Origin of the sequence: Caulobacter vibrioides OR37 (assembly GCF_000372645.1) — a bacterium.
Classification (GTDB): Bacteria; Pseudomonadota; Alphaproteobacteria; order Caulobacterales; family Caulobacteraceae; genus Caulobacter; species Caulobacter vibrioides_E.
On sequence record NZ_APMP01000004.1, the window covers coordinates 113,824 to 171,494 of the forward strand.

The 57,671-nt window shown below is 67.1% G+C and carries 43 protein-coding genes and 1 riboswitch (2 of these 44 only partly in view); of the genes, 18 read left to right on the top strand and 25 right to left on the bottom strand.

All coding sequences use genetic code 11. The annotated features are described in order from the left end of the window. The 3 genes in view from OR37_RS05555 to OR37_RS05565 are tightly spaced (each overlapping or abutting the next) and all read left to right on the top strand, a layout consistent with a single transcriptional unit that may run on beyond the window. Positions 1-2,765, top strand: partial view of an efflux RND transporter permease subunit gene (locus tag OR37_RS05555; protein WP_004616797.1) — the 3' portion only. It extends 460 nt beyond the left edge of the window; the window shows 2,765 of its 3,225 coding nt (coding positions 461-3,225); its start codon lies off the left edge, out of view; its stop codon occupies positions 2,763-2,765. Beyond that, on the top strand, positions 2,758-3,939 hold the full coding sequence (locus tag OR37_RS05560; protein ID WP_004616799.1) for an efflux RND transporter periplasmic adaptor subunit: 1,182 nt from the start codon (positions 2,758-2,760) through the stop codon (positions 3,937-3,939). Before OR37_RS05555 ends, OR37_RS05560 begins: the two co-directional genes overlap by 8 nt. Beyond that, entirely contained in the window at positions 3,926-5,347 is a 1,422-nt protein-coding gene (locus OR37_RS05565) for an efflux transporter outer membrane subunit (RefSeq protein WP_004616801.1), read from the top strand. Before OR37_RS05560 ends, OR37_RS05565 begins: the two co-directional genes overlap by 14 nt. Here the strand turns inward: OR37_RS05565 and OR37_RS05570 are convergent. Next, a complete protein-coding gene (locus tag OR37_RS05570; protein WP_004616803.1) occupies positions 5,344-6,807 on the bottom strand; it encodes a hypothetical protein in 1,464 nt (487 codons plus the stop codon). The genes OR37_RS05565 and OR37_RS05570 overlap by 4 nt on opposite strands. A gap of 123 nt (positions 6,808-6,930) precedes the next feature. Next, entirely contained in the window at positions 6,931-8,997 is a 2,067-nt protein-coding gene (locus OR37_RS05575) for a multicopper oxidase family protein (protein ID WP_004616805.1), read from the bottom strand. Between the two features lie 697 nt (positions 8,998-9,694). On the opposite strand from OR37_RS05575, the gene OR37_RS05580 reads away from it, so the two are divergent. Continuing rightward, positions 9,695-11,971 (top strand): transglycosylase domain-containing protein, encoded by a 2,277-nt coding sequence (locus OR37_RS05580; protein ID WP_004616806.1) that lies wholly within the window; start codon positions 9,695-9,697, stop codon positions 11,969-11,971. 67 nt (positions 11,972-12,038) lie between these two features. On the opposite strand, the gene OR37_RS05585 is transcribed toward OR37_RS05580, so the two are convergent. Further along, complete coding sequence (locus OR37_RS05585; protein WP_004616807.1) at positions 12,039-12,626, bottom strand: TetR/AcrR family transcriptional regulator; 588 nt, start codon at positions 12,624-12,626, stop codon at positions 12,039-12,041. A gap of 85 nt (positions 12,627-12,711) precedes the next feature. Between OR37_RS05585 and OR37_RS05590 the strand changes: the two genes are divergently transcribed. Next, positions 12,712-13,176 carry a PaaI family thioesterase gene (locus OR37_RS05590; protein WP_004616808.1) on the top strand — a complete coding sequence of 155 codons (465 nt, stop codon included), beginning with the start codon at positions 12,712-12,714 and terminating at the stop codon, positions 13,174-13,176. Here the strand turns inward: OR37_RS05590 and OR37_RS05595 are convergent. From OR37_RS05595 to OR37_RS05615, 5 genes are all read right to left on the bottom strand, one after another. Continuing rightward, positions 13,173-13,577: a DUF1636 domain-containing protein gene (locus OR37_RS05595; protein WP_004616809.1), complete on the bottom strand. Its 405-nt coding sequence runs from the start codon at positions 13,575-13,577 to the stop codon at positions 13,173-13,175. The two genes, OR37_RS05590 and OR37_RS05595, sit on opposite strands and share 4 nt — an antisense overlap. Next, entirely contained in the window at positions 13,574-14,200 is a 627-nt protein-coding gene (cobO, locus tag OR37_RS05600) for a cob(I)yrinic acid a,c-diamide adenosyltransferase (protein WP_004616810.1), read from the bottom strand. The genes OR37_RS05595 and cobO overlap by 4 nt, the downstream gene beginning before the upstream one ends. A gap of 31 nt (positions 14,201-14,231) precedes the next feature. Continuing rightward, a riboswitch (cobalamin riboswitch) is annotated at positions 14,232-14,408 on the bottom strand. 38 nt (positions 14,409-14,446) lie between these two features. Beyond that, positions 14,447-15,958 carry an esterase-like activity of phytase family protein gene (locus OR37_RS05605; protein ID WP_004616811.1) on the bottom strand — a complete coding sequence of 504 codons (1,512 nt, stop codon included), beginning with the start codon at positions 15,956-15,958 and terminating at the stop codon, positions 14,447-14,449. A 10-nt stretch (positions 15,959-15,968) separates the two neighbouring features. After that, entirely contained in the window at positions 15,969-18,365 is a 2,397-nt protein-coding gene (locus OR37_RS05610) for a TonB-dependent receptor (protein ID WP_004616812.1), read from the bottom strand. Between the two features lie 254 nt (positions 18,366-18,619). Beyond that, positions 18,620-19,906 carry an Nramp family divalent metal transporter gene (locus OR37_RS05615; RefSeq protein ID WP_004616813.1) on the bottom strand — a complete coding sequence of 429 codons (1,287 nt, stop codon included), beginning with the start codon at positions 19,904-19,906 and terminating at the stop codon, positions 18,620-18,622. 176 nt (positions 19,907-20,082) lie between these two features. On the opposite strand from OR37_RS05615, the gene OR37_RS05620 reads away from it, so the two are divergent. Continuing rightward, entirely contained in the window at positions 20,083-20,430 is a 348-nt protein-coding gene (locus OR37_RS05620) for an arsenate reductase family protein (protein ID WP_004616814.1), read from the top strand. A 12-nt stretch (positions 20,431-20,442) separates the two neighbouring features. Here the strand turns inward: OR37_RS05620 and OR37_RS05625 are convergent, their stop codons facing one another. Further along, the gene (locus tag OR37_RS05625; RefSeq protein WP_081612879.1) at positions 20,443-20,811 is read right to left on the bottom strand and encodes a GFA family protein; all 369 of its coding nucleotides are present in this window, start codon (positions 20,809-20,811) and stop codon (positions 20,443-20,445) included. A 126-nt stretch (positions 20,812-20,937) separates the two neighbouring features. Here OR37_RS05625 and OR37_RS05630 point away from each other — a divergent pair, with 126 nt between their 5' ends. Then, a complete protein-coding gene (locus tag OR37_RS05630; protein ID WP_004616815.1) occupies positions 20,938-21,510 on the top strand; it encodes a DUF4337 domain-containing protein in 573 nt (190 codons plus the stop codon). Here OR37_RS05630 and OR37_RS05635 read toward each other — a convergent pair whose 3' ends face one another. From OR37_RS05635 to OR37_RS05645, 3 genes are read right to left on the bottom strand one after another with little or no spacing between them, the layout of a single operon-like run. Then, a complete protein-coding gene (locus OR37_RS05635; RefSeq protein ID WP_004616816.1) occupies positions 21,511-21,852 on the bottom strand; it encodes a hypothetical protein in 342 nt (113 codons plus the stop codon). A gap of 17 nt (positions 21,853-21,869) precedes the next feature. Continuing rightward, entirely contained in the window at positions 21,870-22,508 is a 639-nt protein-coding gene (locus OR37_RS05640; RefSeq protein ID WP_004616817.1) for a DUF882 domain-containing protein, read from the bottom strand. A 59-nt stretch (positions 22,509-22,567) separates the two neighbouring features. Continuing rightward, complete coding sequence (locus OR37_RS05645; RefSeq protein WP_004616818.1) at positions 22,568-24,100, bottom strand: L,D-transpeptidase family protein; 1,533 nt, start codon at positions 24,098-24,100, stop codon at positions 22,568-22,570. 218 nt (positions 24,101-24,318) lie between these two features. Between OR37_RS05645 and OR37_RS05650 the strand changes: the two genes are divergently transcribed. From OR37_RS05650 to otsA, 4 genes are all read left to right on the top strand, one after another. Next, positions 24,319-26,127, top strand: a complete 1,809-nt coding sequence (locus OR37_RS05650; protein WP_004616819.1) for a glycoside hydrolase family 15 protein — start codon at positions 24,319-24,321, stop codon at positions 26,125-26,127. A 145-nt stretch (positions 26,128-26,272) separates the two neighbouring features. Continuing rightward, positions 26,273-29,155 (top strand): TonB-dependent receptor, encoded by a 2,883-nt coding sequence (locus OR37_RS05655; RefSeq protein ID WP_235046551.1) that lies wholly within the window; start codon positions 26,273-26,275, stop codon positions 29,153-29,155. Positions 29,156-29,274: 119 nt separating this feature from the next. Further along, positions 29,275-30,060, top strand: coding sequence for a trehalose-phosphatase (otsB, locus tag OR37_RS05660; protein ID WP_004616821.1), 786 nt, complete (start codon positions 29,275-29,277; stop codon positions 30,058-30,060). Then, positions 30,057-31,550: an alpha,alpha-trehalose-phosphate synthase (UDP-forming) gene (gene otsA, locus OR37_RS05665; protein WP_004616822.1), complete on the top strand. Its 1,494-nt coding sequence runs from the start codon at positions 30,057-30,059 to the stop codon at positions 31,548-31,550. Before otsB ends, otsA begins: the two co-directional genes overlap by 4 nt. Before the next feature lie 20 nt (positions 31,551-31,570). Here otsA and OR37_RS05670 read toward each other — a convergent pair whose 3' ends face one another. Then, positions 31,571-31,939 (bottom strand): BlaI/MecI/CopY family transcriptional regulator, encoded by a 369-nt coding sequence (locus OR37_RS05670; protein WP_004616823.1) that lies wholly within the window; start codon positions 31,937-31,939, stop codon positions 31,571-31,573. Positions 31,940-32,167: 228 nt separating this feature from the next. Here OR37_RS05670 and OR37_RS05675 point away from each other — a divergent pair, with 228 nt between their 5' ends. The 3 genes from OR37_RS05675 to OR37_RS05685 all read left to right on the top strand — a co-directional run bounded on the left by OR37_RS05675 (position 32,168) and on the right by OR37_RS05685 (position 35,025). After that, positions 32,168-32,989 carry a 2-keto-4-pentenoate hydratase gene (locus OR37_RS05675; protein WP_004616824.1) on the top strand — a complete coding sequence of 274 codons (822 nt, stop codon included), beginning with the start codon at positions 32,168-32,170 and terminating at the stop codon, positions 32,987-32,989. A 63-nt stretch (positions 32,990-33,052) separates the two neighbouring features. After that, complete coding sequence (locus tag OR37_RS05680; RefSeq protein ID WP_035016998.1) at positions 33,053-34,357, top strand: MFS transporter; 1,305 nt, start codon at positions 33,053-33,055, stop codon at positions 34,355-34,357. A gap of 125 nt (positions 34,358-34,482) precedes the next feature. Beyond that, on the top strand, positions 34,483-35,025 hold the full coding sequence (locus OR37_RS05685; RefSeq protein WP_081612880.1) for an RpiB/LacA/LacB family sugar-phosphate isomerase: 543 nt from the start codon (positions 34,483-34,485) through the stop codon (positions 35,023-35,025). Positions 35,026-35,062: 37 nt separating this feature from the next. Here OR37_RS05685 and OR37_RS05690 read toward each other — a convergent pair whose 3' ends face one another. From OR37_RS05690 to OR37_RS05735, 9 genes are all read right to left on the bottom strand, one after another. Beyond that, a complete protein-coding gene (locus tag OR37_RS05690) occupies positions 35,063-36,427 on the bottom strand; it encodes a cation:proton antiporter (RefSeq protein ID WP_004616827.1) in 1,365 nt (454 codons plus the stop codon). A 231-nt stretch (positions 36,428-36,658) separates the two neighbouring features. Then, positions 36,659-37,327, bottom strand: a complete 669-nt coding sequence (locus tag OR37_RS20675) for a hypothetical protein (RefSeq protein WP_200864122.1) — start codon at positions 37,325-37,327, stop codon at positions 36,659-36,661. A 220-nt stretch (positions 37,328-37,547) separates the two neighbouring features. Next, on the bottom strand, positions 37,548-38,654 hold the full coding sequence (locus tag OR37_RS05700; protein WP_004616829.1) for a sugar kinase: 1,107 nt from the start codon (positions 38,652-38,654) through the stop codon (positions 37,548-37,550). Positions 38,655-38,662: 8 nt separating this feature from the next. Then, complete coding sequence (locus OR37_RS05705) at positions 38,663-39,337, bottom strand: bifunctional 4-hydroxy-2-oxoglutarate aldolase/2-dehydro-3-deoxy-phosphogluconate aldolase (RefSeq protein ID WP_004616830.1); 675 nt, start codon at positions 39,335-39,337, stop codon at positions 38,663-38,665. 662 nt (positions 39,338-39,999) lie between these two features. Continuing rightward, positions 40,000-42,729 carry a phosphoenolpyruvate carboxylase gene (gene ppc / locus OR37_RS05715; protein WP_004616831.1) on the bottom strand — a complete coding sequence of 910 codons (2,730 nt, stop codon included), beginning with the start codon at positions 42,727-42,729 and terminating at the stop codon, positions 40,000-40,002. Positions 42,730-43,014: 285 nt separating this feature from the next. Further along, a complete protein-coding gene (kduD, locus tag OR37_RS05720; RefSeq protein WP_004616832.1) occupies positions 43,015-43,782 on the bottom strand; it encodes a 2-dehydro-3-deoxy-D-gluconate 5-dehydrogenase KduD in 768 nt (255 codons plus the stop codon). 149 nt (positions 43,783-43,931) lie between these two features. Further along, positions 43,932-44,771 carry a 5-dehydro-4-deoxy-D-glucuronate isomerase gene (kduI, locus tag OR37_RS05725; protein ID WP_004616833.1) on the bottom strand — a complete coding sequence of 280 codons (840 nt, stop codon included), beginning with the start codon at positions 44,769-44,771 and terminating at the stop codon, positions 43,932-43,934. Positions 44,772-44,795: 24 nt separating this feature from the next. Then, a complete protein-coding gene (uxaC, locus tag OR37_RS05730) occupies positions 44,796-46,259 on the bottom strand; it encodes a glucuronate isomerase (RefSeq protein WP_004616834.1) in 1,464 nt (487 codons plus the stop codon). A gap of 117 nt (positions 46,260-46,376) precedes the next feature. Continuing rightward, positions 46,377-47,453, bottom strand: coding sequence for a LacI family DNA-binding transcriptional regulator (locus OR37_RS05735; protein WP_035016999.1), 1,077 nt, complete (start codon positions 47,451-47,453; stop codon positions 46,377-46,379). A gap of 160 nt (positions 47,454-47,613) precedes the next feature. Between OR37_RS05735 and OR37_RS05740 the strand changes: the two genes are divergently transcribed. Together OR37_RS05740 and OR37_RS05745 are read left to right on the top strand one after the other, a co-directional pair. Continuing rightward, positions 47,614-49,122 carry a UxaA family hydrolase gene (locus OR37_RS05740; protein WP_004616836.1) on the top strand — a complete coding sequence of 503 codons (1,509 nt, stop codon included), beginning with the start codon at positions 47,614-47,616 and terminating at the stop codon, positions 49,120-49,122. A gap of 82 nt (positions 49,123-49,204) precedes the next feature. Next, positions 49,205-50,650: a mannitol dehydrogenase family protein gene (locus tag OR37_RS05745; protein WP_004616837.1), complete on the top strand. Its 1,446-nt coding sequence runs from the start codon at positions 49,205-49,207 to the stop codon at positions 50,648-50,650. Between the two features lie 16 nt (positions 50,651-50,666). Here OR37_RS05745 and OR37_RS05750 read toward each other — a convergent pair whose 3' ends face one another. Both OR37_RS05750 and OR37_RS05755 read right to left on the bottom strand, forming a co-directional pair. Then, a complete protein-coding gene (locus OR37_RS05750) occupies positions 50,667-51,227 on the bottom strand; it encodes a sugar transferase (protein ID WP_004616838.1) in 561 nt (186 codons plus the stop codon). Between the two features lie 15 nt (positions 51,228-51,242). Beyond that, a complete protein-coding gene (locus OR37_RS05755) occupies positions 51,243-53,915 on the bottom strand; it encodes a hypothetical protein (protein ID WP_004616839.1) in 2,673 nt (890 codons plus the stop codon). 344 nt (positions 53,916-54,259) lie between these two features. Here OR37_RS05755 and cysD point away from each other — a divergent pair, with 344 nt between their 5' ends. Continuing rightward, on the top strand, positions 54,260-55,240 hold the full coding sequence (gene cysD / locus OR37_RS05760) for a sulfate adenylyltransferase subunit CysD (RefSeq protein WP_081612884.1): 981 nt from the start codon (positions 54,260-54,262) through the stop codon (positions 55,238-55,240). Further along, positions 55,240-57,147, top strand: coding sequence for a sulfate adenylyltransferase subunit CysN (gene cysN, locus OR37_RS05765; RefSeq protein WP_004616841.1), 1,908 nt, complete (start codon positions 55,240-55,242; stop codon positions 57,145-57,147). Before cysD ends, cysN begins: the two co-directional genes overlap by 1 nt. Here the strand turns inward: cysN and OR37_RS05770 are convergent. Further along, positions 57,135-57,671: the end of an MFS transporter gene (locus OR37_RS05770; RefSeq protein ID WP_004616842.1), read on the bottom strand. It continues 678 nt past the right edge of the window; 537 of the gene's 1,215 nt are visible here — the last part of the coding sequence; its start codon lies off the right edge, out of view; its stop codon occupies positions 57,135-57,137. The two genes, cysN and OR37_RS05770, sit on opposite strands and share 13 nt — an antisense overlap.

Consider the following 57,671-nt stretch of genomic DNA (forward strand, 5'->3'; position numbering starts at 1 on the left):
AGCTGTTCGACCTGTCGCAGACCGTCGTGCGGCCCGGCCTGATCAGCGTTCCGGGGGCGGCGATCCCCTATCCCTATGGCGGCAAGGTGCGCCAGATCCAGATCGATCTGGACCCCGTGGCGCTGCAGTCGAAGGGCCTTTCGGCGCAGGATGTCTCCAACGCCATCGCCGCCCAGAACCAGATCCTGCCCGCTGGCACGGTCAAGATCGGCACGTTCCAGTACAACGTCCAACTCAACGACGCGGCCCAGACGATCGAGGAGCTCAACAATCTGCCGATCAAGGTCGCCGGCGGCGCCACGGTCTATATCCGCGACGTCGCCACCGTTCGCGACGGCGCCCCGCCCCAGACCAATGTCGTTCACGTCGATGGTCAGCGCGCGGTGCTGTCGACGATCCTGAAGAACGGCTCGGCCTCGACCCTGGCCATCGTCCAAGGCATCAAGGATCGCCTGCCGGCCATCAAGGAAACCCTGCCCGACGAATTCAAGATCACCCCGCTGAACGACCAGTCGCTGTTCGTGAAGGGGGCGATCTCGGGCGTCGTGCGCGAAGGCGTCATCGCCGCGGCCCTGACCAGCCTGATGATCCTGCTGTTCCTGGGCAGCTGGCGCTCGACCGTGATCATCGCCGTCTCGATCCCACTGGCCATTTTGGCGGCCATCGCCGCCCTGACCGCCATCGGCCAGACGATGAACATCATGACCCTGGGCGGCCTGGCCCTGGCCGTCGGCATCCTGGTCGACGACGCCACGGTGACGATCGAGAACATCAACTGGCACCTGGAGCACGGCAAGGACGTCCGCACCGCCATTCTCGATGGCGCCCAGCAGATCGTCGTCCCCGCCTTCGTCTCGCTGCTCTGCATCTGCATTGTGTTCGTGCCGATGTTCATGCTGAAGGGCGTGGCCGGCTTCCTGTTCGTGCCGATGGCCGAGGCCGTCGTCTTCGCGATGATCGCGTCGTTCATCCTGTCGCGGACCCTGGTCCCGACCCTGGCGATGTATCTGCTCAAGCCCCATACGCCCGAGCGCCTGGACTACGAGCACGAGGCCGAGCACGGTCACGCCGGCGCGCCGTCGCGTAATCCGCTGGTCCGCTTCCAACGCGCTTTCGAAACCAGCTTCGGCCAAGTGCGCGAGGGCTATCGCGACTTGCTGCGGATGGCGCTGGGCTCCAGCCGCGTGTTCATCCTCGGCTTCATGGCCATCATCGTGGTGTCGTTCGCCCTGGTTCCGATGCTGGGCCGCAATTTCTTCCCGTCGGTGGACGCGGGCCAGATCACCCTGCACGTCCGCGCGCCCGTGGGCACGCGCCTGGACGACGCCTCGCTGCTGTTCGGTCGCGTCCAGGACGCGATCCGCCAGGTCGTGCCGCCCGACGAGCTGAACTCGATGGTCGACAACATCGGCATCCCGAACAGCGCCATCAACATGGTCTACAGCAACTCGGGCCTGATCGGACCGCAGGACGGCGACATCTTCGTCAGCCTCAAGCCCGAGCACCACCCGACCGCCGCCTACGTCAAGCGCCTGCGCGAGGACCTGCCGCGCCAGTTCCCCGGGACGACCTTCTCGTTCCTGCCGGCCGACATCATCAGCCAGATCCTGAATTTCGGCGCCCCGGCGCCGATCGATCTCCAGATCGCGGGGCCGAACGCCCAGGCCAACCGCGCCTATGCCGAGAAGATCATGCGTCGCCTGCGCGGCATCCAGGGGCTGGCGGACCTGCGTCTTCAGCAGCCCGCCGGCGCGCCGCAGCTGCGCGTCGACGTCGACCGCTCGCGCATGGCGCAGTTGGGCCTGACCGAGCGCGACGTGACCAATAGCGTCGTGGCCTCCCTGGCCGGCAGTTCGCAGGTCTCGCCGACCTTCTGGCTGAACCCCAAGAATGGCGTGTCCTATCCGATCGTCGCCCAGGTGCCGGAATACCGGATGAACTCACTGGCGGACCTGGAGAACATCCCGATCACGGGCGGAAGCAAGGACACCCAGATCCTGGGCGGCCTGGGCGTGATCCGACGCGATAGCGCGCCGGCCGTGGTGAGCCACTATGACATCCAGCCGGTGCTCGACATCTACGCCACGACCCAGGGCCGCGACCTGGGCGCGGTCAGCGCCGACATCGAAAAGGTGCTCAAGGACCTGGCCGCCGAGCGTCCGAAGGGCGCGACGGTGAACCTGCGCGGCCAGATGGTGACCATGAACACCGCGTTCTCGGGCCTGATCTTCGGCCTGATCGCGGCGATCGTGCTGATCTACCTGCTGATCGTCGTGAACTTCCAGTCATGGCTGGACCCGTTCGTGATCATCACCGCCCTGCCCGCCGCCCTGGCCGGCATCGTCTGGATGCTGTTCGCCACCGGCACGCCCCTATCGGTGCCCGCCCTGACCGGCGCCATCATGTGCATGGGCGTGGCCACGGCCAATTCGATCCTGGTGATCAGCTTCGCCCGCGAACGGCTGGACGCCACCGGCGACCCGCTGCAAGCGGCGATCGAGGCCGGGTTCACGCGTTTCCGCCCAGTGCTGATGACGGCCCTGGCCATGATCATCGGCATGGCGCCCATGGCGCTGGGCCTGGGCGAAGGCGGCGAACAGAACGCGCCGCTGGGCCGGGCCGTCATCGGCGGGCTGATCTGCGCCACCATCGCCACCCTGTTCTTCGTTCCCGTCGTTTTCCGCCTCGCCCACGGGCGCAAGGCCGTGCACAGCGCGCCCGCTCCGAACACGGACGGCCCGCTCCTCGGAGAGTCCCATGCCTGAGACCGCTTCCGTCTCGACGCCCAAGCCGTCCCGCCGTCTCAAGCTGATCGGCGCCGGCGCGGCCTGCGTGGCCGTCGCGGTCGTCGCCGTGGGCGTGGTCACCCGCGTCCAGGCCGACCAGTCGCTGAAGGCTTGGAACCGAGCCCAGGCCATCCCGACCGTCGGCCTGGCGCCAGTGAAGGGCGGCGGCGCGCGGGATCTCGTCCTGCCCGGCCAGTTGCAGGCCTTCTACAACGCCCCGATCCACGCCCGCGTCAGCGGCTATCTGAAGCGCTGGTACGTCGATCTCGGCGCGCCGGTGAAGGCGGGCCAGCTGCTGGCCGAGATCGACACGCCGGACCTCGACCAGCAGGTCCTGCAAGCCCGCGCCAACCTGGCCACCGCCCAGGCCAACCAGCGCCTGTCGTCGATCACGGCCAAGCGCTGGGAGGGCCTGGTCGCCCAGGACGCCGTCTCGCGCCAGGAAGCCGACGAGAAAATGGGCGACTTGGCCGCCCGCAACTCGGCCGTTAACGCCGCGCGCGCGGACCTTGACCGCCTGTTGGCCCAGCAGTCGTTCAAGCGGATCACCGCGCCGTTCGACGGCGTGGTCACGGCCCGCAACACCGATATCGGCCAACTGATCTCGGTCGGCGGGGCGGCCGACACGGCGCTGTTCACGGTGGCCGACCAGAAGAAGCTTCGCGTCTATGTCAGCGTGCCGCAGAACAATTCGGCTCTGATCCATCGCGGCCTGACCGCCGCTCTGTCGCTGCCGGAATATCCGGGCCAGACCTTCAAGGCCGTGGTCGTCAACGACGCCCAGGCCGTGGCCGCCAACGGCGCCATGCTGGTCGAGCTGCAGCTGGACAATCCCGACGGCAAGCTGAAGCCCGGCGGCTACGCCCAGGTCGCCTTCAAGCTGCCCTCCGCCCCTACGGCGACGACCTTGCCGGCGACCGCGCTGATGTACCTGCACGACACCCCGGCGGTCGCCGTGGTCGGCCCCGACAGCCACGTCCACCTGCGGCCGGTGAAGATCCAGCGCGATCTCGGAGCCGAGATCGAGATCGGCGCGGGCGTCCAGGCGGGCGACAAGGTGGTCAACAACCCGCCCGAGTCCCTGGCCGACGGCGATCTGGTGCGCGTGACCAGCGCGCCCGCCAAGGGAGGCGCGGCGAATGCCAAGGGCTGAGAGCGCGATCGCGGCGATCCTGGCGTGCCTGACGCTCGGCGCCTGCGCCGCCGCGCCGGCCTACGCGCCCCCGAAGGTGGAGACGCCGGCCGCCTTCAAGGAGATCGGCCCCTGGACTCCGGCCGCGCCCGCCGACGCAGAACCGCGCGGCGCCTGGTGGAGCGCCTATGGCGATCCGATCCTGGACGACCTGGAGGCGCGCGCCGAAAAGGCCAACGCCACCCTGGCCGCCGCCGTCGCCGCCCACGACCAGGCCGGCGCGCTGGCCGCCCAGGCCAGGGCCGCGTTCCTGCCCGAGATCACGGGCGCGGGGACCGGCGCGCGCTACCACCGCTCGGACAACACGCCGCTGCGCGTGGGCGGTCCGGACGACTATTCAAATATTCAGCTGGGAGCCAGCACGTCCTACGAGCTGGACCTTTGGGGCCGCGTCCGCGCCCAGGCCCGGGCGGCGCGCGACCAGGCCCAGGCCAGCGACGCCGACCTGGCCAATGTCCGCCTGAGCCTTCAAGCCCAGTTGGCCGACGCCTATCTGGCGCTGCGAGGACTCGACGCGCAGTCCAAGCTGTTGGTCGACACGGCCGACGCCTACGATCGGGCCCTTAAGCTCACGACGATCCGCCACGACGGCGGCGCGTCTTCGGGACTGGACGTCGGCCGGGCACAGAACCAGCTTTCGACCGCCAAGGCTCAGATCTCGGACGTCGCGGCTCAGCGCGCGCTCTACGAACACGCCATCGCCGTCTTGGTGGGCGAGCCCGCCTCGAGCTTCAACCTGCCGCCCCTGGCGACGCGGCTTAAGCCGCTAACGATACCCGTCACCCTGCCCTCGGCCCTGCTGCAGCGCCGCCCCGACATCGCCGCCGCCGAGCGCCGGGCGGCCGCCGCCAATGCTCAGGTCGGCGTGGCCCAGGCCGCCCGCTTCCCAGCCCTGACCCTGGGCGGCGCGGCGGGCTGGCAATCGGCCGGCAAGGTGGCCCTGCTCGCCTCGCCGAATACCTACTGGATGATCGCCCCGCAGTTAGCCGGCCCGATCTTCGACGGCGGCCGTCGCAAGGCCGGCGTCATCGCGGCCCGCGCCGCGTTCGACCAGGCCGCCGCCAACTATCGCGGCGTCGTGCTGGGCGCGTTTCAGAACGTCGAGGATCAACTGGCCCTCTCCAATCGCCTCGCCGAGGAGGCTAAGGATCAGACAGACGCCGTCGACTCCGCCCAGCGCACCGAGACCCTGGCCCTGACCCGCTATCGCCAGGGCGCGGCCAGCTATCTGGAGGTCGTCACCGCCCAGACCGCGACGCTTCAGGCTCAACGCGCGGCCCTGTCGCTGGAGACCCGCCGCCTGCAAGCCAGCGTCGATCTGGTGAGAGCGCTCGGCGGCGGTTTCTCGGCCGAGAGTCTGAAGCGCTAATCGTCCAGCAGATTGACGGCGCGCCGGACCGCGATCAGACGCTCGCCCGTGTCGGCGTCCCAGTAGCGGGTGTGTGTAAAGCCGGCCAGCTTGCCCTTGGTCGAGAGGTCGATGTCGACGACGCCCGGTCCGAACGCATCGCGCAGCGGACCGCTGATCTGATCGCCCATCACCACCCAATGGGCCGGATCATGGACATTGGTCCAGCGCACCACCGCGAACGGCGCGGCGTGGTGCAAGCTCCAGAGGTCGGGCGCGCCCCTGGGGTCGGGCTGATAGACGATGTGGGTCGGACGGTTCAGCCCCACGGCCCCCGCCTTCCGGGACGCGGAGACGGACAGGGTCTCGCGTTCGGGCGGAGAGGTCGGCATCTCCCGCTCACGCTGCCGCCGCCGCAGGTCCCCCTTCCCCTTGGCCAACAGGAACTCGGCATGGGTGAGCGGGCTGCCCAGAGTGACCAGGTCGCTGATCAGCCAGCGCGCGTCAGGCTCCGCGCCCGGGCCGCTTCGCGCGACGAGCGCGCGCCTCAGATCGGTCTGGGCGGCGATGAACACCGCTCGCCGGACGGGATCATCCTTGTGCTCCGACAGGTCCGCGCCGGTTTCCTCGACCCGCGCGAGGGCCTCGAACGCCGTGGAGCCGACCGTGACGCGGCGGGCGCGCGTCTGCTCGGCCCAGAAATAGCCGACGAGGTCATAGGCCAGGATCGTTCCCAGGCTATGCCCGACGACCACGACGCGCGCATAATCGTCATTGGCGTGCAGCGCCCGCAAAAGCTTTAGGCCTCGCTCTCGCACGGCCGCCCGCGCGGCGATGTTGTCGGGGTCGGCGCGCGTATAGCGAACCACCCGGCCGAAGGTCTTGCGCGCGAACATCTGCAAGACGACCGGAATGGCCGCCGCGACCGCCAGCGCCCATTTCTGGGGAAGATCCGGAAACCATGCGCGCCACCGCGCGTCGGGCACAAGACCGACCGCTCCCAGCAGCAGGAAGACGATGGTCAGCCCCCACAGGCCAAGCCAGGCCAGTCGCACGTCCCTTGGCGTGGTCGACCACGTGCGAAACAGCAGGCCCCGCACCCAGCCCGTGAACTGCTCCCAGGTCGATCCCGCGGTCAGGTCCGCCCAATAGAGCTCATAGAAGTCCGTCTGAACCCCATCGGGAAACGCCCGACTGTCGCGGCTTCTCTGGGTCGTGAAGCGCCGGAGCTCCAGAGAACCGGTGCGAACGTCGGGCTTGCTCCAAATGCCGTCGTACTTCCGGCCCTTGGCGTCCTCGAACACCACCGCATCGTCGGTTTTCCAGATCGTCTGGACGAAGCTCTTCAGCGTCTCCATCGGGATCTGTTCGCCCATGCCGTGGATCAGCACCACGGCCTGCCGGGCGCCTTTCGGCGGCTCGGGGGGTAGCGCCGCCGCTTGAGCGCCTCCTCCAGCCTCGGGCTTCGCGTCCTCCGCCACCGGCGCCTCCCTGGAGCCCCTTCCGATCCGATTGACCCAATCAGATCGAAAAAAAGGCTTTTAAATCAAAACTTTATAGAATTTTTCGATCCGATAGCCGTTTCACACCTATCGGAAAACGCTCTAGTGGTGATGCTCCGCGGGACCATGGGCCGTGGCGATGCCGCCATAGCCGTCCGGCACGCCGATCAAGACGTTCTGCATCATGCCCTGATCCTCGTGGTCCAGGATGTGGCAGTGCAGGACGAACTCGCCGATGTAGCGCTCGTAACGGGTGCGGGTGACGATGTGGTAGTCCTGCTTGACGAACAGCGTGTCCTTCCACTGGCCGATCACACCGTCATAGTCGGGATCGTAATTGGCCTTGTCGTTCGGATTGGTGACGTCGAAACCGGCCTTGTTCTTCACCGAGACGATCTGGAACGGATTGACGTGGATGTGGAACGGGTGGCCGACGAAGGCCGAGGTCAGATGCCATTCCTGGACGTCACCCAGGATCAGCGGCCGGTCGATGCGGCTGGGGTCATAGGGCTGACCGTTGACCTCGAACTTGGTCGGCTTGGCGTTGACGTCGATATTGAACACCAGTTCCTGCGGCGGCGCGGTCAGTTCGGTCTGGTCGATGGTCTTGTGCCAGACGAACTTGGAGAGCTTGAGCCCATTGTTCAGGTCGGCCACCACCTGATCCTGGACGGTCCCCGCGGGAATATTGCGCTTCGCCGCCGCGACCATCATCGCCTTCAGAGCCGCCTCGGTGTCCACGCCTTTGGCCGACGGATCGTCCTCGACCTGGGCGATGGCGAGGATTCGCGCATTTTCAGCCTGTTGCGTGGGACTGCCGCTCGCCGATGACGCGGCGTCCACCACGCAATAGGCCCCCGCCGCGGGGAAGTTGACCACCAGATCGGCCCGATAGCCCGGCTCCAGATGGCTGATCCCGGCCTTGCGCGCGTCCGAACGGGTCAGGCCGTCCAGCGCCACCTCCCACAGCGGCACGGGCTTGGTCGCATCGCAGTACTTATTCATCCACGCCGCCTGGTCGGCGGCCGGAACCTTTCTGAAATCAGGCGCGCCGGCCCTTTGCGGATAGATCGTGAAGAACACCGCCTCGCGCACGCCGCCGTGGACAAGCCGCCAGCGCTCGAAGCGTCCAGCCTTCAGGCCCGTGATCGCCGGCTGCACGACGCCATTGATCGAGGTGAACCGACCGGAATTCTGCCAGGTCGACTGCGGCGAGAACTGCTGGCTGTAGTTGCGGATCTCGCCCACCTGACCGGGCTTGCACACCCAGGGCTGCTTGCCGCCATTGGTCTCGATCTGGCCCGTGTCGTCGAAGCAGGCGTACTGAACCTGCTGGAAAAGCAGCACCTTGTCGGCGATAGCGCGGTTGGCCTCGTCGGTCAGCAGGATGTCGAGATCGCCCGGCGTCGTGGCGGTCGGCACGCGATCGTCCTTGATGATCAACGCCCCGTCCATGCCGCTGGACACCTGCAGCGCGGTCGAGCCGTGCTTGTGCGGGTGGTACCAGAAGGTGCCCGCCGGGTGATCGGCCGGGACATTGTACTCGTAGTCGAACGTCACGCCCGGATTGATCGAGATCAGCACATTGTCGCTGTTGCCGGTCGGGGAGACCCACAAGCCGTGCGAGTGTAGATTGGTCTCGTTGAAGCAGTGCGGGACATTGACTTCGTCATGCTTGCACGGTCCCGGGGGCAGCCTTTTGCCATCCGGGCCAACGTCATAGAGGTTGTTCTTCAGGCTGATGCCCACCGTCTGGCCAGGCCGCATGGTGATGGTCGGGGCCAGGAACGGCGTGTTGGGATCGATCTGGCTTCCGCGATAGGAGCGCAGGCGCACCTTGTCGTTGGAAAGGGTCCAGGGGTTGTAGATCTGGCCATCGGTGAACTCGATCGAAAAGCGATATCGGATCGTGTCGCGTGGATCGACATAGCTGTCGCCGGCCTGCAAAACGTTTTCCACCAGGGTGGGCTGCGCCATGACGCTCAGACGCGGCGGGTTCTGGTTCTCGACCTCGGGCCGCGCGGCCAAAGGGTTGGCGAAGCTGCGGTCGACGGCGGCCGGATCGGGTTTGGGCGACGCCGCGGCCTTCTTCTCGGCGGCCTGGGCGGAGGCCGCGACCAGCAGGGCGATCGCGGCGACGCCCAGGACATAGGCATGACGTCGGTTCATGGCGTTTGGCCTTTCTGGATCGGACGAAACACGAGACGCGAACGACACTCATTGGGCCGCCGTCCAACGCGGGCGGCGCGGAACGGAGACACCCATGGATTGAAGATATCAATCCCTCCCCCTAAGGGCGAACATCGCTTATCGAACGCTGTTTGGAAAGCCGCTCCTTGCGATCACGCGCTACCGCGATGACATTTTTCAGCGTGAGACGGGATGAACGCCGCCGCGGCGGAAGGCCAATGATCAGCCGCACCGGCGATCACCGCGCCCTTGGAGTGTTCGATGCCCTGACGATGACGGCCGATTGGCTTGCCCAAGCACGCCGGGCGGCGCCCATTCGGTGAACACGCGGATCGAGCCGACGCGGGCCGCCATCCAGCCGCCCCCGGTCGCGAGCGTTCGATGGGAGCGCCTTGCCGTCATGCGATTGAAAGCCGCCGTTAAACCCCAGACTCGTCTTGCGGCGTATTGGGCAAAGAAAAAGCCCGGCGATGGGCCGGGCTGAGCAAGTTGGGGAGGAAACGCCCCCGGGAGGGGCAGAGGCCCCTGGCCTCACGCCTGTCCACTTGGGGTCGGCATAACGCCGTTCAAGGGGCGCGCGCGGAAAAACTTCCCGCTCCGCGCCCTTGGCTTGCCAAAGCCTTGTGGTATGAGCCCAACGGTCAGTAGGGCCTGCGCCCGAAGTGAGCGCCCGCCCATGTCCGATCCGAACGATCCCAACGACGGCCAACCTGAAGCGCCGGAGCCGGCGCCCAAGCCTCGCAAGCCCCGAAAGCCCAAGGTCGCTCCGCCCGTCGCGGAGGGCGCCGAGCCCGCCCCAGACGCCAAGGCAGCCGAAACACCCGCGCCCAAGCGCCCGCGCAAGCCGCGCGCCGCCAAGCCGACTGTCGTCCCCGCTCCCGCCGACGCGCCAGACGCCGAGGCCGAAGCGGTCTCGCCCCAAGCGTCCGACGCGCCCGAGCCCGAGGCGCTGGTCCAAGACGCGCCGCCCGTCGAAGCCGAGGTCGAGCTCCCCGAAGCGGTCGAGACGGTCCCCGAAGCCGCGCTCTCGCCGGCCGAACCGACCGAGACCGCCAAGCCTGCCAAGAAGCCGTTCTGGAAACAGCCCGCCTGGCTGATCGCGCCCGCCGTCGCCGTGGCGCTGGTCGTCGTGCTGATCGCCTCGCTGTTCTGGTCGTTGCCGCTGAGCCGGGCGCTGGAGCCGCTGAACAATTCGGCCATCGTGCTGGTGGCCGAGGACGGCTCGCCGATCGCCAAGCGCGGCGCGCTGAAGGACGCCCCGATCGACGCCACGAAGCTGCCGGCCTACGTGCCCGGCGCCTTCATCGCCATCGAGGACCGCCGCTTCTACAGCCACATGGGCGTCGACCCGAAGGCCATCGCCCGCGCGCTCGGCAAGAACGCCAAGGCCGGCGGCGTGTCGGAAGGCGGCTCGACCATCACCCAGCAGCTGGCCAAGAACGCCTTCCTGTCCAGCGACCGCAACCTGCGCCGCAAGGCCCAGGAGGCCCTGATCGCGGTCTATCTGGAGGCCCGCCTCAGCAAGACCGAGATCCTGTCTCGCTATCTGTCGTCGGTCTATTTCGGCGACGGCGCCTTTGGCCTGCGCGCCGCGGCCCGCCACTATTTCGGCAAGCCTCCAGAACAGCTCTCGATCGGCGAGGCCGCCATGCTGGCCGGCCTGGTCAAGGCGCCCTCGCGCCTGGCCCCGACCGCCAACCTGGAGGGCGCGCGCGAGCGGATGCGCGTGGTGCTGGCCGCCATGGTCGAGACCGGAACCATTACCCAGGCCCAGGCCGCCGCCGTCGGCGACATCTCGCCGATCGCGGAAGACGACAAGCTGCCCACCGGGTCCTACTTCGCCGACTGGGCCCTGCCCCAGGCGCGGGCCGCGATCGGCGCGCGCTACGGCGAGACCATCGTCAAGACCACCCTCGACCCGAAGATGCAGGAAAAGGCCGAGCGGATTCTGAACGACTTCATCCAGCGCGACGGCAAGGTGCTGAACATCACCCAGGGCGCCCTGGTGGCGATGCGCAAGGACGGGCGGGTGGTGGCGATGGTCGGCGGTCGCGACTACGGCAAGAGCCAGTTCAACCGCGCCGACGGCGCGCGCCAGCCGGGTTCGTCCTTCAAGCTGTTCGTCTATCTAGCCGCCCTGCAGTCGGGCATGACCACGACCAGCCCGATCCTCGACACGCCGGTCGAGGTCAGCGGCTATATGCCCAAGAACCATGAGGGCAAGTATCACGGCCGCGAAGTGCCGCTGATCACCGCCTTCGCCGCCTCGTCGAACGTGGCCGCCGTCCGCCTGGCCCATGACCTTGGTCCCGCCAAGGTGATCAAGGTCGCCCGCGCCCTGGGCGTCACCGAGGAGATCCCGGCCGACCTGACCATGGCGCTGGGCACCGGTCCGATGAGCCTGACGCGCCTGACGGCCGCCTACGCCTCGATCGCCGCGGGCCAGTATCCGATCGTCCCGCACGCCCTGGACACCTTCAAAGCGCCGAAGACCGCGGCCTATGACCCCAAGGTGCTGACCGGCATGCGCGACCTGTTGCGCTCGGCCACCCACCGCGGCACCGGTCTGGAAGCCGCCATCGACGGCGCGTTCGGCAAGACGGGCACCACCCAGAACTATCACGACGCCCTGTTCGTCGGTTACGTCGACGACCTGGTGGTCGGCGTCTGGGTCGGCAACGACGACAACAGCCCGATGAACGGCGTGGTCGGCGGCGGCGAACCGGCCAAGATCTGGAAGGCCTTCATGCTGGCCGCCCTGAATCGCCCGGCTCCCGTCGCGCCGGTCGAGGACCCTCTGGCGGACCTGGGCCTTGGCCCCGAGGACGGCGAGATTCCAGGCGGCGCGGCGATCCCGACGCCGCCGACGCTGGACGCCGCGCCAAACAGCGGCGTTCCCCAGCCCCCGCCGGCTCCATCCGCGCCCGCTAGCCCGACCGCGCCGCGCCCCTAGAGCGTGGCGCCGAAAGTGGGAACCGGTTTCGGCGTCACGCTCTAAGTACTGATTTACAGCCCTTGGATTAGAGCGCGGAAAGGTAGGCGCGGCTGAGCCGCACCAGTTCGTCCTCGAACGCCTGGCTCTCGAGGAAATCGACGCCCTCCATCACGGCGGCTCGCATGGCACCATGCACCGCGCGCGAGAGAACGAAAGCCTGGACGCGGGTCAGAGTACGCCCCTGGGCGTCGGTCAGGCCCGCCTCGGCCGCCGCGAAGCGCTCGGCCAGTTCGGCGTGGTCAGCCCGCGCCAACAGCGCCGAGACGGCGATCCGCCGGGCTCTCGTCCGCCCAGCGAAGGCGCCGACGAAGGCTCGGATGATGGCGCGATCCTTGGCGACCTCGCCCCGCTCGCCTTCGACCACCGCCAAGACAGCATCGCGATGCGCCTCGGTCTCGCGTAGGGCCAGAGCGCGCAGGATGGCGGCCTTGTCGGGGATATAGCGATAGAGGGCGCCGATGCTGACCCCTGCCCGCTCGGCGACGGCGTTGGTGTTGAACCCAGCCTCGCCGGACATCTCCAGAACCTGAGCCGCCGCCTCCAGCACGACCTCGACGGTGTCCCGCGCGCGGCTTTGACGCGGCATTTTCCGCATGTTTTCAACGGCGCTCATCGCGGTCCTCCGTCCCGGGGAAAGTCGAGTAACAGAGCGCGGGCGTCTCCCCTAGCCTTCTCCGGCGACTTCATGGAGGCATGGCATGACCTGGGCGACCGACCGGCTCGACGCGCTAAAGGCGGGAACGGCGAACCCGCCCCCGATCGTCGAGACCCTTCGACTGGGCCTGATCGACGACTGGGGAGAAGGCTGGGCGCGAAAGACGTGGCGACCCGTCCCGGAACTGGCCACGGCGGATGGCTCGCTTTTCGGGGGCTATCTGGCGGCGCTGGCGGATCAGATCCTTGCCTTCGCGGCCATGACCGTCGTGCCCGGCGACCAGTTGTATCGGACGGTGAACCTGAACATGAACTTCCTGAAGGTTGGACGCGACTGTCCGCTGGCGATCGAGGCGCGGGTGGTGGCCCAGACGCGGCGGTTGATCACGGCGCGAGCCGAGTTCCATCGCGAGGATGGAATGCTGATCGCCGAAGCGACGGCCCAGCAGATCTTGATGCCCTTCGATCACTGGCCGGCCGAGCGGGCGGCCGTGGAGGGGTTGACCTAATCGGCTACGAGCTTCCCCGCCGGCGGCACGCGGACGATGAAGTGGCCCTTCACGCCCTCTGGCCACTGACGGTAGGGCACCACGCCCTCGTCGCTAGCGGCATAGGCCACGGCGTAGTCGATGATCGCCCGCGCGGCCTCCGCCGTCGGCTCGAACCGGCCGAGAACATAGCCGATCTTGCCAGGCGCGCGCAGATGGATCGAGCAGTGCTGGCCGCAGTTGAACAGGCACGGCATCTCCTGCACCGCCACGCCCGTACCCGCCGCCGTCTCGCGCAGGGCGGCGGCGAGCAGCGCCCCGCCTCGCGCGCCATCGGGCGTCTCGCGCGCCTCGGCGGAGACGCGGCAGGTGTTGCAGACCACCACCGCCGGGCCGTCCTCGGCCTCGCGCAGGACGCTCAAAACTCGATCCCCGCCTGGGCCTTCACGCCGGCGCGGAACGGGTGCTTGACCTGGGCCATCTCGGTGACGAGGTCGGCGGCCTCGATCAGCGCGTCCGGCGCGTTGCGGCCGGTGATCACCACGTGCTTGCCCTCTGGCCGCGCCGTCACGACCTCCAGCACCTCGGCCAGCGGCAGGTAGTCGTAACGCAGAATGATGTTCAGCTCGTCGGCGATGACCATGTCCCAGTCGTCGGGATCGAGGATGCGGGCCTTGATAACCTCCCAGGCCTCGCGGGCCACGGCGATGTCGCGGACGCGGTCCTGGGTGTCCCAGGTGAAGCCCTCGCCCATCGGCCGAAACTCGACCTGATCGGCGAAGGCGTCGAACACCACCTTTTCGCCGGTGGTCATCGCGCCCTTGATGAACTGGATGATGCTGACCCGATGGCCGTGCCCGATGGCGCGGCAGGCCATGCCCAAGGCCGCCGTCGTCTTGCCCTTGCCCGCCCCGGTGTGGACGATGAGCAATCCCTTCTCGATGTTCTTCTCGGCCATCAGCTTGGCCCGAGCCGCCTGGATGGCCTTCATCCTGGCGTTATGACGCGCGTTCTTTTCAGCCTCGTCCAGCGGTGCTTCGTTCATCGTCCGTCCTTCGCCGGACACCCCGCCGGCAAGCGTTGATGTGACGAAGGCCGGTCTCCTGGCTTACGCCCTCCTGTCGCGGCGCCTTCCCAGGATCTCTCCCAGTGGCGTGTGCCGCGACGATCGACGGACGATCACAGTTGCGGGGGCAGCCGCGGATTGTCACCGCGTTCCCGGAGGCCTCTCGGCCTCCATGCCTTCCCCCTCCGCGTAGGCGCGCCCGGCGGGAGGGTCAAGCGTCGTCCGTCAGTTGGGCAGCGTCAGGCGATAGACGAGGATCAGGCTGTCATTGTCGCCGACCCCGCCTTCGCCCTTCAGCGACGCGTCGAAGTCGACGCCGTTGACGCGGCCTTTCGCGGTCTGGAAGTCGTTGTCGCTGCCGACGAACAGGAAGACGTCACGCGGCGCGGCCGGATCCAGCGCCGGCGCCAGGGCCATGGCCTCCAGCTTTTCGGGCAGGCTGGTCGGGGTCGAAGGCTTGGTGTCCAGGTTCTGACCGAACCGGGCCAGTTGCACCGGGTTGAGGATGTTGACCAGCTCGGCCTGGGCGGCCGGCTTGATATCGGCGTTCAGGACGCCGTCCTTGGCCACCGGCTTGACGTCCTGGTCATAGGGCGCGCCCGCCAGGTTGGTCGCGGCGGACACGTCAACCAGCAGGATAGACTTGAACACCGTCCCTCGTCCGTCCTCGCGGCCTCGACCATTGCTGTCGCGCGACAGCACCAGGAAGCGATCGCCGCTCAGGGCCAGCATCTCGGACTGCGCCGCCGTGCCATTAGCCGGCCCGCCATCGCCATTCTCACGGACGACGGGCAGTTGCAGCACGTAGTCGCCGATCGGTGTCTTGGGCGTGCGGGTCTTGGAGATGTCATAGACCAGGATCCGCGTGTTGTTGCGCGTGGCCTTGCCTTCGCCGGAGTCCTGGATCGTGGCGCTCTGCAGGATGGTGATCAGGCGCGTCCCGTCGGGGGTGACCGCCACGGCCTCCAGGCCTTGGTTGTTCCGGCGACCGGTGGTCGGCGGCTTTTCGGCGTTGAAGTTCAGCACGCCGTTGGTGATCGGCTTCAGGGCCGGAACCGTCTCGATCGCGCCGATCTGCTGGCCGGTCTTGTCGAACAGATAAAGGCCCGCGGCATACTCGTCCGAGACGTAGAAGCTCCCGTCCGGCAGATAGGCCATGCCCTCGCTGTCCAGGCTGATCTTGCCCGCGCCCTCGCCGCTGGCAGGCGACGGATAGTGAATCCCGTCGCGGACGATGACGTTGTCGCCGGGGTCCTTGCCGGTGAACGGCTGGCCAGTCTGATCCTTCAGCAGGAAGCCGCCGGTCGGGACGATGACCAGGCCCTTGCCTTCATACAGGGTGACGTCGTGGATGTGGATGCGGTTGGCGTAGTCCGTCGTGCCCTTGACCGAGCCGACGTCGTTGGGGCCACGGTCCGGCAGGGTCTGGATGACGCCCGAATAGGAACCGTCGGCGTTCTTCTTCCACTGCCTGACATCCAGCGCCATGCTGGAAAACGAGCCTAGCGTGTCGCCGTTAAAGTCCCGCGTCGCGGCGGGAACGCGGCCGACGGCCACCAGCCCGTGATTGACATAGATCTTGCCGCCAAACGTGACCGTGACGTCGCCCGGGCTCATGTCCCGATGCGGCGTCAGATAGCTTGGCGCCTGGGCGAGAGCCGCCCCGGTCGCCAGCGGCGCGCAGAGGCCCAGGGCGAGCGCGCCCGCGACGATTCCAGCCAGACGAGCGCGCGACATCGGATATTCCCTACTGGAAGCGATAGCGAACCGTGGCGCCCACGGTGCGCGGGTTGCCGGGATAGCCCTGGATCAGGCCCGTCGACTTCGTCAGGCCCAGGAGGTTGATGTAATAAGCCTTGTCGAACAGGTTTTCGGCCCAAACCTGGACGTCGAGGCGGTTGTTCACAAATAGCGTGCCGACCCGCAGATTGGCCAGGGCGTAGCTCTTGATCTGCGCGGCCGGATCCAGGGTGATGGTCGTGTTCTGCGTCGAGCGCCAGTTGCCGTCCAGGGTGATATAGCTGGTCGTGCCCGAAACGAACGAGTGCGAGTAGTCGATCGTCAGACTGCTGGTCCACTTCGGCGCCCAGGCGACCTGGCGGCCAGTCAGGTCGCAGGTCAGGGCCGTGGTCTGGGACGGACAGACCGAGTTGTGGAAGCTGGCGTAAGTGGCCTTGTCATAGCCGACGAAGCCCTTCAGGCGCAGGTCGCCCAGACGCGCCTCGCTCTCGATCTCGACGCCCTTGGAGCGCAGCGAACCGACATTGGCCAGGAACTTGACGGCGGTGTTGCCCACGCCGATCGCCTGATTGGCCTGATAGTTCTTCACCTCGGTATCGAAGGCCGTGACGTTCAGCAGCAGACGGTGATCGAACCATTCGCTTTTGAAGCCGGCCTCGATATTGTCGGACGTCTCGCCCTTGACGTCCTGAGCCGCGCCATAGACGGCGGTGTTGGGGTCGAACGGCAGCAGGTTGAAGCCGGCCGACTTGTGACCGCGCGCGGCGTTCACATAGGCCATGACATCCGGCGTGACCCGGTAGCTGACGCCCACCTGGCCGGAAAGCGACTTGTCGGTCAGCGAGTCGGTGGCGCGGCCCACCTGAGCGTTGGCGCCGGCGGCCGACATCGCCGTGACCTGGGCGGCGTTCAAATTGCCCAGATTGCTCTCGACCCAGCCGCTATAGGCGTAGTCTCGGTCTTCCCAGGTTTGGCGCAGACCCAGGTTCAGGGCCAGCTTGCGATCTTCCATCGGACGCCAGACGACATTGCCGAAGACCGCCGAGGTATCGGTGTGGAAGCTGGCGTATGAGCGGATGCCAAAACCGGCGATCGCATCGGCATAGGCGCCCTGGGCCCAGGTCTTGCCCCCGAGGGTCGGGAAGGCGCTGGCGGAAGGGTTGGCGGCCCAGATATAGTACTGGTTGCCGAAGCGAATGCGCGAATTGACGCCCAGATACTGCTTGGACAGGAAGACGCCGGCGACTGCCTCGACCGGCCTGTCCTTCGGCGAAGCCCAGCGCAGTTCCTGCGACCACTGGCGCTCGACATTGCACGAGCCGTAGTCGGGGATCGCGTTCAGCTGGGTATAGTCGTTGTCGTTGTTGGTGAAGCAGGTCCAGTTCTGAAACGCGCTGATCGAGGTGATCTGGCCCTTGTCGCCCAGGTTCCAATCCAGCTGGCCGCTGACCAGGTTGGCGTGGGTCGAAGCCGTCAGCGGCGCGTCGATATTGACTTCACGCTTGGAGGCGTCGCTGACCAGCAGGGTGTAGCCGGCAGCGGCCATCCGCGCCTGCAGGGCAGCGGGGTTGTAGACCGACAGCGTCACCGGGCCGGTCGAGTTGAAGTTCTGCTCGGTGTGCTGAAGGATCAGGCGGAAGGTAACGTCGTCATTGGCCTTGGCCAGGAACTGGACCCTCACGCCCTGCCCCTGGCGCGCATTGGCGTCCGGGCGGCCCGAGCGGTTGGGATAGTTCCCGTCGCGATCGCTGTAGAAGGCCGAGATACGCGCGGCCAGTTTGTCCTGCATCAGCGGACCCGAGACGCTGGCCTTTACCTCGCGCAGATTGTAGTCGCCGGCGGTGGCCTCGATCGAGGCTTCGGGCGTGAAGGTCGGCAGCTTGGAATTGATGATCACCGCGCCGGCGGTGGTGTTCTTGCCGAACAGCGTGCCTTGAGGTCCGCGCAGAAGCTCGATGTCGGCGATGTCGCTGAAGTCGCCGCTGACCATGCCTTGGCGGCCGGTATAGACACCGTCGACGAAGATGCCGACCGAACCGTCGATGCCGTCGGTGTTGAAGCCGTTGTTGCCAATACCCCGGATGCCCAGGTTCTGCTGCTTGGGATTGGTAAGGTAGACCGAGAACGCAGGGAACTTGTATTGGAAGTTGGTGAAATTCGCGAGGTGCTGGCGTTCGATCGTCTGGGCCGAGATCGTGGTCACCGGGGTAGGTACGGTCTGCACGTCTTCCGAACGCTTGCGGGCGGTGACCATCACCTCCTCGAGGCGGTCGCTTTCGACGGCGGGCTTGGGATCGGCGGCGACCTCGGCCGCGCGAGCCTGAGCCACGGTCAACAACATGCTGCTCGAAAACAGGAAGGCCAAGCCGCGCTTTATGCGCAGGCCACGCTTTTGTTTCGTCATTATACGCATCCCCAACACTACAAGCTCCCAACGGGAAGCAAATGCTTTGGCGGGGCCCATACGAATATTGAGACGCGAGCTTGAACACGCGCGCCCGGTCATCGGACCATCACGACGAAAGCTGCCGCTATATCCGTTTAGATCGTAAAGCGCCCCATTAGCTTTGCGTCGCTCTTAGGGACTTCTTGCGTATGTTTTGTGACGCGCGAACCGTTTTATGAGAATAATTATCATCCATTGACGGATGATCGATCTCACCCCGTGGCCATGGCCGCGAACATGGCCAGGGTCGCGGCGGCCATGACGGCCGTGGCCAGCCAGCCGAAGCTCTTCAAGGCCGGGCCGGCGATGAACCGGCCCATCTGATCCCGTCGGGAGACGACCACCATCATCACCACCATCATCGGCACGGCGATGACGCCGTTGATCACCGCGCTCCAGAACAACGCCTGGATCGGATCGATGCGCAGCAAATCGATGCCGACGCCCAACAACGTCGCCGCGCCGATCACGGCGTAGAATCCGACGGCTTCCCAGGGCTTGTTGTCCAGGCCGCAGGTCCAGCCGCGCGTCTCGCCCACCGCATAGGCCGCCGAGCCGGCCAGCACGGGCACCGACAACAGGCCGGTGCCGATAATCCCCAAGGCGAAGAGGAGAAAGGCGAACTTGCCCGCCGCCGGCTCCAGGGCCTTGGCGGCGTCTGCGGCCGTGCCGATCTCGCGATGACCGCTCGCGTGCAGGGTGGCGGCCGTGGCGATCATGATGGCCAAGGCGATCAGGTTCGAGACCGCCATGCCGAAGAAGGTGTCGAACCGCAGGCGTCGCAGTTGCGGCCGCGCCTGGTGCGGAGCTTCCTTCAGCGGCTTGGCCGCGTCGTCGTGCTCGACCTCCTCGACCTCCTGGGCGGTCTGCCAGAAGAAGAGATAGGGGCTGATCGTGGTGCCGAAGACCGCGACCACCGTGGTGAGCGCGTCCTTGGACTTCAGCATCGCCGGGTCGGGAAGAACCAGGCCGCGACCGACGGCGGCCCAGTCCAGCTTCACCACCAGGACCACCGCCACGTAGGCCAGCAGCACCAGGGTCAGCCATTTCAGGATGCGGACGTACTTCTTGTAGGGAACGAACATCTGCAACAGCAGCGACGTCACCGCGAACGCGATCGTGAACAGATGCGCGCCCCGTCCCGCCAGCAGTTCCGCCGACGCGCCCATCGCCGCCAGGTCCGCGCCGATATTGATGGTGTTGGCGACGAACAGCAGGATGACGAGGCCGGTGACGGCGCCACGCGGGATCACCGCGCCCATGTTTTGCGCCAGCCCCTTACCGGTCACCCGGCCGATCCGAGCGCTGACCAGCTGGATCGCGCTCATCAGCGGGTAGGTCAGGATCAGGGTCCAGAGCAGACCATAGCCGAACTTCGCGCCGGTCTGCGAATAGGTGGCGATGCCGCTGGGATCATCGTCCGCCGCCCCAGTGACAAGGCCCGGGCCCAGTTGCTCGAACAGGGCGATCGACCGGATGCGGCGACGTAGAGAGACCATGAACGACTCCGCTCGGTTCCGGCGTTGGAAGACGTGACGGAGCAACACGCGGAGGCCCTCGGACGTTCCTCGAAACGCTACGGGGCATGGTCGGCCGAGGCCGCGCCCTGGTCGCCACGCGGTGGACGCGTCCGAGCCAAGCCTCTAGATCGATGGCGTTTCCAGGAGTTCATCCCTTGACCGTCACCGTCTACCACAACCCCAAATGCAGCACCTCGACCAAGGTGGTGGCGCTCCTGCGCGAGGCGGGCCACGCGCCCAATGTGGTCGAGTACTTGAAGACCGGCTGGAACCGCGAACAGCTGCTGGACCTGGTTCGACGCTCCGACACCGACCTGAAGGGCCTTCTGCGCGAACGTGGCACCCCGGCCGAGGAACTGGGCCTTCTGAAGGCCGATGTCTCCGACGAGGCGATCCTGTCCGCCATGCTGGAGCATCCCATCCTGGTGAACCGCCCGATCGTCGACGGCCCCAAGGGCGTCGTCCTGGCCCGGCCGATCGAGAAGGCGTTGACGGTCGTCTGACCTATAATCCGATTACGGATCATCAAAGCCTTCGCGCCATGGAGGCTTGTCCGGCGTGTATTCGTGGAAGCCCGTCCGGATCCCGGGGTCGTCGTCGAGGCAGTTGGCGGCGATGGCGAAAACCCGTCCATTCCCTGGATCGCCCAGCGCTGATCCGCAGCGACGGCAGAAGGCCCGCACGAAGCGGAATGGCGGCCTGGGGCGGTAGCGCGTCACTAGGTCCCGCCCCGCCGTCCAGGAAAACGCCTCCGCCCGCACGAAGACGTAGGTGCTGGATCCAGCCTTGCGGCAGCGCGAGCAGTGACACGTCCCCATCAGAGCCGGCGGCTCGAACAGCTCGAAGCGGACGCCCCCGCAGCAACAACTGCCCTTTATGATCAATTCGCGTCTCCCGGATCGACGGGAGCATTGTGCGCCGTTCCTGCTGACGGCCGGCTGTCAGCAACACGCGCCTTGAATCCGGCGCGCGAACCGATCATTTCCCTGCGCGTCGAAGGGGAAAGTCAGATGGAAATCGAAGTCTCGGCCGAGGCCAAGGGCAAGGCCTTGAACCGCATGGTGGCCATCACCGTCGTGGTGCTGTCGGTGTTTCTGGGCATCATGAAGATCAAGGACGACAACCTCGTCCAGGCCATGCAGCAGGCCAAGGCCGACGCCGTCGACACCTGGGGCGAGTATCAGGCGACCCGGACCAAGCTGCACATCACCGAAGCGTCCCTGGACGAAGCGACCCTGCTGCGAAGCGCGGTCCGCCCCGGCGATGGGGCGGCCTTCGACAAGCGCCTCGCCGAATTGAAGACCCAAATCGCCAAGTACAAGGCCGAGGCGCCGATGCTGGCGGCCAAGGCCAAGGGCTTCGAGAAGCTCTATGACGACTTGAACTATCACGACGACCAGTTCGACATGTGCGACGCTCTGGTCTCGATCGCCGTCTCGACGGCGGCCGTCGCGGCCCTGACCGAAAGCGCGGTCGTCCTCTACGTCAGCTGGACGTTCGGCGCCCTTGGCGTGCTGATGGGCCTGTCGGGCTTCTTCGGCTGGGCCATCCACCCGGACTTCATCAGCAAGTTGCTGAGCTAGTTAGCGCGTCCGCGAGGTCATGCCGGCGGCGGCCGCGTCGTCGGCGACCTGCGGATCCAGCGGTTGCGGCTGTCCGGCCGGTCGCTCGGGCTGAACGGGAGGAACCGGCGTCGTGGTCGTGACCGGCGCGGCGGCCTCAAGTCTATGGGCGGGGGCGGATGGTGACTTGGCGGACATGGCCGCGGTGGCCGCGTCATCCGCCGCCGTGCGGGTCTCCGAGGGCCCGTCCTCATAGCCGCCGTCACCGGCGCTGAGGAACAGGATGGTTCCGAACGTGGTCAGCACGCCGACGATAAAGCCCAGAACGACCCAACCGAACGGATTGCCGCGACGCTCGCTCATCTAGTCCCTGTCCTTGGTTACGTGCCCTTCCATTGCCGGACCGGACCGACGTCGACGTGCACGAAATTGCTCTCTGGATAATAACCCACGCCGCCACGTCCGAGATCCAGGGCCGCGGCCCTGATATGCTCCAGCGCGACATCCTCCAGATAGATGTCCATGGCCTTGCCGTCCATGTGCAAGCTGTGCTTGGCGACCTCGCCGCTGCGCTCGCGCAGCAGCTTGTTGGTTGCGGGCGAGCGATAGCCGGAAATGACTTGGAACGGGGTCTTGCTCTCGGTCTTGGTCCGGATCTGGTCGAGAATGTCGTAGAGGCCCGGATTCATCGGGTGAACCTGATCGTTGCGATAATCGCGCAACACCTTGTTAAGGGCCTGAACCGCGTCTAGGACATAGCCGCCGTTCTCCCAATACGCGGCTTCCAGCTTCTCGCCCGTATGGACATTGTGCAGATGGACCCAACGGGCCTGGGTCACGACGGGCTTGGCCGCCACAAGCGGCGGGGGCGAAAGCGCCAAGGACGGGGGCGCGATGTTCGGCTGCTTGCCCTCCAGGATCGCGCCGATGATGTCGTCGTCCGCCCGCGCGTCCGCGGCTGGCAAGAGACCGGCGCCGAGCACGCCGAGCCCCATCTGGAGCAGCTTCCGTCGATGCATGGTACGCCCTTGACCCGACACTAAAACGCCGGGGAGGACACCCTAAAAGTTCCCGAAGATCAAGCTGAGCCGGGACGAAGTGCGGCAATCCGCTGCACCAGCTCGCGATCCCAGCCATAAGGATCATCTCGGAAATTGACCTGCCCATCGGGGGTCACATAGGCCGTCCAATAGAGCAGGAAGACCGCGATCTGCTGAGGCAGCTTCGCGCGCACGGTTTCGCCGGACGCCAGGGTTTCGTCGATCTTTTCCGGGGTCCAGATCGGGTCACCGGCCATCAGCGCCTTGGCCAATTCGATCGGTTTCTGCAAGCGCACGCACCCGTGGCTGGCCAGGCGGCTGAAGCTGTCGAACTTCGAGCGGCTGGGCGTGTCGTGCAGATAGACCCCATAGGGGTTGTTGAAGTCGAACTTCACCTGGCCCAGCGCCGCCTTGGGCCCAGCCTTCTGCTGCAGGCGCGAACCGCCATCGCCGGTCGGGATAACGATGAAGTCATTGCGGGCCAGATAGCCCGGATGCGCCCGCTCCTTGGGCCACAGCTCCTTGGCGGCGATGGTCGACGGCACGTTCCATGGCGGGTTCAGCACGATCGAGTGGATCATCGACGACAGCATCGGCGTCTCGTCGCCCGGGCGGCCGGTGACGGCGCGCATGGTGAGGGTCGGGGTGTCGTGGCTGAACACCGACAGGATGGCCGCCGCGACATTGACCTGGATCCGGTCGGCCGGCAGGGTCTGGGGCAGCCAGCGCCAGCGCTCCATATTGGCCTGGATCTGGTCGATGCGCCGCTCGACGGGCGTGTTCAGCGCGTCCAGGGTCTTCTTGTCCACCACGCCATTCGGGTTCAGGCCGAAGCGCTTTTGAGCGCGCTGCACCGCCTGGGTCAGGGCCGCGTCGAAGATCGGCGCGCCATCGACGGCGACGGTCGGATCCTCGGCGGCCAGGCGCGCCTCCAAGGCCACGACGCGCGGTCCTGTCGAGCCTTCCTTGAGCGGCGCTCCAGGGGCCACCGGGAGCCAGCCGCCCTTGGCCGCGATGTCGCGATAGGTGACAAGCCCCTTCTGCAGGGTCTGATAGCCGGTATAGGGCGGCGGCAGGTTGGCCAGCCAGTCCGCGAGGCGATCCTGCTGGGTCGCCGCCACGAACTCGGGCGCCGGATCGTAGGCGGCGGGGCGCAGGCCCCATTCGTTCATGAAACCGCTGGCCGGCAGCCGCCCTGTATGGACGGCGCGGGCATAGGACAAGGTCTTGGCGATCAGTTGGGCTTGGCCCGAGGCGCGCGCGTTCGGATCGCGCGAGGAGAGCAAGGCGATCGCCTGATCCGGCGCGAAGTCGGTCGGCGCGAAGCCATGCAGCGGCGCGTCGGTCAGCGTTCGCAGCAACGTGTCGATCTGATCCGAACGCAGCGAGACCTGGTAAGGGTCAACTGGCGGCGCGTAGCTCCTGGGTTGGGCCGGAATGACGGGCGCGTTCTGGGGCTGCTGCTGCGGCGGACGCCCGCCGGTCAGCGGCGGCCGCTGGGACTGGGCGAGCGCGGAGGCGGCGGTCAGGAGGCCGAGCGCGATCGCCGACGCCGCGCTCAAGGTTTTCATCACTCGCATCACTCTCGAACAGGCCCGCCCGCGCGTTACGCGGCCGCGCCGCGTTAAGGTTTCAATGGCTGGTCGGGGCGGTCGCCGTCAACGCGAGTAGCGTGAAAGACGAGCCTCGCGCCCCTCCCGACGCCGGTTTTCTCGAAAGAGGAACCCGCAAGCCACACCGTCGGTTTCACCGAAAACGGGGAATACCCGCAACGGCCCGGGGCGTGACCATGACCAAACCTTCCCAGAAGACGCTGGACCTCTTTCCGATCGGCAACTGCGCGGTCAGCGCGCTGATCGACACGGCCGGACGCTTCGTCTGGGCGTGCGCGCCGCGCGTCGACTCCGATCCCGTCTTCAGCGCCCTGCTGGACGACGCCGATCCGGACGGCCCGACGGCCCAGGGCCTGTGGGACGTGCTGGTCGAGCGCCGCGCCGAGGTGCGTCAGGGCTATCTCCGCAACACGCCGATCCTGCGCACCGAGATCGCCGACGAGGACGGCGCGCGGATCGAGATTCTGGATTTCGCGCCCCGCTACCAGCAATTCGGCCGAACCTTTCGCCCGACGGCCTTCGTGCGCCTGATCCGGCCGGTGGTCGGCGTCGCGCGGATCACCCTGCGCGCGCGTCCCACCGCCGATTGGGGCGCGCGGGCGGCCGAGCACACCTCGGGCTCTAACCACATTCGCTATCTGTGCTCGGACATGACCCTGCGCCTTTCCACCGACGCGCCGGTCTCGCACATCCTGGAAGAGCGCACGTTCCGCCTGGAGCGTCCAATCGCCATGTATCTGGGCGCCGATGAAGGCTTCGACGCGCCGATCGGCCCCACCTGCGAGCGGATGCTGCGCGAGACCGACAGCTATTGGAAACATTGGGTTCGAGGCCTGGCCGTGCCGCTGGAATGGCAGACGGCGGTGATCCGCGCGGCCATCACCCTGAAGCTCTGCATGCACGAGGAAACCGGCGCCATCGTCGCGGCCCTGACCACCTCGATCCCCGAACACGCCGACAGCGGCCGGAACTGGGACTATCGTTACTGCTGGCTGCGCGACGCCTACTATGTGGTCCAGGCCCTCAATCGCTTGGGCGCGGTCGACGTCCTGGAAAACTACCTGGGCTATCTGCGCAACATCGTCGACCGGGCCGACGGCGGTCATATCCAGCCGCTGTTCGGCGTGGGGTTCGAGGAGCGGCTGACGGAACGTTTCGCCCCCGCCCTCCCCGGCTATCGCGGAATGGGACCCGTGCGCGTCGGCAACCAGGCCTTCGAGCACATCCAGAACGACGTGTACGGCCAGATCATCCTGTCGACCGTCCAGGCTTTCTTCGACGAACGGCTGCTGCGACCGGCCACCGTCGAGGACTTCGAGGCGCTGGAGCCCTTGGGCGAGCGGGCGTTCCAGCTCCATGACCAACCCGACGCCAGCCTCTGGGAGTTCCGGGGCCGCGCTAATGTGCACACCTATTCCTCGGCCATGTGCTGGGCCGCGTGCGACCGGCTGGGCAACGCGGCCGAAAAGCTGGGGCTGAAGGACAACGCCGCGTTCTGGAACGGCAGGGCGGCCCATGTTCGCAAGGTCATCGAGGACCGGGCCTGGAACGACCAGCTGGGCCGCTTCGCCGCGACCTTCGAAGGCGACGAGCTGGACGCCTCTCTGCTGCAACTGGTGGATCTGCGCTTCCACACCGCCGACGACCCGCGCAATGTCGCTACGCTCAGGGCCGTCGAGGAGGGCCTGCGGCGGGGAGCCTATCTGCTGCGCTACGCCATCCCCGACGACTTCGGCTCGCCCCAGACGGCGTTCAATATCTGCACCTTTTGGTTGATCGAGGCCCTGCATCTGTCGGGCCGCTCGGACGAAGCGCGGGCGCTGTTCGAGGACATGCTGTCGCGCCGCACCGGCGCGGGCCTGCTCTCCGAGGACATCGGCTTCGCTGATGGAGAGCTCTGGGGCAACTACCCGCAGACCTATTCCCTGGTGGGCCTGATCAACTGCGCCGTTCTTTTGAGCCGCCCGTGGACCTCCGTGCGGTAGACAGCCCCGCGTTCGGGAATCGATGTTGCGACGCCGGAAAACTTTGAAATCCGGACGTCACACGCCGCCCTCAACTGCGGGGTTTCAAGGTCGGAGGACAAAGTTGGTGCGCCGAGGTTTGGCTTTTGTCGGTTTCCTGGGGTGCGTGGCGCCCGTCGCGGTGCAGGCGCAGGCTCAGGACGTCAAGCCGGCCGTCGCGCCGGCTCCGTCGCCGACAGCGGCTCCCGCGCCGAGGGCTCCGATCAAGAAGCCGCCCCCCAAGTCCGTGACGCCCGAGGATCTCGACAACGAGGTCGACGCCATCACCATCACCTCGACCGGCAAGCCCTACGGCGCGGTGCTCGGCGACATTCCGCCGGAAGAGACCTTCAACGCCGCCGATGTCCGCGCGTTCGGGGTCAGCTCGATAGAGGACCTGTTGTCCGAGCTGACGCCCCAGACCACCAGCGGCCTTGGCGGGGATCCGATCCTGCTGCTCAACGGCCGCCGCATCTCGGGCATGGGCGAGATGCGCGACATTCCGACCGAGGCCATCCAGCGGGTCGAGATCCTGCCGGAAGAAGTGGCGTTGAAGTACGGCTATTCGGCGGACCAGAAGGTGGTCAATATCGTGCTGCGCCAGCGCTTCCGCGCCCAGACCGTCGAGGGCTTGGTCGGCAGGCCCACGGAAGGCGGCCAGACGAACGAACAGGCCAACTATTCCCGCCTGCGGCTGAACCGCGATGGTCGCATGAACGTGGCGGTCAAGCTGCAGCACAGCGACCAATTGCTGGAAAGCGATCGCGATCTGATCAGCATGGGCCAGACCGGCCTCTATGCTCTGGTCGGCAACGTCGGTCCCGCCGCGCCGCGCCTCGGCGCCGAGATCGACCCAGCGCTTAGCGCCCTGGTCGGCGCGCCCGTCACCGTCGCCGGCGTGCCCGCCTCCGCCGCGAGCGGTCGACCGGCGCTCTCGGCTTTCGCGCCGACCGCCAACCAAGCCAACACCAGCGACCTTTCCCATAGCCGCACCCTGCTGCCGGAAAGCGCCCAGCTGACGATCAACACGGTCTATAACCGCTACATCCTGGACAAAGTCTCGGCGACGTTGAACCTGGGTCTGACCGCATCTCAGAACGACTCCCTGCTGGGCCCGGCGCGGGCGCGGCTGACCGTGCCGGCCGGCGATCCCTTCTCGCCATTCAGCCAGGACGTGGCGCTCTATCGCTATCTGGGCGAGCTTTCCCCGCTGGGTCAGACCTCGCGCAATCTTTCGGGCCACCTGGGCTTCACGCTCAATCGGGAAACCGAGGCCCTGCGCCTGTCCCTGACCGGAACCTACGACCACGCCGTCAACAAGACCGAGACCGATCGCGGCGTCGATCTGACCAGCGTCCAGACCCGCCTGGCGGCGCTCGACCCGACCCTCAACCCGTTCGCGCCGCTGACCGGAACCCTCCCCGTCACCACCGACCGCGCTCGCTCGACTAGCGACACCGGCGATCTGCAGTTCGTGGCCAACGGCGCCCTGGCCCATTTCAAGGCCGGCGACCTGTCGACCACCTTCAAGCTCGGGCTAGACGGCTCCAGGCAGGAGTCGACCTCGATCCGCTCGGGACTTTCGACCGACACCAGCCTGTCGCGTGGCGACTTCAACGGCCAGGTCAGCTTCGACCTGCCGCTGACCAGCCGACGCCGAAACGTGCGCGCGGCGCTCGGCGACTTCTCGGTGAACGTCCATATGGGCGCGCACAAGCTGTCGGATTTCGGGACCCTGGCTTCGGTGGGCGGCGGCCTGAACTGGTCGCCGGTCAAGCCGGTGAGCTTCCTGGTTTCCTATACCGAGACCGACAACGCCCCCAGCTTGGCCCAGTTGGGCAATCCTCTGGTCACGACGCCGGACGCGCGGGTCTTTGACTACGTCACCGGACAGACGGTGGATGTCACCCGCGTCAGCGGCGGGAACACCGGTTTGAGAGCCGAAACGCGCCACGCCCTGAAGCTGGGCGGGACCTACAAACCGACCCAGATCGACGGCCTGTCGATCACGGCCAACTATACGCGCATCCGAACCGACAATCCGGTGGCGGGCTTCCCGGCGGCCACGGCGGCGGTCGAGGCGGCCTTCCCGGACCGCTTCACTCGCGACGCGACCGGAGCCTTGACGCGCATCGACAGCCGGCCGGTCAATTTCCAGCGCCGCGAAAGCGACCAGTTCCGCTGGGGTTTCAACTTCTCGCACCAGATCGGCAAGACGCCGCCGCGCCCCGAGCGTCCGCCGGGCCAAGGCTTCCCAGGCGCGGACCTGCTGCGGCGAGGCGGCCCAAGCGGCGGCGACGCCAACGGGGCCAATAGCGGCGATCATCCCTCCTCCGCCCCGCAAGCGGACGGCTCGGTCGCGTCGCGCGATCCGCAAACCCAGACCGCGCCAAGCGACGGCAATGCGCCCCGTTCGGAGGCGGACGGCGGAAGCCGGAATTTCGGAGGCGGTCAGGGCTTCGGCGGCGGGCGGGGCGGCTTTGGGGGCTTCGGCGGCCGAGGCGGCGGCAACCCGCGCGCCACGCGCCTGCAGCTATCGCTGTACCACACCATCCACCTGCGCGAAAAAGTCTGGATCGCCAACGGCGTCCCGGCCCTCGATCTCCTGAACGGCGACGTCCTAGGCTCGGGCGGCGGCCAGTCGCGTAACGAAGTCGAGGCCCAGGTCGGCATCACCCACTACGGCCTGGGCGCCCGCGCCACGGCCAATTGGCAAAGCGCGACCCACGTGCGCGGCGGGACCCTGGGCGGCGCGTCCAGCGATCTGGACTTCTCCAGCCTGGCGACCATCAACCTGCGGCTCTTCGCCGACTTGAGCGTTCGGCGCGAACTGGTCCAGGCCCATCCCATCCTGCGGGGCGTGCGCCTGACCCTGGCGGCCAACAACCTGTTCGATCAGCGACAGACCGTCCGCGACGCCACCGGCGCCACACCCATCACCTACCAGCCCGACTACCTGGACCCGCGCGGCCGCGTGCTGCAGCTCAGCGTTCGCAAGCTGATCTTCTAGCGCCCCCTAAATCCCCGCGAGCTGTCGGCGGATGCGCCTGGGCGGATATCCCTCGGGATCGAACCGGCCCGTTCGGCGTTTCCACCGGCATGTTGCTTACAACCGAGGGGGAAGTCGCCATGACCGTGGCTCAACCGGCCGTGCGTTCCGAAACCGTCGCGACGGCCTCCCCGCCCCTGATCGCGCCGCATCGCCTGGCGCTGTTCCTTGATCTCGATGGCACCCTGGCGCCAATCATGCCGCGCCCGGACGACGTGGGGCCCGACCCACGCCGCGCGCGGCTTCTGGCCCGCCTGATCGCGGTGCTGGACGGGCGCCTCGCCGTGGTGAGCGGTCGGTCGCTGCCGGACCTCGACCACATCCTGGGCGGCGGCGTGCGCGCGATCGCCGCCGTGCACGGGCTGGTGCGCCGCACCGCCGACGGCCAGTTGGTCGACCGCGAGCCTCACCCGGGGCTGGAGGAGGCTCGGCGCATCCTCGGCGAGCTGGCCGATTGCGAACGCGGATTGCTGTTCGAGGACAAGGGCCTAAGCATCGCCCTGCACTACCGCAACGCTCCGGCCTGCGCCGAGGCCGTCAACGAGGCGGCCGAGCGGCTGTCCCAGGCCACCGGCCTGGTGCTTCAGCAGGGCGACATGGTCGCCGAGCTGCGCACGCCCGGCGCCGACAAGGGCGCGGCCGTGCGAGCCTTCCTGCGCGAGACGCCTTTTACCAACGCCACGCCGATCTTTGTGGGCGATGACCTGACCGACGAGGACGGCTTTACGGCCGCCGACCGTCTGGGCGGCTTTGGCGTGCTGGTCGGCCCGGCCCGGCCGACGGCGGCGCGTTATCGGCTCAGCGACCACGAGGCCGTGTTTCGCTGGCTGGAGGGACTGCGGATCCCGATGGAGGCCAGCGCATGAGCCGGCTGATCGTCGTATCCAACCGCGTGAACCCGCCGAACCCAGCCGAGGGCGGCGAAGGCAGCGTCGGGGGCCTGGCCATGGCCCTGGCGGCGGCCTTGCGCGAATATTCCGGCATCTGGTTCGGCTGGAGCGGCAAGACCATCCCGGAGTTCACCGGACAGCTGAACATGCAGCGGATCGAGGGCGTGACCGTCGCCACGGTGGACCTCGAGGAGACGGACTATCAGGAATATTACAATGGCTACGCCAACAAGACGCTATGGCCGCTGTTCCATTATCGCGTCGACCTGACCGCCTATGACCGCTCGTTCGGCGAGGGCTACGACCGGGTCAACAAGCGCTTCGCCGAGACTCTGCTGCCATTGATCGAGCCGGACGACATCGTCTGGGTTCACGACTATCACCTGATCCCACTGGCCCGCGAGCTGCGGCGCATGGGTGTGACCAATCGGATCGGCTTCTTCCTGCACATCCCCTGGCCGGCGCACCAACTGGTGGTCACCCTGCCGCGCCACCGCGCCCTGGTGGAAGCCCTGTTCGACTATGACCTGATCGGCTTCCAGACCGAGGAGTCGCTGCAGGCCTTCGAGGGCTACGTGTTCTCGGAGGTGCAGGGCCGCAAGACCGAGCGCGGCGAGCTCGAGGCCTTCGGCCGCGGACTGAAGGCTCAAGCCTTTCCGATCGGGGTCGACGCCAAGGACTTCGCCCAGATCGTTCAAGGCGAGACGGCCCGCAAGGTCTACGACCGAATGATGGCCCACAGCGTGTTTCGCAAGATGGTCGTCGGCGTCGACCGGCTTGACTATTCCAAGGGGCTGGAGGAACGGCTGATCGGCTTCGAGCGGTTCCTGCACGACCATCCGGACCTGCGCCGCGAGGTGATGCTTTTGCAGATCGCGCCGCTCTCGCGCGACGAGGTCGAGGCCTATCAAGATCTGCGGACCCGGCTGGACGGCCTGATCGGACGGATCAACGGGGCCTACGCGGAGATGGATTCCACCCCCATCCGCTATGTCAATCGCTCGTACCGGCGCGACGAGCTGGCGGGCGTCTATCGCGCCAGCAAGGCGGCCCTAGTCACGCCCTTGCGGGACGGCATGAATCTGGTGGCCAAGGAATACGTGGCCGCCCAGGATCCCGAGGACCCAGGCGTCCTGATCCTGTCGCGCTTCGCCGGAGCCGCACGGCAGATGAAAGAGGCCCTCATCGTGAACCCCAACAGCCCGGAGGAAATCTCCGACGCTCTGGAGCGGGCGCTTTCGATGGACCTCGCCGAACGCAAACGACGCTGGGAGGCTCTCTTCGATAACGTCAACCGCGAGGACGTCACCGCCTGGCGCGACGACTTCGTGGCGGCGCTGCGGGCCGATCCGGAACCGGACGCGGATAAGCCAGAGCCCCAGGAGAAGACGCCGGTGCGAAGCCTGGATGTCGCGGCGAAGGCGCTGCGCGAGCGAGCGGCCGAAGCCCGGGCGATGCGCGGGTAGCCCGTCGGGCAGTCCCCGGACTAGCGCCCTTCTTCCATACCCTCGATCAGCTTCTTCAGCTTGGCCACTTCCTCGGCCTTCAGCGGACGGTGCTGGGCGAAGTGGCTGATCAGCGGCGCGAGCTGACCTTCGAACAGGCGGTCCAGCAGGCCTTGGCTCTCGGACAAAACATAGGCGCTGCGGTCGACCAGCGGGCGATAGCCGTGCTTGCCGTCCGCGCGTTCGGACTTGATCGCCTTTTTCTTCAGAAGCCGATTGATCAGGGTCTTGACGGTGGCCTCGCCCCATTGCTGCGACGCGCCGACCTCGGCGACCAGTTCGTCGGCCGATAGCGGCGCGCGGCGCCACAGCGCTTCCATGACATGGGCTTCGGCGGCGGTGATGTGCATGACGCTTACATCCGTAATTCTCGCCGACGATAGGCGCGCCGCCACGCGTGTCAAGCACGGGGGGCGGTCGCGGGGCCGAGGGCGTCACCGAAATCGCCGTCCGGCGCGACGGGCCGCGGCGGCGACCGTCGTCTTAGGCCCTCATTGTCAATGACACCGGTTTCCACTAGAGACATCACAAACCCGCCAAGCGGGGATGTGCGCCTTATTCGAGGGAGGAACCGCGGCGTGACCGTTTCTGAGGCCGACAGCGAGGTTTTCGCCCCCGCGGTCATCGCTCCCCAATTCGTCAAGGCCCGCCAGGATGGCGTCAGCGTCCCCGGCTATCCGGGCGGCGTGATTCCCGCGACGGTCGCGGAAGGTTATGCCGTTCAGGACATCGCCATCGGTCTTTGGCCCGACGAACTGGTTGGCTGGAAGGTCGGTCTGGTTCCGCCACAGCACCGCGAACGCCTGGGCGTCGACCGTCTGGCCGGCTGCATCTTCAAGTCCAAGGTCCAGGACGCCAAGAGCGACGAGCCGAACGCGTTCCGCGCCATCGCCGGCGGCTTCTGCGCCGTCGAGGCCGAATTCATCGTCCGCGTCGGCAAGGACGCCCCGGCTGACAAGACTCAATGGACCGCCGAGGAGGCCGCCGACTATGTGGGCGAGCTGTTGGTCGGCGTCGAGATCGCCGGAAGCCCGCTGGCCACGATCAATGCCCTGGGTCCGACCGTGGTCATGTCTGACTTTGGCAATAACGATGGTCAGATCATTGGTCAGGCCATTTTGAACTGGCGCGACATCGCCTGGGAAGATATGCCGGTCGAGACCTTCATCAACGGCCAGTCGGTCGGCGTGGCCACCGCCGCGACCATTCCGGGCTCGCCCCTGGCGGCCCTGGCGTTCCTGCTGGGAACCGTCGCGGCGCGCGGCAGGCCGTTGAAGAAGGGCATGATCGTCACCACCGGCGCGACCACGGGCATCCACGACGTGGTCGCCGGTGACGTGGCCCACGTGAGCTTCGGCCCCTTCGGCAGCGTGGACTGCGTCGCCGTTCCGGCGAACTAGAACGAGACGCGGGCGCGACGGCCGAACACGGGCAGCAAGTCCGGCGGCCGCCGCGCTCCTGACATTGGGAAGGAAGATCGGTCCATGGACGCTATCAAGCCGCCCGCGCCCTCCGAAAAGATCGGGCGCTATCGGTGGGTGATCGTCACGCTGCTGTTCGCGGCGATGGTCATCAACTATGTGGATCGTCAGACGATCGGCTTGCTGAAGGCCAATCTTTCCAAAGAGTTCGGCTGGGACGAAACCCATTATGCCGACCTCGTCTTCTACTTCCAGCTGGCCTATGCCGTGGCCTATCTCGGCTGGGGCAAGGTGATGGACAAGATCGGGGCCCGCTGGGGCTTCGGCGTCGCCTTCCTGATCTGGCAGGTCGCCCACATCGCCCACGCCGGCGCGCGCGGCTTCACCGGCTTCATGGTCGCCCGCATGGGATTGGGCATCGGCGAGGCCGGCGGCTTCCCGGGCGGAATCAAGGCCGTGGCCGAATGGTTCCCCAAGAAGGAGCGCGCCTACGCCACCGGCCTGTTCAACGCCGGCACCAATATCGGCGCCATCGTCACGCCGCTGGTCGTTCCGGGCGTCGTGCTGGCCTTCGGGTGGCAGATGGCCTTCATCGTCACGGGCGTCGCCGGCCTGATCTGGCTGCCCATCTGGCTGCTGGTCTATCGCCGCCCGCGCGAGCAGAAGCGCCTGTCGGCCGCCGAACTGGCCTATATCGAGCAGGACCCCGCCGACCCCGTCGAGAAGATCGGCTGGGCCAAGCTGCTGACCAAGAAGGAAACCTGGGCCTTCGCTCTGGGCAAGTTCCTGATCGACCCGATCTGGTGGATGTTCCTGTTCTGGCTGCCCGACTTCCTGGGCAAGACCTATCACCTGGACCTCAAGACCTTCGGCCCCCCGCTGATCGCCATCTACCTCATGAGCGACGTCGGCTCGGTGGCCGGCGGCTGGATGTCCTCCACGCTGATGAAGAACGGGGCCAGCATCAACAAGGCCCGCAAGCTGACCATGCTGGTCTGCGCCCTCCTCGCCGTGCCGGTGATGTTCGCCGCCAACGCCAGCAATGTCTGGCTTGCCGTGCTGATCATCGGCGTCGCCACCGCCGCTCACCAGGGCTTCTCGGCCAACCTCTACACCCTGCCCTCGGACGTCTTTCCGCGCGGCGCGGTCGGATCGGTCGTCGGCATCGGCGGCATGCTGGGCGCGTTCGGCGGCATGGCCTTCTCCAAATATATCGGCAAGGTGTTGGATGGCATCGGCACCTACGCCCCGATCTTCCTGGTCGCCGGCTCGGCCTATCTGGTCGCGCTGCTGGTCGTCCACCTGCTGTCGCCGAAGATGGAACCGGTGGAATTCGGCAAGGGCTGACCGGCGTCTGGACGGTTGGATCTAAAGATCCAACCGTTCGGCCATCAGCGCTCGCATCCCCGCCAGAAGTCGGACGCCCTGATCTATCGTCAACGCCCGATCACGACGCCCGGTCGCAAGCAGCCATGCGACACTCCGACAAACCCTGCTATGACGCCTCTAATCAAACTTGGGCGACATTGCCGGATATGATCCGCAAACTGACCGATAAACCCATCGCGATCGCCGCCGACCATCGCGGGGCGGACTTGAAGACGCACTTGAAAACCTGGCTCGCCGCCAATGGCTACACGGTGACGGACCACGGAACCAACCAGAGCGCCGAACGCGTCGACGCGATGGACTACGCGGTCGCGCTGGCGGCCGGCATCCAGGGCGGTCGTTGCGACTTCGCGATCGGGATCTGCGGCAGCGGCCAGATGATGGCGATCACGGCCAACCGCTTTCCGTTCATCCGGGCCACCCTACTCCATACGCCAGAGGAAGCCCTTTCGGCTCGACGGCACGGCGACGCCAACATGCTGGTGCTTGGAGCCGATCTCACGCCCCCGGAAACGGCCGAGCGCATCCTGGCGACGTTCCTGAACACCGCCGCCGAAGGCGACCGATACGCCGAGCGTCGCGAGCGCCTAGCCAAGCTGGATATTTCTGCGCTCAAGACCCTTTGACACAAGCTGTCGGAATGGATCGAGCGACGAGGCGCCCCTAAGCGGTCGCGCCTTCCGCCGCCGCGCCCAGTTCCCCGGCCGCGCGGGCTTTGCGGCCATAGACCACTTCGAACAGCGGGCTGGCCATGACCGTGGTCACGATCGCCATCAGCACCAGCATCGAGAACAGCGTCGGGCCGATCACGCCCTTCTGCAGACCGATATTGATGATGATCAGCTCCATCAGGCCACGCGAGTTCATCAGCGCGCCGATGCCCATGGCGGTCGAATGGCTCTCGCCCGTCAGGCGAGCGGCGACGTAGCAAGCGCCCCATTTGGCCAGGACCGACGCCGCCAGCACGCCCAAGGCGATCAACAGCAACTGGGGCGAATTGACCATGTCCATGCGGGTGTTCAGCCCCGAATAGGTGAAGAACATCGGCAGCAGCAGCACCACGGCGATCGGCTCGACCTTCTTCTTCAGTTCCTCGACCAGCAGGCCGCGCGGCATGACCACGCCCAGGATGAACCCACCGAAAATGGCGTGGATGCCGACGGCGTCCATCAGGAAGGCCGAAACGCAGAAAGCCAGGATGACCAGGGCCAAGACATGGGTGCTCATGTGCCCGTCGCGCTCGACCATGCGCCCCAACGGCGCCAGGATCCGAGGCCCCAGCAAGGTGACGAAGGCCGCCCAGGCCAGGCCGCCGCCGATGGCCAGGACCGCGACGCCAGGGCCGCCGCCGAACGTCGCCAGCACCAGCGCCAGCACGCACCAGGACACCGCGTCGTCAAACGCGCCGGCGGTCAGGGACAGCGTGCCGAGCGACGTCTTGGCCAGACCCCGCTCGTTTATGATCCGCGCCAGCATCGGAAAGGCCGTCAAGGCGATGCAGGCGCCCATGAACAGCGTGGCGTTGGCCCGGCTGATGCCGACCGCGAACAGACCCGGGACCTTGAGCAGGAACGGCGTGATCAGGGTCGCGATCAGGAACGGCGCGACAATGCCGGCGAACGACACGCTCATCGCGCTCTTGGCCTTGGCCTTGAAGTGCCCGGCGTCAAACGTCGCGCCAACCATGAACATGTAGAGGCCCACGCCCAGCTGAGCGCCGACATAGAGGACGTTCTTCGTCTCCTTGGGGAAAAGCGCGGCTTGAAAGTCGGGGAACAGCAGCCCCAGCAGCGAGGGTCCCAGCACCACGCCGGCGATCATCTCCCCGACCACCTGGGGCTGACGCAGCAGCTTCTGGCCCAGCCAACCCACCACGCGGCACGTCAGGACGATAACCGCCAATTGAAGAAAAAAATGAACCGAGAAGTCGCCGGGTGTGAAGCCGTGCGGCGCGCCAGCGGTCGCGGGTCCGTGCGCGCTCAGAATATCCGCCGCCGTGGCGATCGTGCGCGCGATCAAGTCCGACACCGTGCAAGTCCCCTAACGCGATCGGCTCGCCTTTCCGCCAGCCTCGGTCGCAAAGGACTGGGCCACGGCGCGATCGGGCGCGGGCATTCCTGCCACGAGCTTCATACAGTTGTTTTTATTAGAAAAATTTTCAACGTCATAACGACGCTCGGTAGTAACACACCCAAAAGACAGCCTTGTCAATTTGGTGCGCGACGACGCCGCGATGGCGTTCAAGCGATGCCCATGCGCTTAGGGGACGCCCGCCGTCGTCGCGACACGGATCGTCATGCTGAAAGGCGAGCCCGCCGACGAGGGCGCGGCTGCGGCGGTCGGCGCGATCTCGGCCTTCGCCGCCGCGACCTGGACCGGCGCGGGCTCGGCGGAGATCAGCGGCGGCGACGGCGCGGGCTTGGCGGCGACATAGATCAGGCGGTTTCCCTTACAGGTCCCGGCGTTGTAGAGGCCCTTCAGATAGCCGCGCCGCACCATGCCCGCCTTGATCGCCTGGCGGACCTGCTCGTCGTGCGCCTCGGCCCCGGTCAACCGCCGCACCCAGCCGCGCATCGGAATTACATCGGAGACCACGCTGGCCACCGCGCCCAGCACCGGCTTGGACAGACCGCCCTCATCGCGCTTCTTGTCCTTGGGCTCGTCGTAGTCCTCGCCCAGCACCGCGTCGAGTTGGTCGATCTCGGCCCGCAACGGCTCGCATCCCGGCGACGGCGGCGCATAGGGATCGGTCGCGGCCTTCTTCAACAGGTCCGGAATTTGCGAGCGCACGACGTTGATGTCGCGCAGCGGCGAGACCATGGCCGAACCCAGGCTGTCGCTGCTGGCCTGGTCCGAGGTCTGGGGAACCTTGCTTTGCTGGCCCGCCCTCGCCTCGGCCGCCGCCATGCCCAGGCACAGGGCTAGCACCGCCGCGCCACATCGGGCGACCGACGAACCCGCCCCTTGGAAAGATCGCGACCTCATCTCCAGCCCTCGCGCGATTGAACCTGCGGCCAATCAACCCGGAAAACGGCTCCGTCGTTCCCGATGCGCGCGTTCGTGGCGGATTAAGGACAAACCGCGGCCGCTCATGAAAAACCCCCGATCTTTCGACCGGGGGCTCGTTCTTATCCGAGAGACGGAGGGCTTAGCGGATGACCCGCGCGCCCTTGCCCTTCATCACGGCCTCGACTTCCGCCTGGCGCACCATCGAGGTGTCGCCCGGCGTGGTCATGGCCAGGGCGCCGTGGGCGGCGCCGTACTCGACGGCGGCCTGCGGGCCCTTGCCTTCCATGAAGCCGAACGCCAGGCCCGAGGCGAAGCCATCGCCGCCGCCGACGCGGTCATAGATCTCGAGGTTCTCGCGCATCATCGAGGCGTAGAACTCGCCGCCGGCGTACAGGATCGCCGACCAGTCGTTGACCGAGGCGGTCTTGGCGTTGCGCAGGGTGGTCGCGGCGACCTTGAAGTTCGGGAACTCCTTCACCGCCGTCTGGATCATCTTCTTGAAGTTGGCCGGGTCGATCGACGAGATGTGCTCGTCCAGGCCTTCGACCTCGAAGCCCAGGCAGGCGGTGAAGTCTTCCTCGTTGCCGATCATAACGTCGACATACTGGGCGATGTGACGGTTGACCTTCTGGGCCCCTTCCTTGCCGCCCTGCGACTTCCACAGGCTGGCGCGGTAGTTCAGGTCGTAGGAGATCACGGTGCCGTACTTGCGGGCGACTTCCACGGCCTCGATCACCGCCTCAGCCGTGTTGCTGGCCAGGGCCGCGAAGATGCCGCCGGTGTGGAACCAGCGCACGCCTTCCTCGCCGAACAGCTTTTCCCAGTTCACTTCGCCGGGACGGATCTGCGAGGCGGCCGAGTGGCCCCGGTCGCTGCAGCCGAGCGCCGGACGGACGCCGAAGCCCTTTTCGGTGAAGTTCAGACCGACGCGCGTGTTACGGCCCAGGCCGTCGAACTCGCGCCAGATGATGTGCGAGGTGTCGACCCCGCCCTGCATCATCAGATCCTCGACAAGCCAGCCCAGGTCGTTCACCGGCAGGGCGGTGACCGCGGTCGAGCGCTTGCCCCAGCACTTCCGGAAAGCGCGGGCGACGTTGTATTCGCCGCCGCCTTCCCAGACCTGGAACTGACGCGCGTTGCGAACCCGGCCGAAGCCCGGATCGAAACGCAGCATCACCTCGCCGAAGCTGGCGCAATCCCACTTTGTTTCCGAAGCCGGGCGAATGTTGAGGATATTGTCGGTCATTGGTGTCTCTAGGCCTTCCCACGAACCTTCTTGATCAGGTCTACCGTCTCGCGGACCTTCTTGGAGATGCCCGCGTAGTCCTTGGCGTCCAGCAGCTCTTGCGTGATGAGCTTGGAGCCCATGCCGGCGGCGACGATGCCCGCGCCGAACCACTTCTTGACCGAGGCCTCGTCCGGATCGACGCCGCCCGTCGGCATGATGCGGGTCCAGGGCATCGGGCCTAGCACCGCCTTGACGAAGTCGGGACCGCCGACCGACGAACCCGGGAACACCTTGACGATCTCGCAGCCCAGCTCTTCGGCATAGGAGATTTCCGAGGCCGAGCCGCAGCCCGGCGAATACGGGATCTTGCGGCGGTTGCAGACCTTGGCGACGTCGGCGTTCAGGATCGGACCGACGACGAACTTTGCGCCATTGGCGATGTAGATGCCGGCGGTCGGGGCGTCGACGATCGAGCCCACGCCCATGATCACGCGCGGATCGGCCTTATCGAAGTGGCGAGTGACCTCGTAGAAGACGTGGCTGGCGAAATCGCCGCGGTTGGTGAACTCGATGCAGGGCGCGCCGCCGTCGGCGCAGGCCTGGATCACGTTTTTACAGACCTCGACGTCGGGGTGGTAGAACACCGGGATCACGCCCTGGTCCATCAGGGCGGTCAGCACCGCCATACGGTCTTTCACCATCGTAAACTCCTTCCCGAAGGATCGATCTTGCGCGGAAGACTTTCCTGGGTCGCCGCGCGGGCAAGATTTCGCCGGAACTGGCTCAGGGCGATCCCTTAGACCGCGTCGCGTATGAGCGCCACATCCGGGGCTGCCGCAACGTCAATTTTGGATCGCTGGCGCGCTCGATAGGCTCGACGAGCCGGAACGCCGTGTCTCTCCCGTGCTTCCTTCCCCATAGCCTTTCAGACGACACCCGCCCCGCTCGAAGCGCAAAAACGAGGGCGTCGGATCACGCCGACGCCCCGTTAAGTTTGCGCAGGAGCGAGCTCAAAGAGCCGCGAACGAGACGGACCAACCCAAACGCCGGACCGAAACGTATGACCTCGGAGGAATTGGCCAGGCCACTTAGCCACCGGTGTCATTCGCAGATAAACAGAAACCGACGATGAGCGCAAGCGGGGAGAAAAGTCGGTCCTCGATAATGTCAACGACTTGAAAACGCGAATGTTTACGACAGCCCGAAGAACGGGGATCGCCTGATATCCAGAGCGCCCCGCGAATGCCGAGACTTGCGAGCAACCGTGAGGGTCACGGGCTCGAGGGCCAATGGGCGGGGAAGCTCCCTATCCGCCGATTGGCCAAGCCTTCGTGGGGAAATCGGAGGTCCGCGCGCTGGCCGATCAGCCGGTATTTCTCAGGCCCGCCGCGATGCCCGCCACGGTCAACTGGATGGCCAGGCGCAGGTCCTCGTCGGTGTCCCCTCCCCGACGGCGCGAGAGCAGCTCCAGCTGCAGGTGATTCAGCGGGTCGACGGAGCGGCCCGCCAAGGCCACCGACTCGGCGAGGTCTGGCTGGTTGTCCAGCAGGGCCGAGCCGCCGCGGATATTCAGCGCCAGGCGGCTGGCGGCGTCATGCTCGCGCTGGATGGTCGCGAAGATCCGTTCGGCGTTGGCCTGGTCCGGAGACAGCGTCACGTAGCGCGCGGCGATGCCCATGTGGCTCTGGGCCAGGGCCAGCTCCATGTTCGACAGAAGCGACGCGAAGAAATCGAAACTCCCCGCCAGGTCGCGCAGTTGGTCCACCGACAGCCCGGCCCGCTCAACGCCCGAAGCGAAGCCGTACCAGCCCGGCAGCATGAAGCGCGCCTGCGACCAGCTGAACACCCACGGGATGGCCCGCAGATCCTCGATCTTGCGACTGGCGGTCCGCGAGGCGGGACGACTGCCGATATTGAGGCCCACGATCTCGCTGATCGGCGTCACCGACCAGAAGAAGTCCTCGAAGGCGGGGTCGTCGTACACCAGGGCGCGGAAGCCATGGAAGGACGCCTCGGCCAGAGCCGTCATGGCGGACTCGACCTTGGGATCGGGCTGGTGGATCGGACGCTCGCTGGCCATCAGGACCGCGGCGGCCAAGCCGTCGAGGTTGCGGCGCGCCGTGGGCTGATCGCCGAAACGGCGGGCGATCATCTCGCCCTGCTCGGTCATGCGGATGCGGCCCTGGACCGTGCCGGCCGGCTGCGCCAGCACAGCCTCGGCGGCGGGACCACCGCCTCGGCCGACGCTGCCGCCCCGACCATGGAAAAGCTGCAAGCCAACGCCCATTCGGTCGGCCTCGAACGCGAGGGCCGAAGCCCCCTTCGCCACCCCGCGCCGGGACGCGACATAGCCGCCGTCCTTGTTGCTGTCGGAATAGCCCAGCATGATCTCCTGCACCGGCCGATCGCCCAGGATGGTCCGCGACAACGGAAGCTCCAGCCACTGGCGCAGTACGGCGGGACCGTTCTCCAAGTCGCCGATGGTTTCGAACAGCGGCGCGACCTTGACCGAGGCGCGCGGCGCCGCGCCGCCCCACACCAGCCCGACCTGCTTGAGCAGCACCAGCGGCTCAAGAATGTCCGACAGGGTCGCGGACTTAGAGATGATGTAAGCGCCGATACAGCCGTGGCCGTAGTCGCGCACGGCCTGGGCGGCGGCCTCCATCGTGGCCAGCTCCTTGGTCGTCTCCTCGCCATAGGCGGTGAACGGCGAGACCAGCGGACGCTGATGCGACAGCTCCTCGATCAGCACCTTACAGCGCGCCGCCTCGTCTAGCTTCAGATAAGCGACGCCCGTGCCGGCGCGCTGGAACAGCTCGTCGAGGGTCCGCTCGTGGACATCGGCGTTTTGACGCAGGTCCAGGCTCATCAGGTGGAAGCCGCAAGCCTTGGCCACCTCGACCAGGGTGCGCAGCGCCGAGCCCACCAGGCGCTCGCCGCCGTTGCGCTCCAGACTGTCGATGATCACGGTCAGGTCGGCGACGAAGGCGTCCGGGTGGCCGTAGGGCTCGACCTCGGTCGTCCCCGTGGCGAAGGCGACAGGCTGGCCCGTCAGCTTCTGCGAGACGGCGGTCAGGCGGTCGAAGATCAATTCCAGCGCCAGGCGATAAGGCTCGTCCAGCCGGTGGACCGACGGGTCGCGGGTCTGGGCCGCCAGCGCCAAGAGCTCCTCGGACACCGGCGTATAGGCGGTGGAGACCGCCAGATTGGACCACAGCTTGCGCACCTCGCCGGCGTACCAGTCGAGGATCACGCGGGACTGCGAGGCGAAGGCCAGCTTCAAGGTCTCGCCGTTGACGCCGGGATGCCCGTCACGGTCCCCGCCCAGCCAGGAGCCCATCTTCAGCAGCGGCGCGAGATGGCCGTGCGAGCCGATCTTGGCCGTCCAGTCGCCGTAGAGGTCGATGATCGCGGGCAGGATCGAGGTGCGGACGATCGACAGGGCGTTGCGGATCTCGTCCTTCACGGTGATCCGCTCGGGGCGATAGAGACGGGTCCGCCACATCAGCGCGATCTCGCGGAACAGGCTCTCGCGGATCTCCGCGTCCAGGTCCGGCGGCAGGTGGTGGCGGCGCAGGGCCATCAGGCGCGAGATCTCCGTCTCGCGATCGACCATGCTACGGCGGCGGACCTCGGTCGGGTGGGCGGTCAGCACCGGCACGACGTTCATGGCGGCGAACGTCCGGGCCAGGGCCTCGTCGCTCATGCCTTGGGCCTTCAGCGCCCGAACGGCGTCGATCAAGGTGCGGGGACGCGCGTCGCCGGGCTGAGCTTCGGCCTCGGCGTGGCGGCGACGACCGGCGACGTCCTCGCCGATATTGGCCAGCAGCGAGTGGCTGGCGAAAGCCCGCGCCAGGAACACGGCCTGGTCGGTAGTCAGGTCGGCGAACAGGTGATCGAGCACCGGCGCCTCGCCCGTGGCCTCCTCCTCGCGCGACGCGGCCTTCCGCGCCTTGGCCACCAGGTCGGCGGCCTCCTGCCCGTCCAGATAAGCGATCGCCTCGGACAGAAGCTCGCTCAGCAGATTGGCGTTCTGACGGACGTGACGGCTGGTGGGGCGGTCAACGTTGATCGACAGGGCCGGGTTGCGCATGGCGGACTCCGGGGACCGCCGGACGGACGATCCCGAACTGGAAAGTGTCTAGAGAAGGCGTCGGCGCGGCAGGTGCTGACGTTACGGCGCCCTCTAGAGCGTGATAGCCGAAAGTGTGAGCGGTTTCGGCGGTTATCACGCTCTAAATGTTTGATTTAGAGCCTTATTTTTCCGCTCGAATGATTCCATTCGAGCGGATAAGGCTCTAGCGCGCTTCACCGGAACGGAAAACCCAGGCCGCACAATGGTTGCGCTACCATTGTGGATTTGCGCGTTTTTATTTCGTCAACGCGCCAGCCAGCCGCCATCGACGGGCAGAGTAATGCCCTGCACATAGTCCGAGGCCGGCGAGGCGAGGAACACGGCGGCGCCGCCGATGTCCTCCGGACGCCCCCAGCGACCCGCCGGGATGCGCGCCAGGATCGCCGCGTTGCGGTCGGCGTCGTTGCGCAGCGCCTCGGTGTTGTTCGTGTCGAAATAGCCGGGCGCGATGGCGTTGACGTTGATCCCCTTGGTCGCCCACTCGTTGGCGAGGATCTTGGTCAGCCCCGCCAGGCCCGACTTGGCGGCCGTGTAGGACGGCACGCGGATGCCGCCCTGGAACGAGAGCAGACTGGCGATGTTGATCACCTTGGCCTGCCCGCCGTCGACGCCCTGCTTCAAGGCCTGCTTGGCGAAGGCCTGGGTCAGGAAGAAGACGACCTTCAGGTTGGTGTCCATCACCGCGTCCCAATCGGCCTCCGAGAACTCGATCGAGTCCGCGCGGCGGATGATGCCGGCGTTGTTGACCAGGATGTCGACCTTGCCAAACGCGGCGACGGTCTCGTCGACCACGCGCTGGACCGGTTCGGTCGAGCCGAAGTCGGCCTTGATCGACAGGAACTTGCGGCCCAGGCCCTCGACGGCCTTCTGGGTTTCCGTCGGCTCGCTGCGGCCTGCGGCGGCGATGTCCGCGCCAGCGGTCGCCAGGGCGATGGCGATCCCCTGCCCGATCCCGGTGTTGGCGCCGGTGACGAGCGCGACCTTGCCTTCGAGGCTGAACGGATTGGTCATGTCGAGTTCCTGTCCAAAATAGGCGCGCTCCCGGATAAACCAGGCGGTCGCTACGAGACCCAGGGCCGCCAGTCAGGGCGCCCGCAACGGGGGTCCCGGCTACAAGTCGCGCTCCGGCCGGGATGACGCGGAGCGCGACGGCCGAAGCCTTACTTCAGCTGGCAGATGTCCAGCACGTTCATGTCGGTATAGTCGAGGTTCTCGCCGCCCATCGCCCAGATGAAGGTGTAGTTGGCGGTGCCCGAGCCCATGTGGATCGACCACGGCGGGCTCATCACGGCTTCCTCGTTGGCGATCACGATGTGACGCATCTCGTCCGGCTCGCCCATGTAGTGGAAGACCCGGTCGTTCTCGCCGAGACCAAAGTAGAAATAGGCTTCCGAGCGGCGGTCGTGCAGGTGGGGCGGCATGGTGTTCCAGACGCTGCCCGGCTTCAGCACCGTCATGCCCAGGAGCAGTTGAGCCGACTTGCAGGTGGTCGGCACGATGTACTGGTAGATCGTGCGCTCGTTGGAGGTTTCCAGCGCACCGCGCTCCAGCGGGATCGCGTCGGCGAAGGCCAGCTTCTTGGTCTCGAACGCGGCGTGGGCCGGCAGGCTGACCAGGTAGAAGCGCGCGGCGCCGTCGACGCCTTCGAAGGTCACGTCCTTGGCGCCCATGGTGACGTAAAGGCCGTCACGCGGCACGATCTCGTAGACGATGCCGTCGACGGTGACCTTGCCGGTCGTCTCGCCGACGTTGATCAGGCCCAGTTCTCGGCGCTCCAGGAACGGGTGGCCGGCGGCCGAGGCCGGCTCGGTCTGGTCGGGCAGCTTGATCGGGCTGGTCGCGACGACACCGCCGACGACGAAGCGTTCGGCGTGATTGTAGGTCAGGACGATCTGGCCGTCCTGAAACAGACCCTGCATCAGGTAGCGGTCGCGCAGGTCGTCATTGCTGACCGCGAACATCATGTCCGGATGGGTGGCATGATAGGTCTTGGCGAACATCGGGAAGTCTCCGGAAAGGGTGTTCTATTCGGCGGCGGCGCGCAGCGCGGCGGGACGAGCCCAGTCCGGACGCCGGTCCAGCTTGTAGGCCTTCTTGGGCAGGTTGTAGGTCAGGTCGACGATCAGCTCCTCGGCCTCGACCAGATCCATCCGGTGTTCGGCGACCATCCGAGCGAGGAAGGCGCTGTCGACGCGACGCGCGACGTCGTGACGGGCCGGAATCGAGAGGAAGGCGCGGGTGTCGTCGTTGAAGCCGACGGTATTGTAGAAGCCGGCGGTCTCGGTGACCTGCTCGCGGAAGCGCATCATGCCTTCCGGGCTGTCGTGGAACCACCAGGACGGACCCAGCTTCAGCACCGGATAGTGGCCGGCCAGCGGGGCGAGTTCGCGGCTGTAGACCGTCTCGTCCAGCGTGAACAGGATCACCGACAGGCGCGGATCGTTGCCCAGGCGGGTCAGCAGGGGCTTTAGCGCATCCACGTATTCGGTGCGCATCGGAATATCCGCGCCCTTGTCGCGGCCGTGGGTGTTCAGGAGGCCGACATTGTGGTTGCGGTGCGAGCCGGGGTGGATCTGCATGACCAGCCCGTCGTCCAGGCTCATCTTGGCCATCTCGGTCAGCATCTGGGCGCGGAAGAGCTCGGCCTTTTCAGGCGTCACATTGCCCTTCACCAGGTCGGCGAACAGCGCCTCGGCCTCGGCGTCGCTCAGGTCGGCCGTGGCGGCGGTCGGGTGGCCGTGGTCCGACGAGGTCGCGCCAGCCTCTATGAAGGCCTGGCGGCGCAGGCGGTGCGCTTCAAGATAGGACTTCCAGCTGTAGACGTCCTGGCCGGACGCCTCGGCGAAGCGCTCGAACGCCCGCGGGCCGCGCTCGTCCTCGAAGTCGATGACCGCGTCGGGACGATAGGCGGTGATCACATGGCCGCCCCAGCCGCTCTCGCGGATCGCCTTGTGATGATCCAGGCTCTCGTGCGGCCCCTCGGTGGTGGCCAGGGTCTCGATGTTGAAGCGGTCGAACAGAGCGCGCGGCCGGAAGGCGTCGGTGGCCAGGGCCGCGTTGATACGGTCGAAATAGTCGTCGGCGGTGGAGGCGTCCAAGAATTCGGTGAAGCCGAAGACCTGGCTGAACACGTGGTTCAGCCACACCCACGAGGGCGTGCCCCGGAACAGGTGGAAGTTCGACGCGAACAGGCGCCACGCCTCGCGCGGATCGGTGTCGGGAACGCCAGCCTTGGAGCGCACCTTCAGCGCGTCGAGCGAGATGCCCTGGCTGTAGAGCATCCGGAACAGATAGTGGTCCGGCGCCAGCAGTAGGTCGGTTGCGTCCTGGAAAGGCGCGTTGGTCGAAAACCAGCTGGGATCGGTATGGCCATGCGGGCTGATGATCGGCAGGTCCTTGACCAGACCGTAGAGGCCGCGCGCATAGGACCGCGTCGCCGGATCGGCGGGGAACAGCCGATCGTCATGGAAATTGAGCGGCCTGGCCATATCGCGTTCCCTCATTCCAACCGTGTGGACAGCTTCGAGACCGGCCGTCGCGGGCCGTTGGTAACCGGTGTCACGACCCGTTGCAAGAAACTAGACGGGCATTGTGACGAGTTGTTCTCAGGACTTCGGCGGCGGCGCCGAAGACTCCCGCAAAACCAGATAGGGCGCGGTCGGAGCCGGATCGCGCGCGTCGCGCGTCTCCTTCCCGATCAGCTTTTCCGCGGCCAAGCGGCCCACCTCGCGCGTGGGGATGTGAATCGTGGTGAGCGGCGGCCAGACAGACTGGGCGATCTGGAAGTCGTCGAACCCGACGATGGTCACGTCCTCGGGCACGTTCAGACCGGCGCGGCGCGCGGCTTGCAAAGCCCCGGCGGCCATTTCGTCGTTGGCGCAGAAGATGGCGGTCGGACGTGGCGTTCTCGCCAATAGCGCCTCGCCCGCGGCGACGCCCGACTCGAAGGTGTAGGCCCCCTGCGCCACGTAATCGGGATCCAGCGCCAGTCCGGCCTTCCTCAGCGCGTCCTCAAAGCCGCCCAGGCGCTCGTGCGAAGAGCGGAAGTTGGGGAGGCCGGTGACGAAGCCGATGCGGGTATGGCCCAGGTCGACGAGATGCCGCCCCATGACCTCGCCCCCCAGCCGGTCGCGGCCGACGATCATATGCTCGGGCTTGTCCAGCTCGACCGACGCGATGCGGATATAGGCACAGCCGATCTCGCTGAGCAGTCGAGCGACGCTCTCGTCCTCGGAAACCGACGGCGGCAGCACGACGCCAAACAGCTTCTGCCGCTCCACGAAGGCGCGGATATCGTTCAAGAAGGTGGGGCTGGCGCGATTGCAGGGGTGGACCACCAGCTCGAAACCGGAGCCGCGCAGCCCATCCAGCAGCCCAAGCTGCATGTTCACGACATACTGTGGGTTGGGATTGTCGTAGACCATGCCGATCAGGAACGAGCGACGGAAGGCCAAGCCCCGCGCCTGAGGATCGGGCGCGTAGCCCCACTCGGCGATCACCGCTTCAATGCGCTCGCGGGTTTCATCGCGAACGAACGGAGACTGGTTGATGACCCGCGACACCGTCTTCTTCGAAACGCCCGCCAGTCGAGCGATGTCGTTGATCGTGGCGCGCTTGCGGCCGCCCTCGACGCCGAGTTCACTGTCTTCCGGATCCGAGGAAGGCGTCTTCGAAGAGTCCACGGCGTTTCCAAGCAGCTCTGAGCGTTTTCTTTTGTCATACTCCAGCCCGGCGAGCATCGCCAACTGGAGCTGAAACTGGCCTTGCGAGAGCCGTGACACCGGTTACCATGCGTCACGCCCCGACAATTGGCGACACCAAACTCCGCGGCAACGAAGATCGATGACACAAACCACGCTGACGCCTCGCGAATCGATTCATCCGGTGGACCCGCGTGACCACGTGGCGACCGCGCTGCGCGACCTGGCCGGCGGCGAGCGGATCGACCTGCCCCAACAGACGATCACCGTCGCCGTCGACATCCCCAAGGGCCACAAGATCGCTATCCGCACGGCCAAGGCCGGCGAGGACGTGCTGAAATATGGTTGGCCGATCGGCCGAGCCACGACCGACATCGCGGTCGGCGACCACGTGCACGTTCACAATGTCGCCACTCGGCTCGAGGGCCTGGAAGGCTACGCGTTCGCCCCGTCGGCTCCGGAGCTTGAAGTCCGGTCCTCCGATCGCGTCTTCGCGGGTTATCGACGCAAGAATGGCCGGGTCGGCACGCGCAACGAGATCTGGGTGCTGTGCACCGTCGGCTGTGTCGCCAACACCGCCCGCCGCATCGCCGAGAAGGCCAGCGCCCGCTTTGCGGGTCGCGTGGATGGCGTTCACGCCTTCCCTCATCCGTTCGGCTGTTCTCAGCTGGGCGACGACCTCGCTCACACCCGAGCCCTGATCGCGGCCCTGGCCGCCCACCCCAACGCCGGCGGCGTGCTGATCCTGGGCCTGGGCTGCGAGAACAATCAGCTGAAGGCTTTGCTGGACAGCGCGCCGGAAATCGATCGCGATCGGCTCCGGAGCTTCACGACCCAGATGGTCGAGGATGAGCTGGAGGACGGCCTGGCCGCCATCGAGGCCCTGGTCGCGATCGCCGAACGGGACAGGCGCGAGCCGGTCCCGATCTCGGAACTCGTCGTGGGCCTCAAATGCGGCGGCTCGGACGGTTTCTCGGGCGTGACGGCCAATCCGCTCGTCGGCCGCGTCGCCGACAAGGTCGCCGAGGCGGGCGGGACCCCGGTGCTCACGGAGATCCCCGAGGTCTTCGGCGCGGAAAACGTTCTGCTGCGGAGAGCGGCCAGCCGCGATGTTTTCGACCGCGCCGTCGCGGTGATCGACGACTTCAAGCGCTACTTCATCGACAACGACCAGCCCATCTACGAGAACCCCTCGCCGGGCAACATCGCGGGCGGCATCACCACGCTCGAGGAAAAGTCCCTGGGCGCGGTGCAGAAGGGCGGTCGCGCGCCGCTGGTCGAGGTGCTGCGCTACGGACAGCGCGTAGGCCCGCGCGGGCTGACCTTGCTGGAGGCGCCGGGCAACGACGCGGTCTCGTCGACGGCCCTGACCGCCGCCGGGGCGACGGTGATTCTATTCACCACCGGCCGCGGCACGCCGCTCGGCTTCCCGGCCCCGACGCTGAAGATCGCCTCCAACGCGGGCCTGGCCCAGCGAAAGCCGGGCTGGATCGATTTCGACGCCGGCCAGGTGCTTGAGGGGGTTCCGATGGACGACGCAGCCGGCCGGCTGATGGATCTGGTGATCGATACCGCCTCGGGTGCGCTGACCAAGGCCGAGCTGAACGGCGAGCGCGAGATCGCCATCTGGAAGTCCGGCGTCACCCTTTAACGGCCAAGCCGATTGCCACCTTGGACGGACTACAGCATGTAGACGCCCACACCTTCCGCTACGAAACCCCAGGCGTGCTTCCTTGACCGCTTCAGAGACCTCCCCCGCCCTGCGTCTGAACGCGACCAGCTATCCCGCCGCGATCCCGGGGACCGCCCTTCCCGCCTACGACCGCGACAAGGTCGAGATCGGCGTCGTCCACTTTGGTCCTGGGGCGTTTCACCGCGCCCACCAGGCTTTCTATTTCGACCAGTTGCTGGCCAAGGATCCGCGCTGGGGCATCTGCGCCGTCTCGCTGAAGAGCCCTGGCGTGCGCGACGCGCTGCAGCCGCAGGACGGGCTCTATGTCCTCGCCCAGCTGGACGCCGAGACCACTTTTCGCGTGATCGGATCGATCCGCGAGATGCTGGTCGCGCCCGAGGATCCGCCGTCGGTGTTCGCCCGGCTGGCCGCGCCGACCACCCGCATCGTCACCCTGACCGTGACCGAGAAGGGCTACACCCTGTCAGCTGAGGGTGGGCTGGACGAGACCCATCCTGACATCATCCATGACCTGGCCAATCCGCGCGAACCGCGCAGCGCTGTCGGCTATGTGGTCGAGGGCCTGCGCCGCCGTTTCAGCGCGGGCCTGGCGCCCTACGCCGTCGTCGCCTGCGACAACCTCGCCGACAACGGCTGGCGCCTCAAGGCCGCCGTGGTGGCCTTCGCGGCCAAGATCGACGCCGAGCTCGCCGTCTGGATCGAGCGAGAAGCGCGCTTCCCTCGCACCATGGTCGACAGCATCACGCCCGCCACCGACGACGCGCTGCGAGCGCGCGTCCAGGCCGCGACGGGCCTGGAGGACGCCTGGCCCATCCAGCGCGAGGCCTTTACCCAGTGGGTCGTGGAGGACGTGCTGCCGGGCGATGCGCCGGACCTGGCCAGCGTCGGCGTCATCCTGACCGACGATGTACGGGGCTTCGAGCGCGCCAAGCTGCGTCTGCTGAACGGCGTTCACTCCACCCTGGCCTATGCCGGCATCCTGCGCGGCCACGAGACGGTGTTCGAGGCGATCAGCGATCCGGTGCTGGAAGCCCTGGCGCGCGACCTGATGGTCAAGGACATCATCCCGACCCTGACCGCGCCGAGGGGCCTCGACCTGGTCCAGTACGCCGAGGCCATCCTGGCCCGCTTCCGCAACCCCGAAATCCGTCACCTCCTGTCGCAGATCGCCTGGGACGGTTCGCAGAAATTGCCCTTCCGCATCCTGGGCACCCTGACCGAGACCTTGGAAGCTGGCCGCTCCATCGAGCGCCTGGCCCTGCCCCTGGCGGCCTGGATGCGGTTCGTGGCCCTGCGCGCCAAGACCGGCGAGGCCATCACCGATCCGCTGCATGACGCGCTGTCGGAGATCGGCAGCGGCGCGACGGGGGATGCTCATACCGACGTCGCCGCCTTCCTGGCGCTGGACAGCGTGTTCCCACCGGCACTGGCCCGCGATCCGACATTCGTGGAAGCGGTCGAAAAAGCCTACGTGGAGCTCGCTTGAAGCGCGCAAGGGCGCGCTACCGCGTGACCCCTTTGGCGGTCAGCACCGGCACGACGGTGCTGACCAGGATCCTCAAGTCGAACAGGAACGAGCGGCGCCGCAGATACTCGGCGTCCAGCGCGACCTTATCCGGGATGGCCAGCTCGTCGCGGCCATTGATCTGCGCCCAGCCGGTGACGCCCGGCCGCAGCGCATCGACGCCGGCGGCCTGGCGCGCGGCGATGAGATCGTCCTGATTGAATAGAGCCGGGCGCGGCCCGACCAGGCTCATGTGGCCGATCAGCACGCTCCACAGCTGGGGCAGCTCGTCGAGGCTGAGCTTGCGCATGAGCGGTCCGATAGGCGTCAGCCAGCGGTCCGGATCGGCCAGCAAATGCGTGGCGACCTCGGGCGTGTCGATCCGCATGGTGCGGAACTTGGGCATTGGAAACAGCGCGGAGCCACGCCCCACCCTCTGCGACCAGTAAAGGCCAGGTCCTGGCGAGGTGAGGCGCACCAGCAGCCACAGCACGGCCAGCGGAACAGCCAGCACGACCAAGCCGACGGCCGCCGCTAGAAAGTCGAAAGCGCGCTTCACGGGGCCTCTTCGGCGCTAGCCTAGATCGCCGCTGGCCGCGTCGAGCAACAGATAGGCCCGGCCCGCTTCCGAAGACAGCAACGCCGCCAGGAGGAAACCCTCGCGGTCCTGGCCGGCGGCCTCCTCGATCATCGACGCGTAGCGCTTCAGGAACCGTTCGGTGTTGCTCTTCAGCGGAGCGTCCGAGAACAGGCGGCGGACGAGGCGGCGGATGGCGGCGGGGGCAAGGCGCTTGACGACCTCGCGAGCGCCGACGGCGTCGCGCGTCTGCAAGGCCGCGGCGATCTCGTCGATGCGACCGCGCGGCAGCAGCGCGTGCGGGTCGATGCCCATGGCCGAGATCTCGGCCGCCAGCTTCTCGCCCAGAGCAGCGTCGCCGGGCGTGCTGCTTTCGATGCCCGACAGAAGGTTGCGCCAGCTCCAGCCGCCCTGGCCGTCCGGCTCGGGCGCGGGCTGACCGCGCTGGCCGCTGGCCTGCTCGAAGACCGAACGGAACTCCTCGTCGGTGGCGGTCGGGGTCAGGCGCAGGCGGCGACGGTCGGCCGGCGGCGGCTCGTCCTCATCATCGAACTGGGCCAGGGGCAGATTCTGCGGCGGCGGAGGCGGCGCCGTCGGGCGCGACCGCGCGGGCGGGGCGGTCGCCGGGGTCGCGCGGGCGCTGACCGTCGAAACGCCAGCGGCGGTGACCGCGCCGGCGGCTTCGCTGAGCATCTCGTAGTTGCGGCGCACGCGTTCCTGAAAGGCCTGATCGATCGCCGCGGTTTCCTCGGCCGTGCGGCGAACAGTGTTCATCAGCTGCTCGACGCCCTGCTCGATCGAGATCCGGACCTCGGCGGCCTTGCGCAGAGCCTCGGCCGGCAGATCCGCGGTGCGCTTGCCGATCTCGGCCAGCATGGCCTCGAGCTCGTCCAGCGTCCCGCGCGCGGCGTTGACCGACTCCTGCAGCTTCTGCGACGTGCGCGCCCCGGCCTGCTCGACCATCTGAGCCGAGTGCTCGATGATGTCGCGAGCCTCTTCCATGCGAGCTTCGAACACCGCGTCCGCCTTCTGACCAGCGGCGAAGGCGATTTCGTTCAGTTGGTCCACGCGACCGCGCGCGGCTTCGACGCGGGCCTCGACGCCCGCGCCGGCTTCCAAAGCGGCCTGGGCCATGGCCTCCATGGCGGCCTTCAGCTCTTCCTCGAGCAACGTGCGTTGGTTCTCGGCCACGTCGCCGATGGTTTCGAGCGTCTTCTTGACCTCTTCGGCCAGGCCCTCGCGCTGGGCGCGCGCGCCCTCGACCATCTCGCGGAACTGGTCGGCGGCCGCCCCGATCAGGCCGCGCAGGATCTCGGCGCCCATGGCGGCGGTGTCGGACAGCTCGGTGGCGCCCACCCGCGTGTAGGCGACGAACTCGGTGAGCTGCGCGGTGCGGGTCTCGGCCTCGGCGGCGAAGTCTTCCTGTTCCGAGCGCAGGGCTTGGCTGGCCTCGACCAGGGCGGCCCGCTGGGCGGCGAGGCTCTTCTCGACGGAGACGATCTGGTCGCCGACGCCATGGCCGGCGGTCTCCAGCCGAGCGATCTGGCGGGCTAGGTCCTCGGCCCCGACGCGGGCGGCGTCGGACGCCTCGGCGGCGGCGGCGGCGAGGTCGGCGGCGCGGGCGGCCAGGGCGGCCTCGGCTTCGCGAAGCTGGGTCTCGGCGAGGTCGGAGGCCTCGGCCACCATGCGGGCCTGGCTTCCGATCGCGTCGACCACCGCGGTGGAACGAGCGTCCAGCGACTGGGACAGGGTCTCCATGGCCGAGCGCTCGTGGCCCAGGCCTTGGGCCAACTGGTTGGCCATCTTCACGGACTCGTTGGCCGCCTCGGCCAAGCGAGCGGTTTCCTCGGCCAGGGCCTGGCGCAGCGAGACGATATGCTCGCGGGCGCGCTGGGCGGCGGCGGCGGCCTCGTCGACCCCGGCGCGCATGGCGTCGACCGCGCTGGACGCGCCCACGGCGGCCAGGGCCGCCGGCGTGACGATCCGATCGGTAAGGGTCCGCGTGCGGCGCAACTCGTCGGCGATGCCGGTGGCCTGGCGCAGCATGTAGGCGGCCAGCAGGGTCATCAGCGCCGGGCCAACGGCCATGCCGACAAGCACGGCGACCGCGAAGCTCTTGACCTTCAGCGCCGCCACGTCGCCCGCATAGCCCAGGGCGAAAAAGATCGGCCACACCGCCCACAGTGTCGCGATCGCCGAGGCGATGGTCCAGAAGAGGACGCCCGACATGCGGCGGGGCTGGTCCTCGCTCGTCAGCGAAACCGGCGGCGGTTCGATCGGGCCGCGCAGGTCGAGGGCGGCTTCCCGCGCTTGGGTCTTGGCGGGCGCGGCGCGCTCGGGTTCGACGATCGGCGCGGGCGGCTGAACGCCCGCGGCCAAGGGCGTCGGCGGCGGCCCTTCGGGCTCCGCGAACCGGGCGACGGAGTCGGGCGCGGCCTCGCGCCGACGGCGCGAACGGACGGCCCCCGGCGACGGCATGGCCAGATCGTCTTGCAAGGCGCCGCCCAGGCTCAAGGGTTCCGAGACCGTCGTATCGGGCTCGGGCTCGGAAAACAGGGGCGTCTCGAGATGTTCAGGCGTGGCGCGGTCGTCCACCGTCCTGGTCTGTTCGGGAGAACGGTCCGTTGGCGTCGCGGAAAAATCGAGCGGTTGGCGCTTCTTAGGCTTCATACACAGCCGGGGTCCCAGAACGATGGCGAGGGGGCGCAGAGACAGCCTTCGCGCGCCGGACCCCTCCTTCGCGTGTCACATGAACCTACCGACGAAAAGCCTTTGCGAAAAGCGACTTTGGTCGTGTTGTCAGGGGTTGCGGCGTCTGGGCGCGGCTTTCGGAGGGCGGATCGCTTTAAAACCCCTCTCCATCCACGAACAATGGCGGCGGGCGTCAAGCCAACTGACAGCGCCCCTAGAAATCCCACGTTGTCCTTAGCGACGCCTGGGCCTTAGGTCGCGCCCTAGAATCGACGCCTCTCTCGACAAGTGGGGCTAATAAATTCCCTTTGCGGACCTTCGCCTTGGCCCTTACCCAATTCGCACCCGCCGCGCTTTCGCCGGACCCGAAGATGCCCGATCTCACGACGGCCGCGCTCTCGCCGGCGCGCCTGACCCATCTCCAGCGCCTGGAGGCCGAGAGCATCCACATCCTGCGCGAGGTGGCGGCCGAATGCGAGCGCCCGGTCATGCTGTACTCGATCGGCAAGGACAGCGCGGTGATGCTGCATCTGGCGGCCAAGGCCTTCTATCCTGGCAAGCCGCCCTTCCCCCTCCTCCATGTCGATACGACCTGGAAGTTCCGGGACATGTACGCCCTACGTGACCGGGTCTCGTCGGAGTTCGGCTTCGACCTCCTGGTGCACAAGAACCCCGACGCCGAGGCGCGCGGGATCAATCCGTTCGACCACGGCAGCGCCCTGCACACCGATCTCTGGAAGACCGAGGGCCTAAAGCAGGCCCTATCGAAATACGGCTTCGACGCGGCCTTCGGCGGCGCCCGCCGCGACGAGGAGAAGAGCCGGGCCAAGGAGCGGGTGTTCTCGTTCCGCACCGCCGAGCATCGCTGGGACCCGAAGAGCCAGCGCCCGGAGCTCTGGAACCTCTACAACACCCGCAAGCACCCGGGGGAAAGCCTGCGGGTCTTCCCGATCTCCAATTGGACCGAACTGGACGTCTGGCAGTACATCCACCTGGAGAACATCCCGATCGTGCCGCTGTATTTCGCGGCCGAGCGGCCGGTGGTCGAGCGCGACGGCGCGCTGATCATGGTCGACGACGCGCGCTTCCGCCTGCGGGACGGCGAAGTCCCCCAGATGAAGAGCGTCCGTTTCCGCACCCTGGGCTGCTATCCGCTGACCGGCGCCGTCGAGAGCACGGCCGCGACCCTGCCCCAGGTCATCCAGGAAATGCTGCTGACCACGACGTCGGAGCGCCAAGGCCGGGTCATCGACCACGACCAGTCCGCCTCGATGGAGAAGAAGAAGCAGGAGGGCTATTTCTGATGGCGCACCAGTCCGCCCTGATCGCCGAGGACATCGAAGCCTATCTGCATCAGCATCAGCACAAGTCGCTGCTGCGCTTCATCACCTGCGGCAGCGTCGACGACGGCAAGTCTACCCTGATCGGCCGCCTGCTGTACGACAGCAAGATGATCTTCGAGGATCAGCTGGCCGCGCTCGAAGCCGACAGCAAGAAGGTCGGCACCCAAGGCGGGGCGATCGACTTCGCCCTGCTGGTCGACGGCCTGGCCGCCGAGCGCGAGCAAGGCATCACCATCGACGTCGCCTACCGTTTCTTCTCGACCGAGAAGCGCAAGTTCATCGTCGCCGACACCCCCGGCCACGAGCAGTATACCCGCAACATGGTCACCGGGGCCTCGACCGCCGACGCGGCCGTGATCCTGATCGATGCGCGCAAGGGCGTGCTGACCCAGACGCGCCGCCACAGCTATCTCGTCCGCCTGCTGGGCATCCGGCACGTGGTGCTGGCGGTGAACAAGATGGATCTGGTGGGTTGGAACCCGGCCGTGTTCGACAAGATCGTCGCCGACTATCGGGCCTTCGCCGAGCGGATCGGCCTCACCGTTTTCACCACGATCCCGATCTCGGGCCTGGGCGGCGACAATATCGCCGCGCGGAGCGAGGAGACGCCCTGGTTCAAGGGGCCGATCCTGATGGAGTGGCTGGAAGACGTCGAGGTCGAGGACAGCCTGCAGTCCCAGCCGTTCCGGATGCCGGTGCAGTGGGTCAATCGCCCCAATCTGGATTTCCGCGGCTTTTCGGGTCTGGTCGCCTCGGGAACCATCAAGCCGGGCGACCGCATCCGCGCCCTGCCCTCGGGCCGCGAAAGCCGGGTGGCGCGCATCGTCACCTTGCCCGGCGATCTCGACCAGGCCGTCGCCGGCCAGTCGGTGACCCTGACCCTGGAGGACGAGATCGACATCTCGCGCGGCGACGTGATCGCAGGCGCCGATGCGCCAGCGCCGGTCGCCAACCAGTTCGAGGCGACCGTCGTCTGGATGGACGACGAGCCGCTGCCGCCGGGCCGCGCCTATCTGCTGAAGCTGGGCGCGCGCACGGTCGGGGCCAGCGTCACCGACATCAAGCACCGCGTGAACGTCAACACGCTGGAGCATACGGCCGCCAAGCGGCTGGAGCTCAACGAGATCGGGATCTGCAACCTCTCGCTCGACCAGGCGATCCCGTTCGAGCCCTATGCCGAAAACCGCCAGCTGGGCGGCTTCATCCTGATCGACCGGCTCAGCAACCGCACGGTCGGCGCGGGCATGATCAATTTCGCCCTGCGCCGGGCCGACAATATCCATTGGCAGCATACCGATGTCAGCAAGGCCTCGCGGGCGGCGCTGAAGGCTCAGCGCGGCCAGGTCGTCTGGCTGACCGGCCTGTCGGGCGCGGGCAAGTCGACCATCGCCAACCTGGTCGAGAAGCGCCTGCACGCCTTGGGCCGCCACACCTATCTGCTGGATGGCGACAATGTCCGCCACGGCCTCAACAAGGACCTCGGCTTCACCGAGGAGGACCGCGTCGAGAACATCCGCCGCGTCGCCGAGGTCGCCAAGCTGATGGTCGACGCCGGCCTGATCGTGCTGACCGCCTTCATCTCGCCGTTCCGGGCCGAGCGCCAGCTGGCGCGCGACCTTCTCGAGCCCGGCGAGTTCATCGAGGTCTTCGTCGACACGCCGCTGGCCGTGGCCGAGGCGCGGGACGTCAAGGGCCTCTACAAGAAGGCCCGTTCGGGTCAGCTGAAGAACTTCACCGGCGTCGACAGTCCCTACGAGGCGCCGGAGCGGCCCGAACTGCGCATCGATACCACCGCGATCGACCCAGTCGAGGCGGCCGAGCGGATCGTGGCGTGGCTGGAGGGCCGGGAGATCGACTACGCGATCTGACGGTTCGCCGGCCTGGACAGCAGGATCGCCCCGCCAAGGCCCAGCAGCGCCATGGCGGCGGTGACTAGGTAGCCACGGGCCCCGAAGGCGTCGAACAGCGGTCCCGAGGCCAGGGTCGCCACGCCCAGGGTCAGGCCCGACGACAGGGCCGAGTTGATCGCCTGGGCCGGCGAGGCGTAGGCCGGCGGGGTCAGCTTCTCGATCAGCCGCAGCGAGGCCAGGAAGCTGGCCGCGAAGGTCAGGGCGTGCAGCAGTTGCAGCGGAAACAGCGCCCACAGCGGCGGCTGGAAGGCGTAGGCCGTCCAGCGGACCACGGCCGCCAGCGCGCCCAGCACGAGGAACCGCTCGGGGGTCCAGCGGCGGCGCAGCGGCTCCAGGAACCACATGAACCCGACCTCGGCCGTCACGCCGACGCCCCAGAGGACGCCGATCATCGGCTCCGAGATCCCCTGCTTGCGCCAGAGAATGGCCGAGAAGCCGTAGTAGAAGGCGTGCGCGCCCTGGATCAGTCCCGCCGTGACCAC

Bases quoted from the DNA above. Each gene is read 5' to 3' on its own strand.
- OR37_RS05640 (WP_004616817.1), bottom strand. From the start codon at position 22,508: ATGCATCGACGGAAGCTGCTCCAGATGGGGCTCGGCGTGCTCGGCGCC.
- OR37_RS05685 (WP_081612880.1), top strand. From the start codon at position 34,483: ATGCGACACTCCGACAAACCCTGCTATGACGCCTCTAATCAAACTTGG.
- OR37_RS05610 (WP_004616812.1), bottom strand. From the start codon at position 18,365: ATGACGAAACAAAAGCGTGGCCTGCGCATAAAGCGCGGCTTGGCCTTC.
- cysN (WP_004616841.1), top strand. From the start codon at position 55,240: ATGGCGCACCAGTCCGCCCTGATCGCCGAGGACATCGAAGCCTATCTG.
- OR37_RS05700 (WP_004616829.1), bottom strand. From the start codon at position 38,654: ATGACCGACAATATCCTCAACATTCGCCCGGCTTCGGAAACAAAGTGG.
- OR37_RS05630 (WP_004616815.1), top strand. From the start codon at position 20,938: ATGGAAATCGAAGTCTCGGCCGAGGCCAAGGGCAAGGCCTTGAACCGC.
- OR37_RS05585 (WP_004616807.1), bottom strand. From the start codon at position 12,626: ATGAGCGCCGTTGAAAACATGCGGAAAATGCCGCGTCAAAGCCGCGCG.
- OR37_RS05635 (WP_004616816.1), bottom strand. From the start codon at position 21,852: ATGAGCGAGCGTCGCGGCAATCCGTTCGGTTGGGTCGTTCTGGGCTTT.
- OR37_RS05580 (WP_004616806.1), top strand. From the start codon at position 9,695: ATGTCCGATCCGAACGATCCCAACGACGGCCAACCTGAAGCGCCGGAG.
- OR37_RS05650 (WP_004616819.1), top strand. From the start codon at position 24,319: ATGACCAAACCTTCCCAGAAGACGCTGGACCTCTTTCCGATCGGCAAC.
- OR37_RS05615 (WP_004616813.1), bottom strand. From the start codon at position 19,906: ATGGTCTCTCTACGTCGCCGCATCCGGTCGATCGCCCTGTTCGAGCAA.
- otsB (WP_004616821.1), top strand. From the start codon at position 29,275: ATGACCGTGGCTCAACCGGCCGTGCGTTCCGAAACCGTCGCGACGGCC.
- OR37_RS05670 (WP_004616823.1), bottom strand. From the start codon at position 31,939: ATGCACATCACCGCCGCCGAAGCCCATGTCATGGAAGCGCTGTGGCGC.
- kduD (WP_004616832.1), bottom strand. From the start codon at position 43,782: ATGACCAATCCGTTCAGCCTCGAAGGCAAGGTCGCGCTCGTCACCGGC.
- OR37_RS05605 (WP_004616811.1), bottom strand. From the start codon at position 15,958: ATGTCGCGCGCTCGTCTGGCTGGAATCGTCGCGGGCGCGCTCGCCCTG.
- OR37_RS05755 (WP_004616839.1), bottom strand. From the start codon at position 53,915: ATGAAGCCTAAGAAGCGCCAACCGCTCGATTTTTCCGCGACGCCAACG.
- OR37_RS05645 (WP_004616818.1), bottom strand. From the start codon at position 24,100: ATGAAAACCTTGAGCGCGGCGTCGGCGATCGCGCTCGGCCTCCTGACC.
- ppc (WP_004616831.1), bottom strand. From the start codon at position 42,729: ATGCGCAACCCGGCCCTGTCGATCAACGTTGACCGCCCCACCAGCCGT.
- cobO (WP_004616810.1), bottom strand. From the start codon at position 14,200: ATGAACGAAGCACCGCTGGACGAGGCTGAAAAGAACGCGCGTCATAAC.
- OR37_RS05565 (WP_004616801.1), top strand. From the start codon at position 3,926: ATGCCAAGGGCTGAGAGCGCGATCGCGGCGATCCTGGCGTGCCTGACG.
- OR37_RS05575 (WP_004616805.1), bottom strand. From the start codon at position 8,997: ATGAACCGACGTCATGCCTATGTCCTGGGCGTCGCCGCGATCGCCCTG.
- kduI (WP_004616833.1), bottom strand. From the start codon at position 44,771: ATGTTCGCCAAGACCTATCATGCCACCCATCCGGACATGATGTTCGCG.
- OR37_RS05705 (WP_004616830.1), bottom strand. From the start codon at position 39,337: ATGGTGAAAGACCGTATGGCGGTGCTGACCGCCCTGATGGACCAGGGC.
- OR37_RS05560 (WP_004616799.1), top strand. From the start codon at position 2,758: ATGCCTGAGACCGCTTCCGTCTCGACGCCCAAGCCGTCCCGCCGTCTC.
- OR37_RS05590 (WP_004616808.1), top strand. From the start codon at position 12,712: ATGACCTGGGCGACCGACCGGCTCGACGCGCTAAAGGCGGGAACGGCG.
- OR37_RS05740 (WP_004616836.1), top strand. From the start codon at position 47,614: ATGACACAAACCACGCTGACGCCTCGCGAATCGATTCATCCGGTGGAC.
- uxaC (WP_004616834.1), bottom strand. From the start codon at position 46,259: ATGGCCAGGCCGCTCAATTTCCATGACGATCGGCTGTTCCCCGCCGAT.
- otsA (WP_004616822.1), top strand. From the start codon at position 30,057: ATGAGCCGGCTGATCGTCGTATCCAACCGCGTGAACCCGCCGAACCCA.